Genomic DNA, 57671 nt, shown 5'->3' with positions numbered 1-57671 from the left:
AAGATTGTCAAGATTTAGAAAGCGAACGCTGTCAACAGTTTATAAAAGGAAGTGAAAAAGCTCAATTACAGTGGGGATTGGAGCAAAAGCTACGCACCTTTGAGAATAAGTTTGCAGATATCTAAATTTTTATGTCTGAAATGGAGTTTTTTGACAGTTCATTCCTCCTTTTACGCACCGCGACTTGTTCCTGAGAGATGGTCACAAAAAGTGACCATCTCTCAGGAACAAGTCGCGGTATACGAGAAGTATAAGGGTTGTTAATACATCCTAAAAATCATTGTAGCCTGGAATTTTGTATAACCAGGAACAATTAAGCTCCAAACGGACCGCGTAAAATTATCGTCGAATCACGTTCTGGACCTGTTGATAATATATCAATGGGGACATTAAGCAGATTTTCTATGCGTTTCAAATAAGCCAGTGCATTCGCAGGCAAATCACTTATATTCGTTATATCAGCAGTAGACTCTTCCCAGCCTGGCATTTCTTCGTAAACTGGCTCTAATCCCTGAAAATCAGCCGCTGATTGAGGTGGACGAGAAATTAAATTACCCTTTTCGTCTTTATAAGCAACTGCGATGCGTAACACCTCTATTTTATCCAGAACATCCAGCTTAGTGATACATAATCCTGTAATACTATTCAACTCAATTGAGTGTTTTAACAAAACCGCATCAAACCAACCACAACGTCTAGGTCTTCCAGTAACGGCCCCAAATTCTTGACCGCGCTCAGCAATCTGCTTGCCTACATCATCAAAAAGCTCTGTCGGGAAAGGACCACCGCCAACACGCGTAGTATAAGCTTTGGTAATCCCTAAAACATAGTCAATATATCTCGGGCCAAATCCTGCACCATTAATTACCGATCCCACACAAGTGTTTGAAGAAGTAACAAAAGGATAAGTACCATGATCGATATCCAGATAGACCCCTTGGGCACCTTCAAATAAAATATTATCTCCTTCCTCTCTGTGTTCATGCAAACAAGCAGAGACATCACACACCATAGGGCGTAATTCTTCAGCCCACTGCAAAGCGGAGTCTAATATAGGTTGCATCGCTACAGCAGGCTGTTTGAAATATTCAGTCAAAATAAAATTGTAGTAATCTAAAAGGTCTGATAATTTTTTTTCAAACCGCTCAGGATGAAATAAATCACTAACCTTTAATGCGCGGCGAGCTACCTTGTCTTCATATGCAGGGCCTATACCACGTCCAGTAGTACCAATTGCTGCATTTCCCATATGGGCTTCGCGTGCTTTATCCATAGCGACATGACATGGGAGAATTAGAGGACATGCCATGCTAACGCGTAAGCGAGAACGAACATCAACCCCACTTTGTTCTAGTTCTTTAATTTCACTTAAAAGTGCATCAGGTGAAAGAACCACTCCGTTTGCAATGTAACAGATTACATTGGGTCGCAGCATACCTGATGGAATGAGACGTAAAACAGTTTTCACCCCATTAATTTTTAAGGTATGGCCTGCATTATGACCGCCCTGATAACGAACAACAACCTGCGCATCTTGAGTTAATAAATCGACAATTTTACCTTTGCCTTCATCGCCCCACTGCGTTCCTAAAACAACAACGTTTTTACCCATGATCTACTCTTAATTTGCAAAATGCTATTCGCCGCTCTAAATTGAGAACATTTGAACTCAATTTCAACAAAATTTGTAACTACTCCTCCCTGACCCGCTTCCTCATTAGAGACATCTTAAATAAGAAACATTCTGAAAAATACTCACAAAGTCATCGTACTCTTTCAGAATGTTTCTTATTCAACCTGCACTCAAATTCGGACGTTTTCCACAATTTTGCTATAGGATGAATAGTTATCAAAACTTAACATTATAGTTACTTTTTAGCAGGTACACCATCATTTTTTGGTGTAGCTTCCTTAAAATAATCAAAAAATGCACTACTTTGATCCAATACCAAAATATCTTTTTTACTTTTAAAACTCACTTCATATGCAAGCAAACTGCGATATAAAGCAAAGAAATCTTTATTCTTATTGTATGCATCTGCATAGATTGATGCCGCTTGTGCTTGTCCAATTGCTCTTATTTTCTGTGCATTACTGCGAGTTTTTGCCAATAAGACCATGACATTAGCATCGGCTTTAGCTTTTATTTCCTCAGCAGCCGCTTGACCATCAGCACGATGTCTATTCGCAATTTTTTGCATATCAGCACGCATACGTTGATAAATCGCATTGCTAGTATTGGCTGGTAACTCTATTCCTTTAATGCGCACATCAACCACAATCATACCTAATCCGCCTGCTTGCTTTTGAGCCGCTTTTCGCAACAACTCCATTAAATCGTCACGACCGCCCGATACAACTTCAGAGATGGTGCGTTTACCAAACTGAGCACGTAATAATGTATTTAATTGTTGTTCTAATAATGTTTCTGCTTTAAATTCACTACCACCAGTTGACCTAAAATACTGGGCTAAATCAGTAATCTTCCATTTAACATAATAATCAACCATTACATCCTTTTTTTCCTTGGTAACAATACGAGTCGATTTAATATCCATCGTTTGAATACGAGTATCAAAAATGCGTACATTCTCGATAAACGGTATTTTAAAATGCAAACCAGGGTTCAATACCTTAACTTTATTAGTTAATTTATCATCCACCAAACGCCCTAAACGCAGAAGAATACCTTGCTGCCCTTCCGTTACCGTAAATACACTGGTCAATAAAAATAAAAGTATTAAGAAGATCAGGATGCCAAGGGTTCTAGCAGTAGTTTTCATTGTTAATCTCTCCCTTGTCGATAAATAGGTCTAGTAAACTCACGATCATCGACTAAATTCTCTGTCTCACCACTCTCATCTCTCTCCGTTTTACCATTTTTGGCGGAGACAGTTGGAAAACCGGAGGGCTTTTCAAATAATTTATCGAGGGGTAGATACAACAAGTTACCAGATTTGCTATCAACAATGATCTTACTGGTCTTGCTTAGTACATTTTGCATCGTCTCCAAATACATGCGCTCCGCTGTAATATTGGGAGCTGCGACATATTGAGGCAGTAAGGCCAAGAACTCGGAAACCTCTCCTTGAGCATTCAATACAACCTGTTTGGAATAAGCTTCGGCCTCTTGCTTAATACGGCTTGCCTTCCCTTCGGCGATCGGCACTACTTTTGCTGCATAAGCATAGGCTTGTTCTTTAAACCGTTTTTCATCCTCTTGCGCCTTAATCGCATCATCAAATGCATCTTGTACACTCTCTGGTGCACGTGCTGGCTGAGGTGATACATTAACGATCGAAATACCCGTCTTATATAAATCCAATGTTTTTATCAAAGTATCTTGAACTTGATTGCCCCAAACTTCACGACCTTCAGTAATCATTTGATCTAAAGTAGTTGTTCCAACTACTTGCCTTAGAGCACTTGAGGTTGCCTGCTGCAAACTTTCTTCAGGATTGGCAACATTAAATAAGTAATCCTCCAGATCACCAATGCGATATTGCACGGCCAAAGACACTGAAACCAAATTTTCATCCCGAGTAAGCATTTGTCCGGAATAAGAATAATCCAACACTCTATCCACATTCATAATGATTTTGGAAGAGATAATTCTTGGTATCCAATGAGGTCCTGATCCCACAGTTTCTACATATTTGCCAAAACGAAGAATCACCGCTTGCTCAGCAGGATCAACGATAAAAATGCCAGAAAGCACCCAGAGAATAAAAGCACTCGAGACAACTATTAAAGTCACTAGACCGCTATTTGATTTTTTGGAAGGCTCATTACTCATTTTAGCAGCTCCTCCGAATAGAATCTTCTTCAATTTGTCATGAACACGTTTAAGAGCTTCATCTAAATCTGGAGGCTGATTTTTACCCTTCCAGGGATCTTTGCCTTTATCTGGCTCATTCCACCCCATGTACTACTCTCCTGGCAAATTCTAAGAAAACTAGAATTCTATGGGGTATATTAAGTTTAAGCAAGTTCTCCTGGCATAATTAACTCGATCTGGATTCTTAATTTTTGATAAAACATGCTTTTTCATACGGCTAATTCAGCAAGAAAATTTAATTAGATGGTTATATATTATTTTGGTTCTATTACAAAAATCTTTTGAGGCGTTTGCGGAGCTACTGACATTTCCCTCTGAGATCAATATCCCAAATATCTACTACAACATCATTTTCAGTAATAAAAAATTGATCAAACAGGTTAATTGTTGGATCGCAATGAGGCACAATCAGTTCTAAAACCTCACCATATGCCGGTAATTGAGCACCATTTACCGCAGTAACTTTACCATGCTCATCACCAAATCCCCCCCAATCATATTCCAAGCCCTGATGGTTAATAATTTGAGGTTTGCATTGCTCGATATAGATGGATTTTGTGCCAGCATCTACAGTAACATGCTCTGCTCTATTATTGCTGATGACTGTAGTTAAAAGGGTCATTGCCGGTTTGAATGTATTAAATTGCTCCCCATCACTTTGGGAACCAATAGAAGTATATTGAACATCCATAACCGTATAAGAGCCAGGTTGAATCTCAGTTACTTCTGTCGCCTCAACATCAATATCATAAGTTCCTGTTCCACTTCCTGTTAATATGGGGCAATTAAGACCGTGTTCTCTAAAGCGTTTTACAAGGTCACTTGCCATTTGCATCGTTTGCAATGATTTAATTTTACGTTCATTAAATGAAGATATATGTTGTAAGTTACCAGCGTAACATTGAATTCCCATCAAGTTTAACCAAGGAAATTGCTTCATTTCCAAAGCAAAATTTAAGGCATACTCTGGTTTAACCCCAGTACGACCTATCCCTGGATCCACATCCACCAGCACATGAATCATTTTCTTATGGCGTGCGCCAGCCTCATTTAAAGCGACTATATTTTCTTTATTATCTACAACTATTAAAGTAGAAGGCGCTTGCTCCAAACAGGAAATGAGCCTAGAAATCTTATTGTTCGTAACAATCGGCGAAGTAATCAGGACGTTAGGTATTCCATTCTGAATAAGAACTTCAGCTTCTGAAATTTTAGCAACACTAACACCTATTGCGCCGTATTCAATCTGTAACTGAGCTAGTTTAGAACACTTATGAGTTTTACAATGCGGCCGGACATTGACTTTTTTTTCAATAGAATGGTTCCTCATGGCTTCTAAATTGGATTGCAAAATATTTTTATCAATTAATAAGCACGGGGTATCCAATTCTGTTTTTTTTAAACCTAAGGCTTTTTTCAACATTCTATCTCTCATAAACTATTAATCCGCGCTCAACATCACGCGAATTCCTATATAAACCAATAAACCACCAAACAAACGACTCAAAACGGTTTGAAAATTAGCGAATATCATTCGCACTTTATTGGATTGCAGGAATAAAACCAATAAAGGCCAATACAAAGCGGACTCAGCAACAAATACTCCAGCAACTAAAGCCTTATCGCCTACTGATGCATTAATTGAGACAAACTGAGTAAACAAGCAGAGAAGAAAAACTGCCAGCTTTGGATTTAAAGCATTACACAAAACACCTTCGATATAAGCTTTTGAAGTTGTTATATTTTTCATGGAGGTTAGATCTTGATGTATTGTTGCTGATTGTTTAGATTTTAGACCTTTTATTCCAAGATAAATTAAATAACATGCGCCTGCATATTTTATAGTTGTATAAAGGACGATGCTTTGTGTGATAATGAATGCCAACCCCAAAATACAATAAGTAGCATGAAAAAGACATCCAGTGACAATACCAAAGGCCGTTGCTAAAGCCTCGCGTTTGGGGTAAAAAAGAGCGTTTTTTGTAACAAGTATAAAATCCGGTCCTGGACTAATCATACCAATAAAACAAATCATCATTAAAAGGAATAAACTAATATTCATAATGACTAAACCCCAAAAAATAAATTAAGACTATTATTAATAATTAATTTTAATGCAATGCATACATGACATCCATTTATTACTTTACTTAGAGATGGTTCCCTCTAAATTTCTTCTTGAGGCTTCCATCTCTAAGAAAAATGCTGCTGTTCATTAAAATTTGTTTATTATAACTTATTTTCACTAGGAATATGCTGTACCTCAACTTCTACAACCGAGCTTTCGATTTGTTCATGCATCTGCATTTTCGGTAAGGTCTTAAACATATCGTCATAGATAATCTGCGTCCTGGTTCCTTGATGGGTACTGGCATATTGTTTTACTGTCTCCCAATTACATTTTCCCCCAGCAATCATCCAACGCATAGTGCTCCAAGGATTGGTAATTTTTTGATTCTCGTACGCTTCGTTATAACGTCGTACAAATTCTGCATAGAGTTTAAATGGAGGTTCATCCCCATTTAATGGTACTGCAGCTACTGTTGGCAATATAGAAGATTTAGTATTCCCTTCCAGACGTCGGCTGTATTTGCGGGTGACTAACCTTTCTATCGCAAAAGCTGCATCGCTAGGCCTACCCAACAGCTGCCATAAGGTACTTCCCCACGAATGATCGATATAGATTATTTTATGTAATGCACTGTCAGTTAAATGACATCGGCTCACAAAAGGATCAACCAATTCGGGTCGAGTATCCATATAACGATCGATTTCTTTGAGCAAATCACTACGTTTATCTGCCAATAATTGACACAGTGCTTCACTTCGCGGAGGTTCAGCACCACGACAAAGCAACATGGCAACTCCCCGCAGCAAATCTTTATTGTTCCGATTAAGGTTCAACTGTTTGCAAAGGGCTTCAATTGCATTATCACCTTTTTTATTTCCGTCAGAAAATTTAATATTTTCCGCTTCAAGCTTCAGCTTTGCTGCCGGAGCCTCCTCTAATAAAGCTTCAAGTGCCTTAATCTTGCCTTTTCGGGCTGCCAATAGCACTGGGGTATCTTTCGCCGCCCCCACAGGATTTGTCACATCCGCGCCATTTCTTACCAAATTGACTACCCCTGAAGTAAAGTCCAGCATTATGGCTTGATGCAAGGGCTGGGAAGAAATGCGTGCTTCTGTAAGGTATGTTGTCGCATTAACATCAGGTTTAGAGGCTAAGATTTCTATCAATAATTGGCGGTTTTTAGAAGGCAAAGCCAAAGACAATAAGGTACGCCCCTCTTCATCTCGTTGATTAACATCAAAAACATTAGTCTTCAAAAGATGAAGAGCTAACTGTATCTTACCGGCAGCAATTGCTTGGTGCAAAGGCTGGCCAATATTTTTATTCTGAATCCTTCCTAGGACCACATCAATAAATTCTGTTAGATCAAAAGGCATCTTCTTATCAACAGAATCTTCTTTTTTTTTCTGATGTTGTTGAATTAAATAATTCAACACGGTTACTTGAGCACCTTTTTCCATCCAAAACGGATGCTCAAGATAATTGGGATCTATTTGCAGCTTTTGGTTAATGAATTTTTTAAATCCTTCTAATCCTGATTTTATAGCTGCATTTATTTCAGTGATAAATTCCATATTACGTCCTTTGTAATGTTCCATCCGGATTCATATTACACAGTGGACAATAGAAGATCAAAAGGATAGTTAAAATTTCTACAAAATCATCAGTTCTTCAAAAAATTATGGCTCCAAACAATCAAGAATTTTCATCCAGTTTAGGCTCTGTTGCCAATTGCTTCATAAGCATACGTTACGCGCTTTATGCGCGTAATCCAGTAAAAGCCACATTAAAAATAGGTACATTTTAGGGTGTCTCTGTGTAGAGACAGCGCATACAGCGCGGGGAAAGAGGCAGAATTAAATGAAATGTCAACAGACTCTAGTAAAAATTAAATCCCAAACCCCATGCCCTAAGCGCTCACCGCGTTGCTCAAATTTTGTAAGTGGTCGCGACAAGGGTCTAGGTGAGTATCCACCTTCTTTCTGGGTATTTTGCAAAGTAGGCTCTGCGGATAAAACATCTAACATGTGTTCTGCATAATTTTGCCAATCCGTTGCACAATGAATGAACCCTCCTGGTTTGATTTTTTTTGTCAATAATTGAATAAATTCTTTCTGAATTAAACGTCTTTTATGATGGCGCTTTTTATGCCAAGGATCTGGAAAAAAAATTTGTACGCCGGCAAGTGAATTGTCCATCAATTGAGTGCGGAATACTTCAACAGCATCATGAGCAACAATTCGTACATTAGATAATTGATATTCATGCAGGTCTGCAGCCAAGCTACCCACGCCAGCCTGATGCACCTCAATTCCTATATAATTAAGTTCTGGATTATTTTGAGCCATCGTCAGCAATGACGCCCCCATACCAAAACCTATTTCAACAACTGTATCTGCAATACGGTGAAACTCTTCTGCCAAGTTCCATGGATTTCCACCAACGGAAAGCTCATAATTTTTAAACCAAAGATCTAATCCTTGGCGCTGCCGATTGCTCACCCGGCCAGCCCTTAAGACATAACTTTTTATCTTACGTTGCATAAATTGCACTCATTATTTGTCAGAGCATGAATTATATGTTTTTACAAAAATCTTGCAACTAATGCATTTTTTTGATATAAAACCGCTCTTGTATTTCACATCCGGCTATTTGCCCAGAATTTTACAAAGACAAGCAAACTAAAACCTATTTTGGAGTAACACAATGTCTAGAGTATGTCAGGTAACTGGCAAGCGACCCATGACTGGTCATAAAGTGTCGCACGCTAACAACAAAACTAAAAGACGCTTTCTGCCGAATATTCAGAATCATAGTTTCTGGGTTGAAGAAGAAAAACGATTTGTCACATTAAAACTCAGCACCAAAGGTATGCGTATTGTAGACAAATTAGGTATTAAAGAAGTTCTGGATAGACTCAGAGCTGAAGGCGAAAAAGTATAACTAAGGGGATAAACCATGGCAGCCGTCACTATAAAAGTGAAAATGGAATCCACAGCAGGAACTGGATACTATAAAACTACAACTAAGAACCCAAGAAACCATCCTGAAAAGATGGAGCTTATGATGTACGATCCAAAAGTACGTAAGCATGTTCTTTTTAAAGAGAAAAAAGTTAAATAATGATTTAGGCCCCGTATTCTATGGGGCTTTTATTTATTTTTAACTCAACCAATTCTCCACGATCCTACAAAGTTTTAATTCAAGTAAGTTAGGTTCTAGCAAATCAATAAATTATGAACCAGGCTTTGTTCTATATTAGTTCCTAAATCCCCTATAAACCAGTTATTAAAATGCCATTTGTTCGTAGGTTATTTTCTAAATTAACGCAGTAGATACTGGATAATCCTTACGAATCGTTTAAACTGATAGTAAATAGCAATGAATACAAAGAGGATTTGCATGAAACCATCATTGCAACTTAGCATTGGACAGCATTTAACACTAACACCGCAATTACAACAAGCAATAAGACTGTTACAATTATCCACGTTCGATTTACAGCAAGAAATCCAACTCATCGTTGAATCAAATCCAATGCTTGAAGCAACGCCAAACGAAGATAAAGAAGGATTTGAATCTAATGAAGTAAAACAACAAGATAATGATGAGTCTTATGACTTTCAATGGTCTGAACTCTACCAAAGTCCAAGTAAACGCACTGCATTTGAAGATAATGATTATAATTTCGACAACTTACATTGCACAACGACCAACTTGCAGGATCATCTAAGATGGCAGCTGGAACTTTCTCCTATGAGTGATGTGGATCGGGCGATCGCAACAGCTATCATTGATGCGGTGAATAGCGATGGATTTCTAACTATGAGCCTTATGGAATTGCATGCAAGTCTTACCAGCGACGCGCATCCACTGGATTTGGATGAAATCGAAGCGGTACGTCATCGCTTGCAATTATTTGATCCCGTAGGCTGCGCCTCTATAAATCTGGCTGAAACGCTACTTGTCCAACTAGAACAACTTCCGTTGAATGTTGAATATTTAGCACTGGCTAAAAAGATTATTGCTAAAGACATCGAATTGCTGGCTCAACATAACTATAAACAATTAATGAAAAATCATCAGATTTCTGAAAAAACGGTTGATGAAATTTTGAAAACAATTCAAGGATTAAACCCGAAGCCTGGTAATTTAATTCATGAAGACATTACTGAATACATTATTCCAGATTTAACAGTTACAAAAGTTAATAATAAATGGAAAGTGCGACTCAATCAAAGTGTACTCCCGAATTTAAGTATTAATAACCAATACGCATCTTTAATTCAGCGAGCTGATAATAGTGCAGACAATCAGTTTTTGAAAAATAACCTGCAAGAAGCTCGTTGGTTTTTAAAAAGTATCCAAAGCCGTCAGGAAACTCTGCTTAAAGTAGCCATATGCATCATGGAGTACCAGCAAGGATTTCTCGAATATGGTGAAGAAGCAATGAAACCATTGATTCTCAATGACGTTGCTTCAGCTCTCGATATGCATGAATCAACAATTTCTCGTGTCACCACGCAAAAATTTATCCATACCCCTCGCGGAGTATTTGAACTTAAATACTTTTTCTCAAGCCATGTCAACACCAAAGCTGGAGATGAATGCTCTTCTACAGCGATACGGGCTGTGATAAAAAAATTAATTTCCGCAGAGAATAGAAAAAAACCATTAAGTGACAGTAAAATTACCCAATTATTGGAAGAACAGGGTATCAAAGTAGCAAGACGAACCGTAGCAAAATATCGTGAAGCAATGGGAATTGCTCCATCTAATGAACGAAAATATTTGTAATTAATTAAGGATCATGATTTCATCATGGTTCTATGTAACTAGGAGATTTTTTTATGCTAATTAACATCACTGGACATCATATTGATGTTACTCCTGCACTCAGAGCATTTACCGAAGAAAAATTCGGTAAGCTGGAGCGTCACTTTGATCAAATCAAATCCATTAATGTAGTATTTAATGTAGAAAAACTACGCCAAATTGCTGAAGCAACTGTTCATATAAACAAAGGTGAACTGCATGCAACTTCAGAATCTGAAGATTTATATGCTGCAATTGATGCTTTGATTGACAAACTGGAGCGTCAACTGAGCAAAAATAAAGAAAAAAACCATAAACACCATGATTAAGAAATAGAGGTAGTTTACATTTGCTAGCTTGAGCCAAAATGCCCTAATTAGTGAGTATCGAAACCCATATACTGAGCAGTTGATTTCTCGCAAAATCAAGACATTTTGGCCAAGAGAGTAAAATATAAACAGCCACTAATCTCAGTTGCCTTAAACGCAGCGATTAGAAACCTCTGGTTATTCTAGATTCCACTTTACTGAACACAGCTACACTTATTGCTTAATTCGTGGTACATTGCGGGCACTATGATTAAAACTAAGATTAAAATAATTAATAAGTTGGGCTTACATGCGCGAGCTTCGGCAAAATTTGTTTCTACTGCAGCAAGATTCCAAAGCCAAATTGATGTAACCAGCAATTCACAAACCGTTAATGGAAAAAGCATTATGGGGGTCATGATGCTTGCAGCCAATAAAGGGAGTGAACTCATTATGGAAATAGAGGGCCCTGATGAAGTGCAAATGAATGAGGCCTTGTCTAATCTAATTAATAATTATTTTGGCGAAGGTGAGTAATTAGGATTGAAATAATGATCCTTTCTGAAAATCAATCCTAAAAATGTTCACTGATTTTTTTGTAGTTCATTTGAATTACTTTTACTTTTCAATATTCTTTCGTTGCTTTCTCATTTTATGCAAAGCTAGTAAAGTCATAAGCAATCCAGATAATGCATAAACAGTAAAACTGACAAATAAAACCACTGAAGGATTTGCAGCAATGGCTACAAACAAAATAATCATCACCAGGATGTACAGGAATGGAACTTTTCCCTTAAAATCGATTTCCTTAAAACTGTAATAACGAAAGTTAGAAACCATTAAACCTGAAACAACTGATGATAAAATCGCAGTTAATATGGCAACGAACATATTCTGCCATTCATTTTGAAAGCATAACCAGGCAAAAGAAGCCATTACAGCAGCAGCTGGTGGGCAAGGTAACCCCTGAAAATATCGCTTATCTGCTGTTTCAAGCTGGGTATTAAAGCGCGCTAATCGCAGAGCAACGGCGGCTGTATAAACGAAAGCAACCAGCCAGCCTACCTTTCCTAACTGATTTAAAATTAAATTATATACCAATAATGATGGCGCAACGCCAAATGTGACCATATCGGATAAGCTGTCATATTCAGCACCAAACTCAGTCTGTGTATGAGTTAAGCGCGCAACTCGCCCATCCAAACCATCGGCAATCATACCAATAAAAATAGCGATGATCGAAGCTTCAAATTGCCCTTTCATCGATGCTACAAGGGAATAAAATGCTGCGAACAGACTGGCTGTAGTAAACAGATTAGGTAACAGATAAATTCCAGAATGACTTTCTTTTTCCATTCTTAATAACCTTTTAAAAAATGCCAAATAAAATATGTTGACATAATAGGGATAAAAATTACTTTTGAAAACCAAATTAACACAAATTTATTTCTGTAAAAAATGGATAAATTACAGTACAGCAGCCCGCATATGATGGTATACTTAGCATACTGTATTTATATTGTATAATAAGCTATGGCTACACCTAAAAATAAGACAATTATTATAGAAGGAATAACTGACCAAGGAAAAACTTTTCGACCCAGCGATTGGGCAGAAAGGATGAGTGGTTCGCTAGCAAGCTTTAAGAACAGCCGCATTCATTATTCGCCCCTGTTACGGCCCAGTGTAAATAGTGAGGGATACCAATGCGTTTTGCTTGATCCAAAACTTAAAGAATCAAGTCCCCTGTTGTATCAATCCATTATTGATTTTGCCAAAGCAAATAACTTAAGAATCTGTGGAGAAGAGATTTAGAGGCCGCTAATATCCTTGGCTTGCTGTAATTGCCATAGTCCAACGAACCAAAGAACTTATCGTGTAATTTAGCATGGCGATGGTGTTATCAAAATTCATTGCCAATACTCCTGCAATTATAAATGCCAAACCTTTAGGTCCATGCTGAGTCCCTGGCTGACTCGACTGTGCTACCAATACACTCCCACGAACAAACCATAATACCCCTGCTGTTTGAATCAACAAGCCCATAGAACTGAATATATTTGAGGGGTTATATGATGTATAAGTTAAAATGTTACCTACTCCAAAAGTTGTGTTAGCCATAGCATCTAGGGCAGTAGGTAAATAAAGGAGAATCGCTCCAAATAATAAGTACATCATCGGGGTATACATTTTTTCCTGCGAGGAAGATTGCGCCCTGTGATCTGCAATTTTTCTTAGTTTGGAAATAGCGGTCAAAAAAAATAAAATGCCCAGTATGTACGCACCCCCACTAATTAAATGCTGCACCGGGTATAAAGAACGGCTTAAATTGCCTATAATTGTGATAAGATCTGGTGTATTCATAATATAATTATATGCCGTTAAAACGTGTAATGCATAATTTTTTGCTTATATTAACTTTAGTTCAGAGTTATAATCTCTAGTTTTTACGGTAAAGTTGATATTCGTCATGCAAATAAATACATTCCCCATCACTTTAAAAGAATCATTTATGATCTCTCCTAAAGTAAAACACTTCATTTTTAATTGCGAAGTTGCACCCTATTTTAATTATTTACCTGGACAATTTATTACCATTCACTTTGAACATCAAGGAAAATCGTTAAAACGTAGTTATAGTATAGCCAATGCGCCAAAACAAGATAATCAAATTGAAATTGCAGCCGGTTATTTTGCAAATGGCCCGGGCACCGAATTTCTTTATAATTTAAAACCTGGAGACACTATTCAGAGCAGCGGACCCTATGGTCGCTTAATTATCAAGGAGGATATACCCGCACGATTTATCCTGGTTGCTACCAGCACAGGAGTTACCCCCTATCGAGCAATGCTTCAAGAACTGGGTACACTCATGGAACAACATCCTGCGCTCGAGGTGGTCATTCTGCAAGGAGTACAAAGACGGGAAGAAATTCTCTATGCCAACGAGTTTTATGCGTTTTCTCAAAAATATCCTAGAGCTACATTTAGACCCTATCTAAGCAGGCAGGCAGCACATGAGTTAAATGAAAATGAGTACAATGGGTACGTACAACATGCCTTTCCTACACTAAACCTTGATCCTCAACGTGATGTCATTTATTTATGTGGAAATCCCAGTATGATCGACGAAGCATTTAATTCGTTAAAAGAACAGGGTTTTGCCATGCAACATATTATTCGTGAGAAATATATATCTAGATAATAATCAATCAGGAGCAAACACAATATGAATTATGAAGAACTCTCTAATACCATGGAACAAATACTGCAAGAAGGTAAAGGAATCTTAGCTGCAGATGAAAGCAATTCAACTATAGGAAAGCGTTTTGCTTCAATTGGTATTGAAAATACTGAAGAAAACCGCAGGGATTATAGACTTCTGCTCGCAACTACAACCGATTTGGAACAATATATCAACGGGGTTATTTTATTTGAAGAAACCTTTAGCCAAACTGATGAGCATGGAACCCCTATTCCTAAACTATTTGCTGATAAAGGTATCGTCCCTGGCATCAAAGTTGATAAAGGATTAGTTACTTTAGCCAATACTGAAAAGGAACAAGTTACTCAAGGTTTAGATGGATTATCCGAACGTTTGCAACATTTTAAAAAATTAGGTGCAAAATTCGCTAAATGGCGAAATGTTTATTCAATTTCTGAATTTACCCCCAGTTTAACTGCGGTTAAAACAGGGGCGGAAAATCTGGCTCGTTATGCTGCAGCTTGCCAAGAAGCAGGAATTGTTCCCATCGTTGAACCTGAAGTACTTATGGATGGAGACCACAGCATCGAACATTGTGCAGAAGTATGTGAAATTGTGCTGCATGAGTTATTCCACGCTTTATTTATCCACCAAGTTGAATTAGAACATATTATTTTAAAACCCAGCATGGTGACCTGTGGTAAAGCGCATAGCCCTTTTAGTGAACCTGATGAAATTGCTGACTACACAATCGGTGTATTCCGTAATAATGTACCTGCTGCTGTACCAACAATTAATTTCTTATCTGGTGGACAAACGCCACAACAAGCTACAGCAAATTTAAATGCGATTAATAGCATCGACCATCAACCTTGGTTGCTCAGTTTTTCTTTCGGTAGAGCATTACAAGAAGATTGTTTAGCTGCCTGGGGTGGAAATAAGGCCAATATTGCTAAAGCACAAGAAGCATTATTAAAACGTGCTCGTTTGAATAGCCTGGCCTGTGTAGGTGAATACAACAACAATATGGAATGATCTTTCTTTTGGGGAAGGTTCATTACATTGAACCAATCCCCAAAAAAGTATTAGTTCAGGAGTTTTCTAAAATCAATAAATAGATGCAAGGTAATTTTTGCATGTACTTACTCGTAACTTCATATAGACTCCTTTTGATCATTCACTCAATTTCTCAATACGCTTCCCCTTCGACTAATGGATCTCCTGGGTTCCACATTTAACTCTACATACTCGCCAACGCTCACAACCCCGGTAGATATTCCTTAATGGATAGTCGCTAGAGTGACCATTAAGGTTTGATGTGGTCTAATTGATTTTGACCTCCAATTAAACAAATTATCTCTTAACTGGAGTGTCCAAATCAATTAGACCACATCATTTTCTGCCGTGTCTTTTCAAGCACCAGTTTTCTAGGGCTGAGTAGATTTCAAAGTCGATTTTTGCGAATACTTTTGACGATACTCCTTTGTAGTAGTTAGTCCAGCCCGCTATTTTTTGATTTAACTGACGGATCAATATTTCTATAGGAAGGGCTATTCCTGATTTGATCAAAACAGGCACGGATGTCGCCTTCAAAGACCTATTGTGCTGAGGCGTATAATAATGAACAACCAAACCTTGCTATTGGTTATTTGTATTGGGGACGAAAATAAGAGCCAAGTCCCGAGTCGCCTTTCAAAATTTCTTTTACCTCATTCCAGGTGTTAGGTGCGGTAAATAAATTATAAAACTTATTATCACGATGATAAGTTAAAAAGGTTTTTTGATTTTCCCATTTTCGCATGAAATTAAATAATTGAGTTTTATCATCCTGGTTCCAGTTTTTGGTAAAAAATTTAATAAGATCTATAAATTCAATCTTTAATTCTCCAATTTCCAAAAATTTTTGTTTTTTATCCATCGTTGATAGCTGAACAGCAGTAAATTTTGATACATAATCATCATAAATATGCTTAATGCGTTCAACCGCTTCATGATTATCCGCTCCTTTATACGAATAAAACTCTTCATGCGTTTTACTATAGTCAGGTGCGTTTAATAAAAGTGGAATTGTCTCAGGAAATTTAGTTTCTCTTACCTCAGAGCCTCGCAAGTCTTCACCTTCTAAATATTTTTCTAATAAAAAAGGAAAAATTTTCGATGCAGTTTGAGCGGAGGCCTCTTTATATTCATTCACCTCATCTTCCAATTTGAGCATAATATCCTCAAATAAATGATAAATATCATCAATTTTTTTTAGGAAATCTAACTTCTCTAATTTTTTTTGGTACCAGGCCAGCCTAGGTTCATTCGAGAATTGTTTTATCTCCCGTTTTAGTCCGGTTAAATAGATTAGTTTAAAACAATCAAGATAATTTTGTGGTGCTGGTGAAATCACTTGCAAAGGTTTGATTGGCTTACCCATTAAAACTCGATGAATGTTATAGATTAAACTGGCTCGAATAAAGGGATCTTCCTCAATATCCATCACTGTTATGTCCCTTAAATCCAGGTTTGGAATTGAAAGAAGCGCCGAAACGCCAGGAGCTCTCAATTCTTTCATACTAATATTATGGTGGGCTCCCACAAGTGCGAAATATTTTTCGCGGCTTTGCGAAATAATTTCAGCAGCGGTTAAATTCATTGCCAAGGCACGCTTTTTCGAAAATTTAGTTTCATTTTTTTTGGCATAACCAGTAATACCATCATAAGCCTCAGTGGTATCGATGGGGGTAATGTGTATACCAAGCATTTGCGCCATGACAACAATACCTAAACTGGAATAGGGGTTAGTCCTATAGCTATATAAAAAATCATCGGAATTTTTTCCCACTATAATACGATTGCTGATATCCTGACGAATTAATTCGGCTAATAATGCTTTGGGTAATAAGCCTGTTTGGAAAAATTTTTCGTATAAAGCCGTTTGAGTATCATAAAATCCTAACTCAACAAATAACTGTTTGATTCCAGAGGCTGCAAAGCTAGGCATAGAAGTTACTAAAAATTTTTTATGTAAAACTTTAGAATGAGTCTCGCCAATACAGACACCTTGATGTTCCGATATTCCTTTTAGCAAATGTGCTTTTGCAGAGGAAGCCGAGTTACCGCTAATTTCAGTAATTTTATTATCAGAAATACTGTCAAAATCCAAATTTTGTAAATCATGCTTTGCTTCGCGAATTTTATTTCTTCGCTTGACTGAGACGGGTTCTTCGCATCGCTCAAAAACAATTCCCGCTTTTTCCTGGATAAATTTTTTTTCAAACACAGTTTCTTCATCTAGTGAAATGGGTTCACCTGCTTTTTTAAAATCTAATATCAGCGGTAGAAATTCAGAAATAAAAGCACTAATTTCATTTAAATTATGTCGAAAATAAATTGCATTGTGTTTGAAAACAATCGATTTTTCAAAATTATTTAAAAATCCAGCTTGTTGTAAATGAATGACTAAGGCATCAAAAATGCTCGAAGAAGGTTCAGAACCCGGTTTAATCACATAAAGATACCCGTTATTTTTTTCTGTGCGAGCTTTCAAATTATTTCTCATTTATCATGCCTTGTATAATTATAATTCATTGCATGAGATTTCGAATACTTACTCTTGTTATCCTTGTTTTGCTTTAAGCTTGGTTATTATGTATAATTTTATACCTAGCATGGTGCGTGTCTTATGGGGTAGTTGATATGCCGGATTTTTCTTCTTCCATCACAGAAATTGCCAATTACATTGGCCAAAAGGTTTATTTAAAAAGCTTTCCTGAGAGCAAGGAGATTGATTCTACACCGAAAAGATTAAATCGTGATGTGGTGATGGAAAAAGTCCGCGTCGCGTCTTGCACGGTTTTGATAACGCCAATCGTTCTGCCGCGTTAATTCCCTATATTGTGGCGCTATTACGCCGTAATAAGGCGCAATTGTCGTCTGAACTGCAAAAGCAATTGGATGACAGGACTTACGAAAAACCCCAATCTCTTCGTTAAAAAATGTTTTTACTTCGGTCATTTAGTATATCTAAACTCCCTCATTAAAAACATTTTTTGCCTCGACCTTGGAGTTTTTCGTAAGTCCTTTTAGTGAGAGAGTTCTCACATTGGTCCGCTAGTTGAAGTTCCCGTTCTTATTTTAGTGGGGATACCAGGGAGTATCATAGAATAGAACGCTTATAATTTTTCCAAGACTCATTTTGAAGCAAATTTAGAGTGGCTATTTACTGATCTTAATTTATTAATGTTTTACTTTTGTTTTGCTGGATTGCCACTGTTTTGGTTTCTATGATTACATACCTAAAATCTACCGCCCATTACGTTATTTAACTGCATTTTATTTTATAGGTTTACTTTTGGTGAAATTATTATCTTGTTTTATTTACTTGTTTGTAGCGGGCTTCGAGACTGGCTTTTAGGTTTTGATTCGTTACTGGAAGATAAAAAATCTAAAACTACCTTTATTATTTAAATCGCTATGCCATTCTTTTCATTTTTTCTCTTATTATTATTTTTCGTACTCCCCTAAACAAGGAACTATTGTAGTGTTTGCAACATCTTTAAACTAAAGAGTTAGAACAAGTTAAGGGAAGCAAAAATTGAACTTTTTAATTGATCATATGCCACTGCTGCACGCTCTCTACGCTTTTTGTGGTAATTAAACTACAAGGGCTTAATCAATTCAAAACGCGCATAAAGTGGCAAATGATCAGAAAGCATTCGCCAAGGCTTGCCATGTAAGCAAGCTACTTCTTGAACTTTCATACCCCGAAAATAGACGCGATCAACGCAAAGCGCTGGTTTGATTGCAGGAAAGGAGCGTGCATGCTGGCCTTCCACTGAAACAAAAGCCTCTTCTATATTTAAGTCTTCAGCCAAAGGCTTAGAAATTATTGTACGCCAATCATTGAAATCCCCAGCCATCAGCAGAGGTTCATCTTGTGGAACGACATCCTTTATGCGTTGCATTAAAGCATTACATTGCACCATACGCTCTGCTTTAAAAAGACCCAAGTGCACACATAACAAATGAATAGTGAGATTATCCAGTTTCAGCTGTGCGTGTAATATTCCTCTCGAGGCTCTGCGTATGTTTGCAAGATTAACATTTTCAAATCGCTCAAAAGCATATTTACTTAAAATTGCATTCCCATGATGTCCTGACTCATATACGGCATTTTTTGCATAAACATAATGGGGCCATATATTTTCCGCAATATACTCAAATTGAGGTGAATCAGGCCAAGCATTAATTCGCTTTTGCCGTTTTATGTGTTCACCTTGAACTTCTTGTAAAAAAACAAAATCAGGTTGTAAGCTAGAAATGGCATCTCGCATTTTAGGAAGTAAAAAGCGTACAGCACCCACACCAAAACCTTTATGAATATTGTAAGTAATTAATGAAACGCTATGTGTTTCTTGTTGCATAGTTTACTCTGTTCAAGTTCATGGATTAAGCATAACACTAAATGCATAAAATAAATTGTACTGCATAGTCTTTAGTCACACACTTTAGTTAAAAGTTATAAATAGCAAGCGAATGTAATAAGTAAAACGACGCAGTAAAAAATTCTTATTCATTCTATAATCAATTATAGCCCTCCTATTTGCGGTAGAGATATAATGATTACTACTACTAATAGTAAAATAATAAATAAAATGAATACATTAAATCTTACCATTCCGGGTTTTTCTATAGCCTGCAAGACGTGGGGGAACCCCGATAAGCCGACTATTCTAGCACTACATGGGTGGTTGGATAATGCAAACAGTTTTGCTCCCCTTGCCCCATATTTAGAGAAGGATTTTCATTTTATAGCCGTTGATTTACCTGGGCATGGTTTCTCCTCGCATCTTCCTGAAGGATGCCACTATCATTTTTTTGATGGTATTTTTGTGGTTATTGAACTAATCAATGCACTAAAACTTGATAAACTCCATCTATTAGGACATTCAATGGGCGCTTGTCTAGCAAGCTTGGTTGGAGGTGTACTCCCCGAACGATTCCTTTCTCTAAGCCTGATTGAGGGTTTAGGACCATTTTCTCATCCTGCAGAAACTGCATGCCAGCAATTAAGAGATTATGTCTCTTTTCTTGCTCAAAAAAGCAAAAAATCAAAAGGATATGACAGTATAAATAGCGCCGCTCTTGCACGCGCCTTTAAAGGATATGTTTCTTTAGACATTGCAAAAATTCTTTGTGAACGAAGCTTAATAGAAAAACAAGGTAAATTTTATTGGCGGCATGATCAACGATTGTTAGTACGCTCACCTTTACGTATGACAGAACCCCAAATACTTTCTTGCTTACAAGAAATTACTGCAAAAACTTATTTAGTATTATCCAGCAGAGGATTTTCTTTTGATACTGAAATCATTGAGAATCGAATTAAAGCGGTAAAAAATCTTACACTTAAAAAAATAGATGGTGGACATCATATTCACATGGAGCAGCCAGAAGTTGTAAGCAAACTTCTGGCTGATTTTATTATCCACGCAGATTAATTACAACCATCCATATTAGTGGTGATTTTAACTTCATTTAATGACTTTTTAACGTCACAAATAGCAGTTGTAGGATATCTCTCATGGTTCGGGTCACCGGCTACCAGATCAGATATTGCACTTACTATACCTTCGCCGCCTTCATCAAAGCTTGAATAAGGTGTCCAGTAGTCCATATTGGCTTTAACCATAACATCAAAAGCTAATCGGGTATTCCAACTAGGTTGATTGGCGAGTATGTAGAATAAATGGTTGTATACTCCACTGGAGTAATGAACATCCAGACCACCATAATACTCATCAGCAGTATCAATAGACTCACCATCACGGCTTGGTTGATCCATATAACGTAATGCATCCCAGCCACTGTCTTCTTTCATGATCTCGCCGCCGATTTGCCAGGTGCTCTTATTTACTGAATAATACTCTGCTGCTTGAGCTGCCATGTCAGAAAACGCCTCATTCATACCACCTGATTGGCCATAATATTCAAGGTTAGAGTGTTGTTCTGTAAAACCATGACTGATTTCATGTGCACCTACTCCCAAAGAAACCAACGGATACATCATGGTATCACCATCACCAAAGGTCATTTGCTGGCCATCCCAATATGCATTCTCATAGCCTTCACCATAGTGAACTCGCATAACTAATTGCATGGGAGAACCATCAGAATTACTCAGTGCATTCGTGTTATACCATTCTTTATACATATGATTAATTACGTGACCTGCATACAATGCATCATTTGTTGGAGAAGCGGCTCCATTTTGTTTGTCATAACCATCTCCTCTATAACCAGTGAGGTAAATATTAGAGTCATTGGTTGGACAATTGAATTTCATTGCTTTGCGCTTTGAACTGTATCGGTGATCCATGTCGATGACTTTGACATCGGTATTCTCCATAAAGCACGATTCAGTACCCGCATCTCGAGTTACATCGAGATAAGGTAAGTCGACACCATATTGATAGAAACCTGTTTTATTATTTCCACCAAAACCTGCTCCATTAACCGATCTCTTGCCCGTTTTTATATCATTCCATTGGACAAACGGTTTGTTAGTTTCTGCGTCAATAATTGCAGTTGGGCGCTCTGGAATTTTATCTTTATGAACAACAAGAACACTCACTTTATAAGCCCAATGTGCTTTGTGCTGAGCATCAATATAAACCATGGGAGTGACTTTTTCATCACTTACATCTTTACCTGCATAGTTGGCTTTAAATTGTTGTAACGCTGAACCCGCGTTTTTCACAAAAGAAGCATCGGGTTGTCCTAATTCGGATTGCAGGCCTTTATAAATAACACCATTCATTGCCACATTTGACTGTGCTTTGGTTAATGATTGTGCTGTGTACATGCTATGCATAATTGCATAACCGCCATAAACAGGAAATCCTACATATTGTTGTTGCATACGAACATGAGTTACTTTATTACTGTCAGTATGTTCGCTTATAAAGCGTAAACTGTCTTTAGCAACTGCGACACCTTGTGTCGTCAAAGCAAATTTTTGCTTTACTTGCTCAAGAGATGCCTTCTGTAAAGGCATAGGTTCTGCGGCTCTCGCAGAAGATGTTATTCCTAAAGCCAATGCAACAGCCAAGGGAGATAAATAGTAATTATGATGCATGGAAACCCACTCCTTCTTTGCAACTTAATCTAAATTGAAAGCAACTCTTCTCCTGCCAAACCAATTAATCCTTAAAATCAAGTTACAAATAACCTGATTGGTTTCAACAGTGAGTCACACCTGTGAACACAACCAATAACTCTAAAAACCTATCCAAGCTAGCATAATTTTAGAATTTTTGAAATTATTATTTGATGATTAACAACATACCCTAGAAAAAATCGATGTGATGAAAAAAAAAATCTTTCTATTCCAAATATTTTATAGAATGGCGTGATTTTCATAAAAGATGAATTCATTTTATCGACTTATTGTTTTCTGACAAAATCATGCAATCAAAGAAAATTGACCTTATATCTTGGCAGAAGCAAAAACTGCATACTTTACTGTTCTAAGTAAGCAAATTTTTACCAGATATAATGAACCACAAAAGAATATAAAAAAAGTAGAGATCATGTAGATATCTTCGGAGATATATAGACAATTTCAGGAAGATAAGGCAAAATCTGCAAAAAATTGCTCGATACTAACTAAAACATGAAAAAAATTCTGGTTTTGCATGGACCAAATTTGAACCTCTTGGGAACTCGAGAACCTTCAATTTATGGAGCTACAACATTAGATCATATCAATTCTCGTCTAATCAAAGAAGCAACAAAAGCAGGATTTGCATTAAACTGCTATCAAAGCAATTCTGAAGCAGATTTAATTCAAGTAATTCACCAAGCCAGTATCGACAAAATAAATTATATAATTTTTAATCCCGCAGGATTTACACATACCAGCGTGGCTTTAAGGGATGCCTTATGTGCTGTTGCAATCCCATTTATTGAAGTACATATCAGTAACATTTATTCCCGCGAACCTTTTCGCCACCATTCCTACTTCTCAGATATTGCAAAAGGTACTATCAGTGGTTTGGGTGCGCAAGGATATTCATTAGCATTAACATCAATTATTGAAAGAGAATCAAATAATGGACATTCGTAAAATCAGAAAATTAATTGAATTGCTGGAAGAAACTGGCATTTCTGAAATTGAAATTAAAGAAGGTGAAGAATCGCTGAGACTAAGCCGTCATAGCAGCGTACCAGCAGTAGAACCTCCTCAGGTTCGCTATGTTTCTTCTCCTACACCACACCAGGAGCCACATCCTGCTGTGAATAGTATTCCTGCTCCTGCAATACCTTCACACCATGAAAGTAAACCCGTACCTACGGTCTCAGGCCACAAAGTTCGTTCTCCTATGGTGGGTACAATGTACACTTCACCATCGCCAGAAAGTCCTCCTTTTGTAAGCCTTGGCCAAACAGTCAAAGCAGGTGATGTTTTGTGTATTGTTGAAGCAATGAAAATGTTTAATGAAATTGAAGCGGATCGCGCCGGTAAAATCGTAGAAATACTTGTCGCTAATGGTGAACCTGTTGAATACGATCAGGTCCTGTTTGTCATAGAATAGAGGATGCATCCATGCTCAGTAAAATTGTTATTGCCAACAGAGGTGAAATCGCTCTTCGCATTTTGCGTGCATGTAAAGAGCTTGGCATTCAGACTGTAGCCGTACATTCAGATGTAGATAAAGATTTATTGCATGTTCGTCTCGCAGATGAAACTGTATGCATAGGCCCTGCTCCAGCACAAAAAAGTTACCTCAACATTCCTGCGATTATTTCTGCTGCTGAAATTACTGATGCTGTAGCAATTCATCCTGGTTATGGGTTTCTTTCTGAAAATGCTGATTTCGCAGAAGTAGTAGAACAGAGTGGATTTCGTTTTATTGGTCCTCGAGGTGAGACCATTCGCCTCATGGGGGATAAGGTGTCTGCTATCAATGCGATGAAAGCAGCCGGAGTTCCTTGTGTTCCTGGATCAGACGGTCCATTATCTGATGATGATCAGCTAAATCTGGAAATCGCTCGAAAAATTGGTTATCCAGTTATCATTAAAGCTGCAGGAGGTGGCGGCGGACGAGGTATGCGTGTTGTGCATACTGAAGCAAATCTGCTTAATGCCATAGCACTTACCCGTAGTGAAGCCAAAGCTGCATTTAATAACCCCATTGTGTACATGGAAAAATTCCTCGAAAATCCACGCCATATTGAATTCCAAGTGCTTGGAGATGGTAAAGGTAAAGCCATTCATCTTGGTGAGCGTGATTGTTCGATGCAAAGACGACATCAAAAAGTAGTAGAGGAAGCACCGGCTCCCGGAATTAGTGTTGAACTGAGAAATAAAATTGGTGCCTCTGTAGTCAAAGCGTGCCAAGAGCTGCAATATCGTGGTGCAGGAACTTTTGAATTCCTATATCAAGATGGATGTTTTTATTTTATTGAAATGAATACTCGAATCCAGGTTGAACATCCTGTGACTGAAATGATTACTGGAATTGATTTGATTAAAGAGCAAATCAAAATTGCCAGTGATATACCGATGACACTGACCCAGGAAGACATAAAACTGCATGGTCATGCAATTGAATGCCGAATTAATGCTGAAGATGCAAAGACCTTTATGCCTTCGCCAGGAACAATAAAATTATTACATCAACCCGGTGGCCCTGGTATTCGCTTTGATTCTCATATTTATAGTAGCTATACCGTTCCGCCAAATTACGATTCCATGATAGGCAAGCTGATTAGTTATGGAGAAACTCGTGCTGAAGCCATTGCAAGAATGCGAAACGCGCTCGATGAAATCATTATTGACGGTATAAAAACCAATATTGAATTACATCAGCGTATTTTCCATGACCAATCTTTTATTGCAGGTGGTACTAATATTCACTATCTGGAAAAAATGCTGAAGGATTAATGCTGTGTGGTTTCAATTAAAAATAGAACATTGTCCAAGCCAAGAAATAGAACTGCTTAGCGAGGAGTTAGAAGAATTCGGTGCGCTGTCCATTATGCTCACCGATAAAAATGACAATCCTGTTCTTGAGCCTGAACCAGGAACAACACCATTATGGCCTGAAGTTGTTATTCAGGCTTTATTTTCAGAAGTGTTCCAGGCACAACATACTCGTGATCACTTAATGCAAGCGTATCCTAAATTAACATGCACTTTAGAAGTTCTGGAAGATAAGGATTGGGAAAGAGCTTGGATGGATGATTTCAAACCACAACGCTTTGGCAAACGGCTCTGGATCTGCCCTACTTGGTCAACTCCACCTGAACCCGATGCGGTTAACCTAATGTTAGACCCAGGTTTGGCATTTGGTACTGGAACCCATCCTACGACTGCTTTATGTTTAACCTGGCTGGAACAAGCTGATTTACAAAATAAATCAGTGATTGATTACGGTTGTGGCTCAGGTATTCTTTCTTTGGCTGCATTAAAGTTAGGGGCAGCAAAAGTACATGCAGTAGATATCGATCAACAAGCTCTGCAAGCGACTCAAAATAATGCATTGGCAAACAAACTTGATGAACACAAATTATTAGTTAGCATGCCCGAGGTAGTACACGAGCCTGTAGATTTGATTATTGCAAACATTTTGTTGGCTCCATTAATTACCCTGAAAGAACGCTTTCAACAATTGCTAACCCCTAAAGGGATGCTTATTGTATCAGGAATATTGGAAGAACAAGCGTTTAAGCTCATTGAAACATATGCGCCAATGTTTACTGCGATTCATCAGGAAAACCTTAATGGATGGTCATTATTGGCCTTTACCCATAAAACAGATTAAATTGTCATTGTTTTTATTGGTAGTGCAAAAACATTAACCTGAGATGATACTCTGAATGTTCCGGATTCCGCGGCGCCTCACCCAGATTACACTTAGTTAAGGAAATTATAATGGTTCAAGAATATGCATTCTCTGCCTTTAAACCCCAAAGAGCCCTGCTTAGTGTTTCCGATAAACGAGGTATAGTGGACTTGGGCAAAGTACTTCATCAAATGGGCGTGGAGCTTGTCGCAACGGGAAATACTGCAGCATTACTCAAAGAACATAAATTGCCAGTCATCGATGTTAGTGAATGTACGGGCTTTCCCGAAATGCTCGATGGCCGAGTAAAAACTTTGCATCCTGCCATTCATGCAGGTTTACTCGCACGTGGGAAAAAAGATGAAAAAACGCTCAAAGAACACTCCATCAAACCCATCGATTTACTGGTAATTAATCTATATCCATTTGAACAAACTATTAGTCGACCTGACTGTAATTTCAATGAGGCTATAGAAAATATTGATATCGGCGGACCCGCCATGATTCGCTCAGCAGCTAAAAATCATGCAAACACTTTTGTAGTAGTAAACCCAGAAGATTATGCCGAACTCATTCACTACTTAAAAAGCCAAAAAGTTCCTTCAGATTGGGGATTCACCCTAGCCAAAAAAGCTTTTGCTCATACTGCCGCTTATGATGCAGCAATTACAAATTATCTGACCACTTTAGATGCACAGTACACTCCCTGTGGTTTCCCAGAAGTACTAACATGCCAATTTAATAAAATAACCGACCTACGCTATGGAGAAAATCCCCACCAGCAAGCTGCTTTTTATGTTGATAAAAAAGTTTCATCCGGCTCATTAGGTTCTGCTCAATTGATTCAAGGCAAGCAGTTATCCTATAACAACATTCTAGATGCTGATGCGGCGTTGGATTGCGCTAAATCATTTTCTTGCGAAAAACCCGTTTGTGTTATTATCAAGCATGCAAACCCTTGTGGTATTGCTATAAGTGATTCTCCTCTTAATGCTTATCTTAAGGCTTTTCAATGTGATCCAACATCGGCCTACGGTGGTATCATTGCTTTTAACCAAAAATTGGATGGTATTACCGCAAAAACCATTCTTGACAACCAGTTTGTAGAAGTCATTCTAGCTCCTGAGATCAGTGATGAGGCAAAAAAAATTCTTGCCAGTAAAGAAAATATTCGTGTCTTATCAACTGGAGCCTGGAAACAAAATGATGCATTTCGTTTGAACATGAAAAAAGTTGATGGGGGCTTGCTGGTACAAGAACATGACTCTCTTTCACTAGGAAGTTATGAATTTAAAGTCATGACCCAGGACAAACCATCTGAACAGCAAATGAATGATTTAATGTTTGCCTGGCTTGCAGTAAAACATGTGAAATCCAATGCAATTGTTTATGCTAAAGATGCAGCAACAATTGGTATCGGAGGTGGTCAAACCAGCCGCGTTATGAGTGCTCGTATTGGCCTTTGGCAAGCAGCACAAATGGGATTTGCTCCCCGCGGTTCAGTCATGGCTTCTGACGCATTTATTCCTTTTCCGGATACAGTAGAGATTGCTGCAGAAGCCGGAATTTCTGCTATTATTCAACCAGGCGGTTCAATCAGAGATGCACAAATTATCGCTTGCGCTGAAGAACATGGAATAATTATGGTATTCACCGGAATCCGCCACTTCAAACATTGATGTGTAGTAACAAAATGCATGTGCAGGATGGGTGTAGCGCAGCAAAACCCAAGGTTTTAATGGATAAGGTTCTCTGGGTTCCGCTTTGCTTCATCCAGGTTACAGAGTGTTGTCATTAAGCCATATCATTAGCTTCCCAAGAATAAGTCGCGGAACGTTGGCAAGAGAACGAGTTCTTAACTTAAAAGCAATGGAGTTACAAAGGTGCTTTATGGGAGAAAACAGACTGTGAATACTCTTGTAATTACAGGAATTAGTCGAGGGATAGGACTAGAAACAGCCAAAATTTTTTTAATGAATGGATGGCTCGTTATTGGAACTTCAACACATGGTGATACCCCTCTAAAACACAAGAATCTAACAATTCATCCGCTTAATTTGATGAATTCAGAACAAATTAATCATTTTGCTGACCAATTACCAAAATTTGATGTATTAATTAATAATGCAGCCATCCTCCTAGAAGATTGGGGTGAAGTAAAAATTAACATGTGTCAGTTAAAAGAAACATTTTCTGTTAATGTCTTCGGAACTATTGAATTAACTGAACAATGCATTCCAAAGTTAAATCCTGATGCCCAAATAATTAACATCTCTTCAGGATGGGGGACTTTTAGTTCAAATGATTCTGCATCAGTGCCTCATTACAAAATGTCAAAATCCTGCGTCAACATGTATACTCTACTCTTAGCCAAGAGACTACCTGGAGTTACTGTCTCAAGTTTTGACCCCGGTTGGGTAAGGACGGATATGGGAAAAAATAACGCCCCAAAACTGCCTTTGGATACGGCATGCGAACTCTTTGAATTGGTTAACAAGAAAAAAGAAAGCGGTTATTTTTGGTATGAAGGAAGAACGAGAGATTGGTAAATAATAAATTTTCCAGGCACACAACTCTTGATCCATAACGATAAACAAACCAAAATAGTACATAAAATTATTTGTCCACAGGAGTTAGGATGACCCATGACAAAGAGCTTGGTGAGTTACTACAGGCTATAGCAGCTAAAAGTCTGCAAATAATTTCTGATATAAAAGAAACTCCTTTACAAGTTCCTGCAATAATCAATCAGTATATTGAGCTAACGGAACATTTCCAAAATGTAATGAGTATCCTTCTGCAGAATCCTGAAAAAATTTGGGAAATGCAACTCGCATACTGGAAAGACGCATTTAATTTAGCACAAACCCAACTACAATATTGGTTAAATGGGACTCCCATGCCCATCAATGATCCACGCTTTCATGAAGAAGACTGGATAAACAATCCTTTTTTTAATATGTTAACTCAGCATTACCTTTTAGCCAGTCAACATATGAATACTTTATTTCAACGGATAGAATACCCTGATAAAAATACCGCGAAGCGTCTCCAATTTTTTACCAAGCAATATTTAGATGCACTATCCCCAGCTAATTTTCTTCATACTAATCCTCAGATCATGGATGAAACATTGAAAAGTCATGGCAAAAATTTATTGCATGGGCTTCATAATTTACTTTCTGATCTAGAAGTTGGCTCCCCGCGTCTCATGATTAAAATGACAGATACTGAGGCATTCCAGCTCGGTAAAAACCTTGCCATTACTCCGGGAAAGGTAGTCTTTCGTAACAGCCTAATGGAGCTGATTCAATATACACCTCAAACCACTAAAGTAAAGTCTATTCCTCTTCTTATTATCCCCCCCTGGATAAACAAATATTATATTCTCGATTTAAGTCCACATAATTCGCTTGTTGGGTGGTTAGTCAAACAAGGAATTACTGTTTTTATCATTTCTTGGGTTAATCCAGGTTCAAATTTCTCTCATAAAAGTTTATACGACTATTTAAATGAAGGACCTTTAACCGCGATTAGTATGATTCAAAAGCAACTCGGTATAAAGCAGGTTAATACTATGGGCTTTTGTATTGGGGGAACACTTCTATCCATGTTACTTGCTTATAATAAAGCACGACAAGACAACTCCATTCGCAGTGCAACCTTTTTGGCGTCTATGATTGATTTTAGTGATCCAGGTGATATTGCTGTTTTTATTGATGAACAACAAATCGCAAAACTGGAAGATGAAATGAAGTCTAAAGGTTATCTTGCCGGAAAATTCATGGCCTCAAGTTTTAACTCACTCCGGGCAAATGACTTAATTTGGTCTTTCTTTATTAAAAATTATCTGCGCGGTAAAAACCCGGTTCCTTTTGACATATTGTATTGGAACTCAGATTCCACCAACATGCCAGCAACAATGCATTCCCAATATTTAAGATGGATGTATTTGCATAATGATCTGATAAAACCAGGTAAAATCCATCTCAATCATACCCCAATTGACATCAGTGCCATTGATATACCAACCTTTTTCCTCTCTACCGAAAAAGATCATATCGCTCCATGGAAAACTACTTATTTGGGCTTTCAACTTATGAATGGCCCCAAACGTTTTGTACTTGGTGGGTCTGGACATATAGCAGGAATTATCAATTCACCTGAAATGAAAAAATACGGCTATAAGGTCAATAATCATTCCCCTGCCCATGCAGAACAATGGCTTGAGCAAGCCACAGAGCATCCAGGCTCTTGGTGGCCAGAATGGTTAAAATGGTTAAAAAATCATTCAGGGAAACTCATACCCGCTCCTGATTTTAACCAATTGCCATTAAAATCAGTGATGGACGCTCCAGGTAGTTATGTTCTGAAAAAAGAGAAGGCAGAGTGAAGCGAAGTGAAATCCAGGCTCCTCTTCTAAATTTTCGCCCAACACTATATTTCATATTCATTAGCCCATTTGCTTGCAAATGGGGTGAATGTAGCTTGGGCGCTGCCTAGACTACTTTATCAAATAAGAACTCAAATTTAACATCCACCAGTGTTCACTACCACAGTTGGAGGAGTTGTAGCACTGGTTGCTTGAGTATATACCACCGTGCAATTCGTTTTGAGTGTGTAAGTTGTTGCAGTACCTGTCGTAGACACAGCAAAAGCGCTTGATACATTCATTGCATTCACAATACCCGCAGCGGATGGATAACCATAAACCAATCCAACAGTAGCACCTTCCATAGTGATTGAGCCGGTAGCCCCAGTTTGTCCTGTAGCTAAGGCGGCGCCATGAGCAGTGACATTAGCTGAGTTTAACGCTCCAGCTAAACCATTCAGATCTGCAATATTTGCTTGTGAGCTGAAATCATAAAATTTGGGAATTGCATAAGCAGCTAAAATTCCTAATATGACCATCACCACAACTAACTCAATTAAAGTAAAGCCTTTTTGCTTATTCATTTCAAGTATCCTTAATAATTTGTTAGTCCATTTTTAACTATGTCTGAAGTAATTTGTTACCAGCTACCAGCTCCCCAAATGTTCTTAGTCATGGCACCACTGCAACAAATCTATCTTAAAAGTAACAACTCCTATTCTTACAGTATAGCTCAAGAATCAGCTGAATATTGAGAAGAGTGCTCTACACAGAAGCTCCCTCTATGGAAGCCTGAGTCAAATCTAAAAAACGTATAAATAGACTTATAGGAATAGCAATTAAAATGACTAAAATCAGACTATGGAGCCACGATAGACAGTAGAATTTTTTCATATCTATCATTGTTGTTTCACCAAAGAAGCTAAGTTCCATGTCGGTAAAAATACTCCCAATGCAAGAATCAATACCATGCCACCAATGATTACCAATAAAATAGGCTCAATAGTGTCACTTATACGAACAATGTCATAATTGATTTCACGTTGGTAATACTCTGCCACCTCGTCAAGTAGATGATCAATGGTACCACTCTCCTCCCCAAGTACGATCATCTGAATAATTAGAGGAGGGAAAAGATTGGTTTTATCTATAGCTGATGAAATTGTATTTCCTTTAGCTATTAAATCAGTAACTCCTTGTATTCGTAAAGACATATAAGCATTATTAGTTGATGCCCCTACCATTTGAATACCATCGACAGCAGTGATACCCGCACGTAATACCAGAGAAAGAAGTCTGGCGAATCGCGTAAGTAATATACGATGGATAAGCCATCCGATAACCGGAATTTTAAGCTGGAATTTTCCCCACTGAACTGCTCCTTTAGGCGAATGGATATAAGATCTGATAGCCCATATAGCAAACACTACGATGCCAATTAAAATATACCAATAATGGATAATAAAATTGGAAGTGGTTAAGAGTATGCGCGTTGGCAATGGTAAAATACCATGCATATTTGCATAGAGTTTAGCGAAGGCAGGGATAACAAAAACATTAATGATGAGCAATGCTATAATAATTGCTCCAATTACCATTAGGGGATATCGTAAAGCAGATTTGATTTTTTTTGTAATATCCACTTCCATCTCAAGATATTCGGCAAGATGGAGAAAAATCTTATCCAGATTACCCGTATTTTCTCCAATAACAATTAAATTTAGAAAGAAATCAGAGAAAATGTTTGGGAATTGCCTCATGGCCATATTCAGTGAACTGCCTTTATTTAAGGAGATAACTACTTTTTGCAGCGCCTCGGCTAAGGTTTTATTGCGCGTAGTCTCGGCAAGCCGTGTTATTCCAGAAGCAATAGGAATCCCAGCATGAATTAGTGAATACATCTGGTGACAAAATATATGCAAATCATTTAAAGTGACTTTAGGGTCAAACCAACTTTTCTTGGTGCTCGAAACACTAGATGTACTTGATTTTTTTCCAGTACTTACAGAGATATCTAGCGGTATGAGGCCCTCACTGATCAGTTGATTGGCAAGATCTTCGGCACTTATCGCATTTCGTTGCCCACTCAGTGCTTTACCCTGTTGATCACGGGCATTGAAGTAATATTCTGGCATACCTTGTAGTCCCTTATCAAAATAATACTATACTCGTAACGTGAACCATTGAAGCTTGAAAAAAGATCTGGCCTGAATCTAAACGCTTGTACTATGTTGGATCTGCTTTAATGAGCGTCCAGACTCCACGTTTTTAACATTGTAAACTGCAATCGTACAATTTACCGCCTCATAAACTCTTCATCTAATTGTCCGACTACACGTATTGCTTCAGAAACTGAAGTGGTACCTCGCGTCACTAAATCAAGTACTGATTCAGATAACGGACGATAAGTTTCACAAGCCAATGCTGCTTTGACAAAGCTGTTTGAGTCATTATGTCTTAAAGCCATTAACATGTCTTTATTTAACTCCAAAAGTTCATAGACACCTGTTCGACCTAAAAATCCACGATAATTACAAGCAGAACATCCTTTAGCATTTTTAAATGGGAGAGTTAAATCAACCTTCATTGATTCAAGCCAAACGGATTCATGTGGTTCAAGTTGCTCAATGATGGAGCAATTATCACACAAATTACGAACCAATCGTTGGCCTATAATTCCTTTAACAGCTGTTGCAACCATATAACCTTCTGCACCCATGTCAATTAAACGCATGGCTGAAGTCATAGCATCATTAGTGTGTAATGTAGCTAATACCAAATGTCCTGTAATCGCAGCTCGCATAGCTATTTGTGCTGTTTCCGCATCACGAATTTCTCCAACCATAATGACATCAGGGTCTTGACGAAGCATAGCACGAAGAACTCGAGCAAAAGTAAGATCTATTTTGGGGTTCACTTGGACTTGGTTAACTCGCTCAATCCTATACTCAATAGGATCTTCGACAGTTAATATTTTACGTTCTGGAGAATTAATGCGCTGCAGTACACTGTATAATGTAGTGGTTTTACCGCTTCCTGTGGGACCAGTAACAAGAAGCATTCCATAGGGTTTGGAATAAATATTCTCCAAGCGTTTCACCATTGTAGGATCGATGCCTAACTGACTTAAGTCCGTAATCTGGGTTGATTGATCTAATAAACGCATGACAACAGATTCACCATTCGCTGTAGGGAGTGTTGAGACACGAACATCAAATGATTTTCCTTTAATTTTAAAATTAAAACGTCCGTCTTGTGGAATACGTTTTTCAGCAATATCTAAGTGAGCACGAAGTTTTAAACGTTGGACCAAAGCACCTAGGATACGTTTTTCATCTAAAATATTTTCATTTAATATTCCATCTACTCGAAAGCGAATTCGTAGCGATTTTTCACCAGGTTCAATATGAATGTCAGAAGCACGTGCTTGGACAGCATCGCGAAATAAAGAATTTAACAGTTTAACGACAGGAGCTTGCTCTTCGCTTTCTAGTGCTTCATCGAATAAATCATCTTGTTGCTCTTTAAATTCTTCTAAAATTTCATGTGAAAGCTCTTGAGCAAAGTTAGTGATCTCTTGTGTATGTCGATAAACTCTATCGAACACTTTCAGGAGCGCCAATTCGCTAACTACGGCCATTCTAATTGGACGTTTTAAGATTTTTGAGATTGCATCAAAGGCATTAATATCTTGAGGATCAGACATTCCTACTATTAAAACACCATCCTCTTCTTTTATGATAAGAGCTCGATAACGACGAGCATAAATTTCAGGTAGAAGATGAGTCAAACTTTTATCTATTTCATAATGATTTAAATCGATATAAGATATCTTTAGCTGATTGGCAATAAAGTTTAAAACCTCTTCTTCAGAAATTACTCCCATATCAACTAATATATGCCCTAATTTACCTCCAGACTTTCTTTGTAACTCAATGGCTTTATCCAAGCTTTCTTGAGAAATTAACTTCTCCTTAAACAATAATTCGCCAAGTCGAATCCGTTTCATAATTATCCCTGTAAGACTTTCAATCGATTTTCGGCATAATCGCGTACTGTTGGCTCACTTTCCGGGTTTTGACTCGCACGAAGATATGCTTCAATAGCTTGATTCATTTTATTATTATGTTCTAACGCAATCGCATAACCTAACCAATAACGACCATCATTAGGATCAATTTGTATCAAAGATCGATAAATACTACCTGATTCAAGAATCCGGCCTTCAGATTGCAGCGCTGCCGCCAAAGTGCCATAAAAATCAGGATAAGACGTCATAGAGGGTCGGTATTTTGATAAAAGGTTAATGGCCTCCATGGCTTTTCCTTGATCAAGAAATAATCTTGCTTTGATAGTAATAAGGGCCGTATCAGCAGGAGTGTATCGAAGCCCTTCATTCACGATTTCAGCTGCGTGAGCAAAATCCCCATAGGTCAAATAAAGTGAAGCTAAATTTTCTCGAACATCAGATGCATTAGGCACCCTAGTCAGGATTTCTCGCAATAGGGTTATCGCTTCTTGATCAAACCCTTTGTCTATGGCTTCAAGCGCTTTATTTAACTGGGCATCATGCCATTCCTCAAGAGTTTGAGGCGTATATACTTTATTTACTACAGCTGCAGATGGCTCACTTTGATTATCTACCCAATTGCTCAGTGCATCTGTTGCGACAGGTAATTGAATAGCAACTCGCTGTGATGCAACAGACGCCAATGGCTCAATATAACTTACACGTTTGACTGGTTCTGAAACAGTGGTAACAGCAGCTTGGACTATAGGTTCCAACTTGATTGTTGCATCAAAGCTATTAATTTCTGCCTCAGGAACACTTTGTGTTGCTTGAACGTTCATTTTTGCTGAATGCTTATGAAGCAAAAAAAGGAACAAAGTTAATGTGACCAATGCAAGACCTAATAAAATTTTCTTACTTGCTCCTTTATTTCGAAGAGGTACCGGCATAAATAAAGGTGTGGCTTGCTTTGTGTGCTTTTGCTTCGCAAGATCATGTAACATTTCATTAAGCAAACTCATAGATATAGTCCATAGGTCCAATACATCATTAAAATAACGCTAAGCCCTAGTACTCCGATTCCAGAGTAGATTAATAATGAATAAATCCATTCTAAGCGTGTAGAACTTAATGTATCAATTATGGCCCGCCGTACCGCGTGACCATCCACTTGATTCTTGCCTTGCCCATAAGCGACTAAAAGTGACTTATGGCACAGAATATTTAACAATCTTGGTAAGCCCTGGCTTGCACGATATAAGAGTTTTTGCGCTTTTTGAGTAAAAACAGAGCCATAAGTATACCCAGCTCGTGCCATCCTATGATTCAAATTATTTATCCAGTTCATGACGCGCTAAAGGTTGTAGATGATAAGAAAAAGTAATACGTTGTTTTAATTGTCGCAAGCCCGATTGCTCAAGTTTAGTATTTAATTCGGGTTGGCCAAAAAGAACTACTTGTAGTAATTTATGTTCTTCAGTTTCCAAATTAGTCAAAAGTCGAACCGCTTCCAAACATTCGTCAGATAAAAACTGAGCCTCATCAATAATCAGTACTGTTTTTTTGCCGGCTCGGTGCAATTCTAATAAACATCGATTAATTGCCTCCAGCAATTGATATTGTGTCCAACCTTCGTCAGGTTGCATGCCTAACTCATGGGCAAGAGAAAGTCGTAAGCCTTCCGCGGTTTGATCCGGATTAGGAATATAGGCAGTGACGTATTCTTCAGATAAGTAGTTAAGTAATAATCTGCACAACAAAGTTTTTCCTGTCCCTACCTCGCCGATAATTTTAATAAAGCCCTCACCTTGAGCCAAACTAAGCAGCAGTACATTCAACGCTTCTTTGTGGGTTGGGAGTTCACAAAAAAACTCCGTATTAGGCGTGAGCGTAAATGGTGCTTTATGCAATTTAAAATGTTCTAAATACATTGCCTCTCCCTTTTAGCGCGTACCTAAGTTCTCAGTAGATTTGGGTCCTAACATAACAGGAACTTCACCCTGAGTACCATAAACATCAGGTCTACCACCAATATGAAAACCACGTTTAAGGCTCGAAACACGACGCGCCGACACCGTAATGTCTTTATTTGTGCTTCTCCCATTCACAATAGTTGGTCTCAATAAAATGACAAGTTCAGTTTTTTGAGAGTCTTGCTTTGTCGCGCGCACTAAAGTTCCTAGAAACGGAATATTGCCAAACCAGGGCAACTGGCCTATTCCCTCCGTGGTTGTATCTTGCATCAAACCACCAATAACTACGACTTGGCCGTTTTTAGCGTGCACCATTGTATCTGATTCACGAATGGTGCTATTGGCTAAAGGTAAATCCAATATCCCACCTTGAGTTCCTAAGTCAATCACCTTACGTTGGTCTTTTACCAAGCTTACAGTAGGATGTATATGTAAAGTAACTTGACCATTGGCGTCAATTTGCGGCGTAACATCCAAAGTAATACCTGAGAAAAAAGGAGTCAAATTAACATTTAACATAGGTTGAGTCACAAGGCTTGAAGTGACAATATTTTGATTTTGGGATACGTTGGTTACAAAAAATTCATCAAACCCTACTTTTATCGCTGCGCTTTGATTATTCATAGCTGTAACGCGTGGGCTTGAAAGCACCTGAACATTCCCTTGGGTTTCTAATGCCTGAATCACCGATGTAAAATCTTGAGGATTCCAGTGAATGTCGACATCAAACGCTTTAGGAAAACTTGATTGAGAAATATCAACCTCTGGGAAATTACTTAAAGCGTTGAGCCTGGATCCAAAAATTTTCCAATCAATCCCCATTTGGAATTGATTGGTCAAATTGACCTCCAGGATTTTAGCTTCAAGAATCACTTGCCGGTCCATGCTGTTTTGCACCATGTCCAGATAACGCTCAACATGTTTGAGCTCTCGGGGTTCGGCGTGAACCACAACTAAACCAGCCATTTTATTGACCGTTACAGAGCGACCTTCCTCTTTACCGACCATCTTTTTGACAGTATTTTCAAGTGACTTCCAAAAATCGATATTACTTTTGGTTTCAACATCACCTACTACAGCACTGTAGTTTTGATTACCGTTACTAAGTACTCCAGAAATATTGCCACCAGAAACCGAGGTTCCTGTACTTGAGCCACCAGGAGAGCCCGCATTGGTCACTTCACCTGAACTTACAGTCATGCTTGAACGACTTTTTCGTTCTAATTCAAGATAGTTGACTTTGAAAATTTGAGTTCTTAACGTGTTAGGTAAGATTTCATATCCACCAGGAATCGCATTAAAGGAATAACCATATGCATCCTCTAGTGCTTGCAGGACCTGTTCTACAGTAACCCGTTTCATACTTAGGGTAACATTCCCTTTAATCTCCGGACTTACTACCATGTTGGTTGACGTATCGGCAACCAATCCCATATAAAAGGCTTGTGCGGGCACATTTTTAACCGCTATATCAAAACGTTGGGGACCACCTTGTGATCTTGCATCACGGATTTTCAGACTTGGAAGCAATGCTCTGACTGGGCTTCCTCGTCCCTTGGTATGATCTGATTTCATAACTATTTTATTATTGGCAACAGCTTGTTGCATCACCTTGTTCATCTCATCAATAGCGGTTCCCTTTATTGGTGCATGAGTGTTGCAGGCGGCAAGAAATAAAGAAATAAAAACTATGATCCCTCTTCTCATCAATGAGTCTTCCACAAGCGTTTGCCAAATAAATATAGAATCTTTCTATGTCCCGCGTAGAACAATACCACATGATTTTTATCAATAGCAAGAACGCGTGCTCCCTGAATGTTACTTCCTGTTCCTACGATTTGTCCATTAATCATAGCCAATCGCCTCATTGGCCCAATCAAAATACTTTGCAAATTAAAATCATCCTCGTCTGCTGATGATTCATGAACTAAGGGGCTTATAATGGGTTTTGTCGGATCGTGTAACGCAGCATAACTCATATTAATTAAGTTAAACCCAAAAAAGAAAAAGATTATCGATTGTTTTTTTAGGCTCATTGATTTTGTCCTTTATTTATTATCAGTTGAGCACTTTTGGGTTTTAAAGTGTAAAAATCGACCGTTACTAGCCCTTGTGGATATTTCGTTACCGTATAATCAAATTTGTCCCAATAAAGCTGCCAGGGTAATTGTTCCAGACGTTGCAAATACCTCATCACTGGGAAATAAGTACCCCGCATAATGAGACGGTAATGATTCGCTTGTATGGTAAATGGAAGTGCTGGCGTTTGAACAGAAGATGTTTTAGGTGTTGCAGTATTACTCGTTTGCTGGTTTATTGGCGATGAGGAAGGTAGCGGTGTAACCGTACCAAAATTCTCGATGGTTACCCCCATTGTTTGTTTTAACATATCATGCAGTAGCTTTGCCAAATCACGTTCCGCTATATAGCGCTTATTATAACGAATGATTTCTTTATCGAGCATAGTAATCTCAGTAGTTAACTCTTTAAACTGGGTAATAACTTTTACTGTTTCTGGGTTGCTGATCAGAATTTCAACAATCTTCTTTTTCTGTGTCAATATAGTAATCTGCTTGTCAATTTTATGCGCTTGTTGTTCTTTTTGATATTTTGAGTTTAATATTGGCTTTACAACAGCAAAAAACCATAAGAAAAGAAGAGCAACTATGGTAATGATTAGTAGCAGTATTCTGTCTCGCTCACTCAAGTGATCAATTTTTTGTTTTAATAAATATAATTGCTTTGCATAAAAAAACTTTAGATCCATTCACTGTACTCCCTGGGCTTTTTGATCCTGAGCAGTTTGTTCAGGAATTGCCTCTTCCTGTGACCCAAGAGCATAGGTAGCAATAGAGAACTTCAAATAAGGATGATTTTTAATTGTTTTTACAAAAAACAATTTAAAGATAACATTTTTGAAAGAGTTGGTAGTTGATAGCTGACTCATAAGTTCCGATACTGAATCTGGATGAATGGCGTATCCATTTAAGGTAATGTTATTGGAATCATGATCAATTTGAATTTGATTTAGCCATAAAGTATTTGAGGTTGTTTGAGCCAAATCAAACATGTATTCAGAAAATCCGCGCCGAACAACGAGGTGCTCCAGTGAATTAAGTTCTACTTTCTTGGCTTGCAGTTTTTTCTCAAGATTTTTAACGCGAGTTACAAAAGGAATATCGCTAACTAGCAAGGGATAATCCTTTGTCATTTTCTTGTAATCTTCTTGTGCATACAATAAGCTCTTTTGAGCCATCCTAAGTGATTTATAAGCTTGAAAATTAATTAACTCAAGAACAACGGAAATAATAGCTAAACTTACCAAGGTAATGAGTACTATCAAACCCATTAATGATGCAGGCAATCGACTGGAGCTTTTGGGAAGCCCCTTTAGAAAATTTATAGATTGACTCATGATTCACTTTCCCTATCCAAGAGCATTAGGGCTCCGCCAATAGCATAAAAAACCTTTTCCAGAATTTCAGGAGCGACCGGTTCAGACATAAAAAGTAAATTAATATCTAATAATCTTACTTCCTTATTAAGTTCTGCTTGTAAATAGGAGAGCAGATCTGTAGCTTTATAAAAACTGGGAGTGAAAAAAATTTGTTTTGGTTCAGGAAGTTTGAGTTCCATCAAACAATAGTCAATACTACGCTGAATTTCTAACAACATATTCTGATTCGCAGAATTATGAGGTTGTATAATGGTTTTACTCATAGGTAAAGTACGGAACAGATACAAGTCTCCCATATAATATACATGATGTTGACAGTTCTCATCATCATAACTAATGACTATGAATGGAACCTCAGTTGATATTGGCTCAAGTGATAAAAGTTTGCTTAAAGCCAACTCACTAATGCTGACTCCCGTAACATTTAATAGACAACTTTCCATCATGGAAACATGACTTAGTAATGCAGACTGCAATGTCACCGCAACAAAAGCTTTTTTCCTTTTGCTACCCGCACCATGTGGCGGCACCGTAAAAACATCTACAACGATATCATTTAAGGGATAATCGACTAACCCCTTAAGTTGCCAACGTAGTGCTTTAGCCAGTTCATTTTCGGGGACTTCGGGTGTATCTATTAATAGCAACTGGTAAAGGCTTGGGGAAAGAACCACTTGGCATGGGCGTCCAACCAAATGATGTTTATAAACATCGTCTTCCAAACATTTAGCAATATCAACAGGAGATGGTTCAGGGAAGTAATGCTCCTCACAGAAGAGGATGTGCTGATTATCAGCCAAGCCAACAAGCGAATATCCGAAATCACTAAGAAAGCAAGATAGAGGTTGAGGTGATTTAAATTTACCTAATCCAAACATGGATCATCCTGATCATTGTTCATGAATGGCAGTATAAACTGAGCTACGTTCAATTGTCGATTGAAAAAATTGATAATTATTAATGCAGGAAAATATGCTTATGACATATTACTCAGGTAAACAGTATTGACCATAGCAACGCGTTCACTACCGTTGCTTAAGATCATATTTATCGTGACAGCACGAACAGCCGTCAAGGTTGTAGTTGAAGCAAAATTAGATTGATAATAAGTAAGTGAGAAACTGGTTACTTGGTTACTGAGTGTCTGAGCGGAAGCACCTGTTCGCGTCAAAATCGGGCTAGACCAACTATAAGATATAGTAGAGCCACCTGTAGTGGTAAATGACACCTCGGTTGGATTGATTGCTGAAAAACGATTTGCCTGTTGTAACTCTTTAGTCATACGTGCCATAGCAATGGTAGCCTGATTGGTTAACGCGGTAACTTTTACTCCTGTAAAATAGTTAGTAAAACCCGCACTTAACATAAGAGATACTGCAGACAAAACCACACCTGTCGTAATCATCACAATAAGCATTTCAATAAGCGTAAATCCTTTAATTGTTCGCATAATTATATACACTTGCATTAATCGAAGCATTCCCGGAACCCGTTACATTAAGAGTAATTGTTTTTGGATTGGAGCCTGCAATAACAGGGGGACTCACAGCAAAATCATTTTCTAAAGCATAATTCGATAATACCGTACATATATCAAGACTTGGTGTACTGGTACACGGATCGTCCAGGGCAGTATAACCATTTATATCACGATTCATTAATATGATTTGCATACGTGCATTCGCTAAAAAACTTGCTTGAGGTGTTGTTCTAGGTATGCCGCTGTACCGTTGTGCCTGATTTATACCAATCAATAATCCGCTTACAATAATCCCCATGGTTACTATAAAAACAATCAGCTCAATGATAGAGAAACCGCTCTGTTTCTGCTTTGGCATGTCTTTTCCTCATTGATTATGCAATACAGTAGGAATTACTCCCGACACAGTTCCCGAGCCGGTTCCACTTACTGAATTAAGAGTATAACTCGTAGGAAGAGAAATAGCAGTCCAAACACCACCTATATAGCGGTATGCTACAGTACCCGTACCCACAGCCAAACAATCGCTCGGGGCATTACAATGCACACCACGTAAATTAAGTGTTCCAGGTGATGTTTGAGCCACACAAGATGCATTGGAGGTAATAGGAAGACTGCAATTAAAAATGACACCATTATTTCCTACAACAATACAGTTACCGGTGCTTGGGCAATGCACTTCATTTAGAGACTGACCACTAATAAAAGCACTATTCCATCCACTACCATTAAAATAATGAACCGCACCAACGCTGCGCACAAGTACACAACTATTGGCTTGCACGCAATCAATACTATTTAAAGTACCTCCTATATTAGTCCGATTATCAAATGGGCTAGTGGAGTTTATCGGAAAGCGATAAAGATCATTAGGAAGTGTAGCCATACAAATATCATTAACACAACTCACACTTGAAACTGGCACACTCCCCATTCCTTTCATGTTATAAGGTAGGCCAGTTCCTGTATAATACATGAGTGGCCACGGTGGACTTTTGCTTTGTCCTACTATCCAACAAAGGGCTGGATTGTTTGGGATATCACATGAAACTGCCATAAAATTTGAATCGCTAACTGTTCCTAATAAAGCCCATGACCCGCCATTAAATTGATAGATGTAGCCCTCATTAGTGGCAGTAGAACCTACAGCCAAGCCATAACTAGAGCTGATTTCTACACCCCGAAGAGTAACCCCACCTGCTGTCAGCACCGTTAACCACGAGGCACCATCATATTTAAGAATAATACCGTTCGTACCCTGTGTTCCCACTGCATAGTAAGCTCCTCCTTGAAACAATAATACTGCTTGATTAAGCGTTACCTTGCCATTAGGCGCATCTAGAGAAGGGGCACCACCTTGACTGCTAATGATGTATTGTGACTGACTTGCTATCGCGCCGGAAAGGTGAGCTGCCGCGATTGTTCCATTTTGTCCTCGTCGCAGATTGAGCAAGGTATTTCCGCTTATTCCATCATAATAAATCATTTCTGAATCAATGGTTATGGCTCCAAAGGCTCCGAAGTTAGCAACTGAAGCAACTGGAATAAAAGAAGAGGTCGCCGTCAGAGGACTAGTAATCGTTGTTGTGGCTTGATTTTGACTGCAACTGTATTGGTATTCCCCTTGATCCGTAACAGTGACAATTGAACTCCACGCATTATTGCAAACTCCAAGGGATAACTGGTAATTACCATGTTCAATGCCCGTTTTAGCTAAATCATAGGCATTATTTGCGGATATAGTACTTATAGCTGAATTGGTACCGCTAACAATCATCGAGACAAACGCTGTCGCAAGCCCTGCTACAACAACAAGTAAAATAGCAATAACCATCATTAAAAATCCAGATTGCTTACCCATTCACGAACCCCGTTTCTGCAGAAACTGTAAGCGTGCTGGTACCGACTCCAGATGCTGTAATTGTAATTATTGCGCCTGACTCAGGCGCCCCCATTGAATTAAACGTAATGCTCACAGAAGACAGTGTGATTCCTGTAGGCATACTCACAGAGTATGCGCCATTAGGAGGATTTGGAGAAATGGTATAACTGTTTGTTGAAAGAATAATACTATAATTTGTATTTAAACTGCTCGCCAAAGTTTGGGTATAACGTATATCTCGTCTTAATTGTTCTGTTATGGAGGACAAACTGTAAAGTGAAACTGATGGAGTTTTTATCCCATAATAAACCGCCATAAGGGTAACAATCAAAATGATGACAATCAGTTCAATAAGGGTAAATCCGGATGTTCGTCGCATCACAAATACCTGTAATTAAAATTCTCCTAGCTTTTATAAAAATATAGTACCGCTGACTTTATTTAATTGCTATGTATCTGTTTAAAAAACATAAATTATCAATAATAAAAAATGGAAAACACCTTGCCCATGGTCTAGCATAAAATCATAGAGGATACAAATGTGCAAGTGAGGCCGAGAAAAATGAAAAAAATAATAGTTGCCTTAATTATCGCCGGCTCATCTATTCTATTAAGTAATTGTGATACAAAGTGTTGCGATGATGGCTTGGGACATTGTATCCAAACAGGAACGAGCACTTGTCCGAAAACTGATTATAATGCCTGGTGGTATTAAGAACATTTTGAAAAATCGAATCTAGGCTTGAATTAATTCATTTTCAATAGTTACATAGTCAATTTTTCCTGAAGGTAAAACAGGAATCTTGCTTCCTGGTACAATTTGATGGGGAATCAGTAATTCTGAATAATTCAGCTCCTTTATTCTCTTAACAAAACTCACTTTATCCGCACTCTCAGCCTCACTATATAATATTATTTGCTCTCCTTTTTTTGGACTTTTCTTGCTTACTGCGGCATGTAACAACTCAGGCCAAATTGAGGCAGCAACACCCTCTACTGCAGTAAGAGAAACCATTTCCCCTGCTATTTTCGCAAAACGTTTTGCCCGACCTGCAATCGTAATGAATCCTTCTTCATTCATAGTGACGATATCACCCGTATCATGCCACCCATCTTCAGTCGCAATAATCGTTCCCGGCTTTTCAGACGAAAGATAACCTTTCATGACATTAGGACCACGCAATATTAACCGGCCGCCTTCAGCGATGCCATCTACGGGCTGAATTCGACTTTCCATGGAAGGCAACAACATTCCCACACTACCTGGTATAGAAGCCAAAGGACAATTCATGGAAATCACTGGTGCAGCCTCTGTTGCGCCATACCCTTCATAGACTTTAACTCCAAAAGCATCTATCCAGTGTCGAATTGTTTCCGGCTTCACTTTTTCCGCGCCAGCAAAAATATAGCGTACACTGCTGAAATCATGTCGTTCTGCAACTCGAGCATAGCCTGTTAAAAAGGTATCCGTGCCAAGCATAATGGTAGCACCGGTTTGATAAATCAATCCCGGAATTATTTTATAATGCAAAGGAGATGGATAATAAAAGCAACTAATTCCCTGTATTAGCGGAAGAATTGAACCCGTTGTTAATCCAAAACAATGAAATATGGGTAACGCATTGAAAAATTTATCATGAGAAGAGAAATCCACTCGCGAAGTTAACTGGCAACAATTTGCCAGTAAATTAGAATGAGTTAAAACAACCCCCTTTGGAAGTCCTTCTGAGCCCGAAGTAAATAATATAACTCCTGGTTCCTCCGGAGAAACAGGATCACCAATTAACTTATATGCACGAGAAGGAAACATCCCTTTGAATATCCCGGAAAGTTTATGACCCAAGTTAATGGAAGACTTAAAATCTTCGAGGAAATAAATCTTTATCCCTGCGTTCTGTAATCCTTCGACTATACTTTCTAGTTTTGCTGAATCAATAAATTGTCTTGCCGTATAAATAGTTTTGACTTCAGCAACATTACATGTAGCTAATAAATTATGAAGTCCCAAGCTAAAATTCAACATCGCTGGAATGCGCCGATATGCATGTAAAGCAAAAAAGGTGACCATCCCCGCAATCGTTGTAGGCAGCATGATACCGACATGCTCTCCCACTTGAGTTTGCTCCTTAATTTGTCGGCCTAATATAAAACAACGAGCAAGAAATTGTTTGGAAGTTAAAGGTGCACGATTTGCGTCTTCAATTTTTGCTTTATTCTTTGTTCCTAATACGGTTCCTTGAATGAGTGCTTCAAACATTGACATGGGTTGATAGCTATTCGCAAAAGTAAGCTCACTAATTAATTGAAACAAACGTGTGCTCATAGCATTTCGGTCAAGAGGCGTATTTTCCTTCTGTATATAGGATTGTGTTGGCAATACATGCAAAATAATTTTGGGAAATAAATACGTACGATGCTTATCTTTACTTATAGAAAAAATACTGTGTTGTGCCCCATCGATACGTATCGGGATAACTGAGGCTCCAGCTTTTTGTAGTACCATTCCTGGGGCATCAAAAACCTTCAAGCTCTCTTCCTGCAATCCTATTCCCTGTGGAAAAATAACACAACGCTTCCCTTCGCGTATCGCTTTGATTAAAGCTCTTGCTGCAAAAGCATTGGTAGAGTCGATGACAATGACATCGGCAAAAAGCATCATTATTTTCATCCAGAGCCTACCTGCTGATCGCGGAGGAAACGCTACAGTTAATTGCTCAGGCAAAAATACAGCAAGCAAAAGCAAATCAATTTTTGAAGTTCTATTTGCAATAATCACTGAGTTAGGTTCGGGCTGATAAGTTCCACGCAGCTCTACTTTAAAGCAGTAGGTTAAGATTGCTCTAATCCATCTACGCGCACGTTGCTTTTGTCTTTCCATCCACATAACTTGTTCCATGTTTTTGTTTCTCATATAAAAAACCGCTCTTGGTTATACCCAATCAAACATTATTTTTCAATGATTGCAACCGATTGCCAGGTGTAATAGACTTTCTTAATCAATTGATTGTTGAGGACTATAACGATTACAAACACCGATTTATCCCATAAAAAAATAAATCCTATGAACTGCCGAATCATTCATCCTATTAAGACAATCTTCATAGTTTTAGCCTTGGTGTCTCTAATTACGACTGCCATCTTTTTTTATAACTATTCAAATGAAATCATTAACTGGATTGAGCAGCTTGGCTGGATTGCACCCATTCTCTTTTTAATTATATATTGTCTTGCAACCATTATGTTTTTGCCAACAATGGTGATCACCTTGGCGGGAGGTGCACTTTTCGGTCCATTTTTCGGCACCCTACTCAATTTGTTGGGTGCAACAAGCGGTGCTGCATTCTCTTTCTTAATTACCCGACATTTAATTTATAATTGGTTTTCCCAAAGAAAAGGAGAAAAGTTAAGCAAACTCATTTCTGCAGTAGAGCAAAAAGGATGGGTGGTTGTTGCTTTTCTGCGCTTAGTTCCAATTATTCCATTTAATATAGTTAATTGTGGTTTGGGGATAACCACGATAAAATTTCGATCTTATCTGCTCACTACTTTTATTTTTCTTATTCCAGCTGAAATTGTTTATACCTATTTAGGTTATGCAGGGATGGGGATTTTAAAACAAGAAATATTTTATAAAAACAGTGTAATTCTAATCGCGGGTCTAGTTCTATTGCTGTTGTGTGTTATCAAGTTGTTGCATTTTAATCACTTCGGTTTTCAAAATGCAGAGAAGAAGATAATTGATTAAGCAATGGATGATTTACTGCAAAAACAACATCATCCCAAGAAAGTACCGGGCGAATACCCTGTAAAGAATTAGTTACAAAAAGGGCTTCTGCTTCCCTTAACATTGCTCTTGTCACAGAAACTTCCATACAAGTTATGCCTTGTTGTTTGGAATGTTGAAGAAGTCTTGAGCGAGTAATACCAGGAAGTACACCATCTGCTACAGGAGGAGTGAGCAAACAATTATCGTGGATCAAAAATAAGTTAGCACATGTAGTTTCGGTCGCATGATGCTGCAAGTTAAAAAATAAAGCATCATCAGCAGCTGCCGCAATTGCTTGACGGCGAGCAAGTATTGCCTCCAAATAATTGACTGATTTAACTTGATATATGGGATTGGTTCCATCTCTTAGCCATGAAGCACTAACCAATCGCTGTGGATGGGTTTCTACAGAATAATTAAAAGCTTGAAATGCAAGCTGACTTACCTGACCTCGTGCAGCTAAACCTCTAGGCGCGGAACCACCACTTAAAATCGCTTTAATACCGCCATGATACAAATTATCTTGTTTAATTTTATTGAGCAGATGTTCTAACCAATGCTCAAAAGAAAGATCGAAGGGGATATCCAATTTTCGCGCCGAGTCAGTTAACCGCTGCCAATGCAAATAAGCATAACATGGTTTAGCTTCTTCTACTCTAAGTGTTTCAAACAAACCCTCGCCCAAAAAGATGCGATCATCTATTGGAAATAGAAAATTGCATTCCCCTTCTGTGAGTACTCGTGTTCGTATCATAAACGGTACTTAACCCTAATTTGCCAGTTAAATTTACTACGAATGTTTACTGACGAGTCAGGTTTAATAATCTCCAAAATCGTCCAGTTCATCACGTAAACGTTTTTCATCTAACATATTTTCCAATCGCCTACGTGCATCCAAACCACGAGGAACAGTGTCCATAACTTCTGCATCAACATCCAATTCACTATCAACATCAACGAAGTCTTCTTCGACTTCTACAACAGCATCATCATCTTCAAATAAATCACTCATACCATTCTCTCAATGAGTTATACTGTACCTAGAACCCATCCAAAAGGATCTAAAAACCAGGACGGCTTATATACCTTATTTTTTCTATTTTGACTAGTTTTTTTTAAAAAAAAATAGCAATTCCTTCAGATTTGAGATTGGCAAATTTTTCAGAGGATTTCAAGACCTTGAATTTTTACAATAAAGAATCAATAATTTAATAAGCACAAAACATTGATACCGTATGGAAGATTACATCAAGAAGGCTTTAAGAGATACGATGAAACAAATACGCTCCAAGATATCTGTTTCGTATCGCGCCACAGCTTCAAGTCAAGTATGTACCCGCATTCGCTTGCTGGAACAATATCGTAATGCCCAGCATATAGCACTTTATTTTGCGGTAAATGGCGAAATCGATTTAGATGAACTATGGAAAAATGCGCTCTTACAAGGAAAAATCTGTTATTTTCCTGTCCTCAATGAAGATTTAACCCTTTCTTTTTTACCTGCAACAACAGATACCCCTTTTCAAAAGAATCGCTATGGGATTTCTGAGCCTAATGTTAGTGCTGATTTAGCAATCCCTGTAGAAAAATTGGATTTGGCCTTAATTCCGTTAGTTGCTTTTGACGTACGGTGTAATCGTCTTGGCATGGGTGCTGGTTATTACGATCGAACGTTCAAAGGCAAAGAGAATTGTCCCTTATTTGGCGTAGCGTACCAATTTCAGCGTGTTGATGAGTACCTCGAACCAGAACCTTGGGATATTCAGCTTAACGCCGTAATAACCCAACGTGCCATTTATTGGTATGGTGGATGACTCTAGTTTTAGGTTAAAGCATCTGCATTGATCTCCCCGGTACGCACACGAACTACTTGTTGCAATTCATAAACAAAGATTTTGCCATCCCCTATCTTACCGGTATATGCAGACTTGCAAATTGCTTCAATTGCAGCTTCAACCATATCGTCTGGTAATGCGAGTTCAATTTTAATTTTGGGAAGAAAATCTACTACATATTCAGCCCCACGATATAATTCAGTGTGCCCTTTTTGTCGCCCAAAACCCCGTGTTTCAGAAATGGTTATTCCCGGTACTCCAATTTCCATTAACGCCTCATGAACATCATCTAATTTAAAAGGCTTAATAATTGCCATAATCATTTTCATAATATATTCCGCTGTGATTATACTTTTGTTAGACTCTTTGCAAAACCAAACATGGAGTGATTATGTTCGACCCCAAACAATTTGATGATTTAGCAAAAAAACTTTTTTCAGCTCTTCCCCCAAGTCTACAAAATATTGAAAAAGACATTCAACAAAAATTTAAAGAAGTACTGCAAGCTACCTTTTCTCATATGGAACTTATTACGCGTGAAGAGTTTGATGTACAAACCAAAGTTCTGGCGCGAACTCGTGAAAAAGTAGAGCAACTTCAAAAGCAAGTCGACATGTTAATGACCCAGCTTAATAAAGATCAAAAATAATTACAGAGTAGTTTAAGCGGCAATAGGAAGGTTTGCCGTTCAATTAGTCCAACATCACAGGAATAAGCAATGAATCTGGCGTTTACTAAAACACGTAGTACTGTTGGGATATTGGCACAACCCGTGTCAGTAGAAGTTCATTTATCAAATGGTTTACCTGGATTTACAATCGTAGGCCTTGCCGAAACTGCAGTGAAAGAAAGCAAGGATCGAGTTCGTTCCGCGATTATTAATAGCCAGTTTGAGTTTCCCTGCCGCAAAATCACCGTGAACCTGGGGCCGGCCGATTTACCTAAAACTGGAAGTGGTTTTGATTTACCAATCGCTCTTGGAATTCTTGCGGCATCAAATCAAATTCCCAAAAATCAACTGGCCAACCATGAATTTATAGCAGAACTTGCCTTAAGTGGAGAACTTCGAGGTATTTCCGCTATTATTCCTGCGGTATTAGCTGCATATAAAAACGAAAGTTTACTGATTATTGCCAGTGCTAATGCTCATGAGGCCTCATTAACCGGCTATCAAAACATTTATAGTGCGAACAATTTACGTGAAGTATGCAGCTACCTTTGCCAAGGAACTTCATTGCACCCCCTACCACCAAAGCCAGAGTCATGCGCCACACAATACACGATGGACTGGTCTGATATCAAAGGACAGTTTCATGCGAAAAAAGCAATGGAAATTGCAGCGTGTGGTGGTCACAGTATTTTGCTAAGTGGGGCTCCTGGAAGCGGCAAGACGATGTTAGCAAAGCGATTTAATACCTTACTACCTCAATTATCTGAAACAGAAGCCCTGGAGTGTGTGGTCATTAATTCCATACGAGGTAAATTACCTGACTTTAGTGAATGGCGTTCACCGCCCTTTCGAGCCCCACATCATACTGCATCACCGGTATCTCTAGTAGGTGGAGGAAACCCACCTAAGCCAGGAGAAATCTCTCTAGCACATCATGGGGTTTTATTTCTTGATGAATTACCGGAATTTAACCGGCAAGTTCTAGAAACTCTAAGACAACCGCTTGAATCAGGATCAATATGCATTTCAAGGGCCGCCGCGCAAACAGAATTTCCCGCCCAATTTCAGTTCATCGCAGCAATGAATCCTTGCCCATGTGGACAATGGGGTAATCCTCAAGCAAACTGCTTATGCAGCCCTGATCGTATTAAGCGTTATCATGCGAAGATTTCAGCCCCTTTATTGGATCGCATTGATATGCATATCACGGTCCAAGCGCTAACACAGGAAGAATTAGTTGCTCCGAATATTAACCCTATTAAACAAAGTGAAATAATTCGAGAACACGTTATCAAAGTACGAACAATACAAAAGGAGCGACAAAATTGTCTCAATGCCTATTTAAGCGCCAACATTTGTGAAAAGATTTGTGCATTAGGTTCTCAAGAACAAGATTTCTTACGTCAATCGATGCTGCAATTCAAACTTTCTGCTCGAGGGTATCATCGCTTATTGAAAGTTGCACGCACTATAGCGGATATGAAGGAAAGCAGTCAGGTTTCTAAAATTCATCTACAACAGGCATTGTCCTTTAGACATACTTTATCTACTCCAGGAACTCTATAATCCAAGAGGTTTAAGAATAGTTTGCTCCTGTTTCAAGTGCATTGAGTACTGCTTCTTTGCATTTGAACTTAGGGTAACCCTAAATTCAAATGCAAATTTAACAAACGCACAAGGTAATATATGATTGGAACAAACACACCAAATATAAAAATACTGTTTATTGCAGATATCGAGTAATGCTTTACTCCATCACACTGTATTTCATTATTTCCATAGATTTCTTTTCTTTGAACTAAAAGATAAATTATAAGTAATAAACCATAAAAAAAGGTGGAAAAAAAACTAATTCGTACCAGTAAATTATGCATTTCTTTACTGTTCACATAATCAACAGGAAAATTGATGAGAAAAAGACATAAAAGCCAAATAATCATTGTTTTTGTAGGAGTATTTTGTTTCTCTAAGGCTGCAAACCAAATAAGTGTCATGGGCAAAATTAATAAAGGAAAATAATAAACCCAACCAAAAGGACTCATAAGTAACATCATAGCCAGAGTCAAGCAAAAAGGCTGATGGTTTATCCGATCGTTATCAGTTGGTCCGAGATTTTGCCAATACCATAAAAGTAACATAACAAATAAAATGCCATAAACAAGATTTATTGGTACTAAATACGACATATTAGGGAGTATTTCGCCACCAAAAAATAGACGAAAAATAAAACCATAAATTGAAGCATTCCAATCATCACCATACCAAAATACATTACTCATCATTTTGAAATATTGATTATAAATCACTGGACCATAAACCAGCGTGGGAATAAATACGGCAATTAAGAGTGTAACGAACATGCTCAGAAGAACACGTTGACGGCGTTGTTTTAAAACATAGAAAAATAACAGTCCAGGAAACAATTTAATCGCAATAATAATGCCCCATAATATCCCTGCAAAATAGTCACGCCGATTCAAATAAAAATAATAACCCAGCATGATGAAAAACAATAAAATGCAGCCAAACTGCTGAGTAACAAAATTCATTAAGGTCGGAAAAAATGCGAAATAAAGTAGGTATAGATTTACATAATTCTTCTGCAAAAATCGCATGGAAAAAGCATAATAAAATGTAATGGTGATACCAATTATTCCCAAAATAAAAGAAAAGAAAAACCAGAACAGTAATGCATTTGAATAGCTGAAATGAGTCAAAAAACTAAAGCTCCACAAAACAAATGGAGGATTTAAATTGGCAGGTAATATCTTTACAGAAGACAAATAAGTAGTAAAAAAATTTATATAAGGATTTTCGCCCTTTAAAAAAGCCTGGGATGATAAATAAAAAGAAGAAAAATCGATTCGTTGGTAATGCTTAAAAATAAAATAGGAAAGCAAACAATAAAAGCTCAGCAGCAGTAGAATGCATATTTTCCTATAACAACGACTCATCAAATATATCCTTGACTAGTTCCATATTAAATTGCACTTCCGCTGCAGCTTCTCAACAATACTACCTTTGATTACATAATGCATCAAAAATTGCCATACGTACAAAAACACCATTAGCAACTTGATTTAATATAAAGGAGTTGGGCCCATCTGCCACATCACTGTCTATTTCAACACCACGATTTATAGGGCCCGGGTGCATCACCATCACATCCGATTTAGTATAAACTAGATTTTCCTTTGTTAAAGCAAAATCACGTCGATAAGAATCGAGATCAAAATGATCGGACTCCAATAAACGCTCACGCTGTACCCGCAAACAAATCACGACATCGGCTTCAGTTAATCCATCTTGTAAATCCTGAGTTACCCGTCCATAATGCAACGTCTTCGGCTGCCAAAGTTCTGGGGCGACTAAAACAAGTTCACCTACCCCTAGTTGTGCGCAAATGCATTGAAATGAATTGGCAACACGTGAATGCCTGATATTACCCAGGATTGCTATTTTTAATTGCTCCAATCGTGGTTTTTGTTCAAGGATCGTCATCATATCAAGCAACGCTTGACTTGGGTGAGCATGAGTGCCATCGCCGGCATTAATTATATGAATGCCATCCCCTATTTGACGCGCTAAATCTTGTTGTAACCCATCTTGCGAATGACGAATTACAAAATACTTAATTCCCATAGCAGCCAAGGTACGTATTGTGTCTTCAATAATCTCTCCCTTGGTTTCAGAAGAGCTTTGTAAATCCAAATTGATTACTGGCATAGATAAACGATTTGCAGCCAATTCAAAACTCACACGAGTGCGGGTACTGTTTTCATAAAACAAATTCGCTACCGTATGTTGTGCATATGAAGGATATTGGTTATGGTGTTTGAAATAAACCGCGCGTTGCAGTAAAGACTCAATCTGTTGTCGTGATAATTGACTAATTTCTAAAAAATGATTCATAAAACCCTTATCTCTTTTAACTTAACCACCAGGAGTCTAGAGTCTTTTCCATTTCGCCAGATTGGGCCCAGCCTGATTTTCAAGCATCGAAACGCAACATAGATGAAATATGTGAACGCCGAAGTACAAAAATTCAGATCATTTAGGCCATGATAGTAGAAATGGAAGCAGTCCCTATTCAGGATATTGCAGCCATTGCTCAAGTATAACACAAGCCGCTATACTATCTACCTCAGATTGTTTGATTTTACGATACCCACCTTGTGCAAACAATTGCTCTCTAGCCTCAACTGTTGAGAGTCGCTCATCAACCAAATGAACCGGCAAAGAAAATCGCTTGCGTAATTCTTTAGCAAACCGACGCGCAGCAGACGTTGTATATAATTCACTGCCATCAATACACGTGGGAATACCAACAATTAATCCTTGGGGTGACCATTCAGCAATAACTTTGGCAACTGCATTCCAATCAGGGACGCCCAGACGAGCATTGAGGGTCGCAAGAGGAGATGCACTACACGTTAATTGCTGCCCCACAGCAAGACCGATGCGCTTATAACCAAAATCAAAACCTAAGAAAACAGGACTAGGCATGGCCGATATTTGAACTAAGTTGACTCATTTTGATCCCTAAAGTGGATCCTGCATATTCCCAACGATCTTCGAAGGGCACCTCATACAGAATTTCTGAGCGGTATGGGCAAACTAACCATGTATTCTCTAGAATTTCTTTTTCTAGTTGATGCTCAACCCATCCAGCATAACCTAAAGTAATTAAAACATCTTTAGGCCCTTTATCTTCTGCAATGGCGCGAATAATATCATTTGATGTGGTTACCGTCACCTCATCTTGCAAAAACAAACTGGAACGCCACCCTCCAAGTTGTTTATGAATAACAAATCCTCTCTCTGGTTGCACGGGGCCGCCAAACATTAACGGTAAGCGGTTTTGCTCTGTACGAACCGGTTCGATATGTAATTGTTCAAAAACAATTGATAAAGGGAATTGCATGGGGCGATTTATAATTAAGCCCACCGAGCCTTGCTCATGGTGTTCACAAACATAAATTACCGTTCGTTCAAAATTAGGATCATTTAGGGACGGCATTGCGACCAGCAAGTGATTAGCCAAGGAGCTTATAATTGCCATGAGCCCTCCATAAAGGTCAGTTGATTTATATGCTGCTATATTAATTATACACCAGATGTTTAATTTTTATTCAGTTATTTTAAAGATTACCTGCCACTGAAACCTTTACATATAGCGTTGCTTGTTGAGAAAACGGCCTTCCTGCTGTATATGAAACCGAGGATGAATCCGTATCCTGCGTTCCCTCTGGACTCCCCAATGAAACCCACTTATTTAATGGAACCATTAATGTCGTATCTATATTTTGATTATCAAATTGTTGGTCACCAGCCGGGTCTTGCTGTTCACGCACACGACGCAACTTTAATTCAACTTGTGATCCACGCATGACTGGCTGGACCAATAAACCATTTTTGATTTGATGTTGTTGGTAAGCGATTCCTGTAAAAAATCCTGCACCTACAGCAGTAATGATGGGTACTTCTTGATCAGTAGATACAAAGGCAGATTCACCATTCATGACTTTAACCGATTGTGTGCGTTTGGCTTCCGCCGGAGAGTTTGAACTATAGGTTACAGAATTTTCATTTTGTGCACTGAGCCAATTCGGATCACCTTGATAGATAGAAATATTAAATGTTACTGGAGGTACGTCGATTTGATGTAATACAGTTCTAATTTGGGTTAGTGTTTGGGGCGAAACTTGAACGACTAAGGTTTGATCAGAGCCACTTATTTTTTCTCCAGGTTGCAGCAAAGGTTGTACTAATTGGATAACTTTTTGGACCGGAACATAATGCAATTCAATTACCTTGGTAATCGTTTGGGAAAATACGTTATTTGCTAACAACAATAATCCTATTAGCCAAAATCGCTTCATCCTGAGCTCCTTGTTCCTATTTCATCACTGATTAAGAAAACTTATTGTGGTAAACCCTAATATTTTCAATTGTAGACCAATATAAAAAATCATTGCAGCAAATTGAAAATATTTTTATTTTTCAACCTGAAAAATCAAAGAATACAACGAAAAAATTCATGAACTGCAATTCAATAGTTTTGTTCCTGAAAAAGTTTGGGTATAATTCCTAACAATTTGCTTAAGAGATGCGAACATCATGGGTAGCATATTTAATATGTTTGGTCCTTCACCAATAAGACCGATAGAACAACACATGCGAAAAGTGCACCAATGTGCCAAACAGCTCTACCCATTTTTTGAAGCGATCCTAAAAAAGGACTGGACGACAGCCAATAAAATAAAGGAAAAAATAATTTCCCTTGAAAAAGAAGCTGATTTAATCAAACGGGATCTACGCCTTCATTTGCCTACTGGACTTTTCCTTCCTGTTTCTCGTACTGACCTGCTTGAGCTGCTTAACGCCCAGGATTTCATCGCGAATAAAGCGGAAGACATTGCAATACTGATCATTAGTAGACAAATGACTATCCCAGAAACGATAGTTCCCATTTTTATGCCTTTTTTAAGTCGATGTCTGGACGCATCAAAACAAGCTTGTAAAGCAATCAATGAATTAGATGAATTACTAGAGACAGGTTTCAGGGGCTCTGAAGTGAAGATCGTTGAAGAAATGATCTTAACGCTTTATGAGATTGAACATGACAGTGATGAACGCCTAGCAGATATCAGACATCGTATTTTTGAAATCGAAAAAGATTTATCTGCAATTGATGCAATTTTTCTGTACAAATTGGTCCAATGGATTGATGATTTAGCCGATGGCGCTCAACATGTGGGTAGTCGTCTTCAAATTCTAATAGCCCGGTAGTCAAGTTCTATGGATTATTCAATTATTTATCTTCTTACAGCTGTCATTTTGTGTTTTTTGATGACTTGGGGTGTTGGCGCTAATGATTTAGCCAATGTCATGAGTACTACAATGGGCTCAAAAGCCGTTACCGTCAAGCAAGCGATGTTAATCGCCATATTTTTTGAATTTGCTGGTGCCTTTTTAGGTGGAACTGGTGTTACCGAAACTATGCGAGATGGGATTATTAACTCCAGTGAACTCTCTGGACAACCACTAATCCTTATAGAAGGCATGTTGGGTGTTTTATTAGCTTGCACAATCTGGATGAATCTTGCGAGCTATCTAGGAGTTCCTGTTTCTATTACTAATGCTTTAGTCGGTTCAATGGTAGGTTTTGGCGCCGTAGTATTAGGACCTCAAGCAATTCATTGGAATCAAGTAAGTCGCATTGCCGTAAGCTGGGTTACGTCCCCAATGATTTCAGGGATCACTGCTTATATATTATTTACCAGTATTCAACAAACTATTTTTGTTAAAAGTAACCCGCTAGCCAAAGCTAAATTATATATTCCTATTTATCTTTTCCTCATTGGTTCGATTTTGTCTTTTATCACTGTATTTAAGGGACTTAATAATTTTCATATTCACCTGAATTTCAAGCAAAATCTGGCTGTTACTTTGGCAACCAGCATTATTATTACAATTATTGGAATGGTATTTATTAAACGCATTCCGGAACACCATAGAATAAGACGCAGAGAACGATTTATACAAGTTGAAAAATATTTTGCTGTTCTTATGGCTATGACGGCTTGCGCGATGGCTTTTGCACATGGATCCAATGACGTAGCCTTAGCCGTGGGACCACTTTCAATCATCTACAGCTTGATCATGAATTCACATCAAGTTTTTAATGCCAATAATTACCCTGCATGGATTATCTTACTAGGTTGTGTTGGTGTAATTACAGGCCTTCTTATGTATGGTAGAAAAGTCATTGAAACCGTAGGTAGCTCTATCACAGCACTCACCCCCAGCCGCGCCTTTGCAGCAACGCTTTCCGCCGCAACAACTGTTGTAGTAGCAACAAGTACAGGTATTCCAGTTTCAGCAACGCAAACATTAGTTGGTGCTGTTCTTGGGGTTGGGTTGGCACGAGGTATTGGTGCGTTAAATCTGATTGTAATTCGCAACATCTTCATGTCATGGGTTTTAACATTACCCGCAGCGTCCATTTTAACTATTCTAGCTTACAAGGCATTACATTTCTTTTTAGGCTAGAGCCTGTTGACATTTCATTTAATTCCTCCTCTTTCCCGCGCTTTATGCCTGAGAGATGGTCACAATAAGTGACCATTATTTTTAAAAAAAGAATAATT

62 protein-coding genes (1 of these 62 running past the window's edge) are annotated in these 57671 nt (G+C 38.2%); 25 read left to right on the top strand and 37 right to left on the bottom strand.

Going from position 1 to position 57671, the window contains the following annotated elements:
- Window positions 1–125 carry the 3' end of an adenosine deaminase family protein gene (locus DGG96_RS12235; RefSeq protein ID WP_110142945.1) on the top strand. Its footprint begins 1369 nt before the window's first position, so only the last 125 of its 1494 coding nucleotides appear in the window; its start codon lies beyond the left edge, outside the window; its stop codon occupies window positions 123–125.
- A 188-nt stretch (window positions 126–313) separates the two neighbouring features.
- Here the strand turns inward: DGG96_RS12235 and DGG96_RS12230 are convergent, their stop codons facing one another.
- From DGG96_RS12230 to trmB, 7 genes are all read right to left on the bottom strand, one after another.
- Complete coding sequence (locus DGG96_RS12230; RefSeq protein ID WP_110142944.1) at window positions 314–1612, bottom strand: adenylosuccinate synthase; 1299 nt, start codon at window positions 1610–1612, stop codon at window positions 314–316.
- 256 nt (window positions 1613–1868) lie between these two features.
- A complete protein-coding gene (gene hflC / locus DGG96_RS12225) occupies window positions 1869–2783 on the bottom strand; it encodes a protease modulator HflC (RefSeq protein ID WP_110142943.1) in 915 nt (304 codons plus the stop codon).
- A gap of 2 nt (window positions 2784–2785) precedes the next feature.
- Window positions 2786–3925 (bottom strand): FtsH protease activity modulator HflK, encoded by a 1140-nt coding sequence (gene hflK / locus DGG96_RS12220; protein ID WP_110142942.1) that lies wholly within the window; start codon window positions 3923–3925, stop codon window positions 2786–2788.
- A 211-nt stretch (window positions 3926–4136) separates the two neighbouring features.
- The gene (locus DGG96_RS12215) at window positions 4137–5261 is read right to left on the bottom strand and encodes a DSD1 family PLP-dependent enzyme (protein ID WP_110142941.1); all 1125 of its coding nucleotides are present in this window, start codon (window positions 5259–5261) and stop codon (window positions 4137–4139) included.
- An 18-nt stretch (window positions 5262–5279) separates the two neighbouring features.
- Window positions 5280–5900, bottom strand: coding sequence for a LysE family translocator (locus DGG96_RS12210; protein WP_110142940.1), 621 nt, complete (start codon window positions 5898–5900; stop codon window positions 5280–5282).
- Between the two features lie 167 nt (window positions 5901–6067).
- Window positions 6068–7483, bottom strand: a complete 1416-nt coding sequence (gene ankC / locus DGG96_RS12205) for a Dot/Icm T4SS effector AnkC/LegA12 (RefSeq protein WP_110142970.1) — start codon at window positions 7481–7483, stop codon at window positions 6068–6070.
- A gap of 294 nt (window positions 7484–7777) precedes the next feature.
- Window positions 7778–8452: a tRNA (guanosine(46)-N7)-methyltransferase TrmB gene (gene trmB / locus DGG96_RS12200; protein WP_110142939.1), complete on the bottom strand. Its 675-nt coding sequence runs from the start codon at window positions 8450–8452 to the stop codon at window positions 7778–7780.
- 163 nt (window positions 8453–8615) lie between these two features.
- Here trmB and rpmB point away from each other — a divergent pair, with 163 nt between their 5' ends.
- From rpmB to DGG96_RS12175, 5 genes are all read left to right on the top strand, one after another.
- The gene (rpmB, locus tag DGG96_RS12195) at window positions 8616–8852 is read left to right on the top strand and encodes a 50S ribosomal protein L28 (RefSeq protein WP_110142938.1); all 237 of its coding nucleotides are present in this window, start codon (window positions 8616–8618) and stop codon (window positions 8850–8852) included.
- A 15-nt stretch (window positions 8853–8867) separates the two neighbouring features.
- Entirely contained in the window at window positions 8868–9032 is a 165-nt protein-coding gene (rpmG, locus tag DGG96_RS12190) for a 50S ribosomal protein L33 (RefSeq protein WP_003635328.1), read from the top strand.
- A 279-nt stretch (window positions 9033–9311) separates the two neighbouring features.
- A complete protein-coding gene (locus DGG96_RS12185) occupies window positions 9312–10706 on the top strand; it encodes an RNA polymerase factor sigma-54 (protein ID WP_110142937.1) in 1395 nt (464 codons plus the stop codon).
- A gap of 53 nt (window positions 10707–10759) precedes the next feature.
- The gene (gene hpf, locus DGG96_RS12180) at window positions 10760–11053 is read left to right on the top strand and encodes a ribosome hibernation promoting factor (protein WP_110142936.1); all 294 of its coding nucleotides are present in this window, start codon (window positions 10760–10762) and stop codon (window positions 11051–11053) included.
- Window positions 11054–11299: 246 nt separating this feature from the next.
- Window positions 11300–11569 (top strand): HPr family phosphocarrier protein, encoded by a 270-nt coding sequence (locus tag DGG96_RS12175; protein ID WP_110142935.1) that lies wholly within the window; start codon window positions 11300–11302, stop codon window positions 11567–11569.
- 81 nt (window positions 11570–11650) lie between these two features.
- On the opposite strand, the gene pssA is transcribed toward DGG96_RS12175, so the two are convergent.
- On the bottom strand, window positions 11651–12388 hold the full coding sequence (gene pssA / locus DGG96_RS12170; RefSeq protein ID WP_110142934.1) for a CDP-diacylglycerol--serine O-phosphatidyltransferase: 738 nt from the start codon (window positions 12386–12388) through the stop codon (window positions 11651–11653).
- Window positions 12389–12565: 177 nt separating this feature from the next.
- Here pssA and DGG96_RS12165 point away from each other — a divergent pair, with 177 nt between their 5' ends.
- A complete protein-coding gene (locus DGG96_RS12165; protein WP_110142933.1) occupies window positions 12566–12847 on the top strand; it encodes a DUF3579 domain-containing protein in 282 nt (93 codons plus the stop codon).
- Window positions 12848–12853: 6 nt separating this feature from the next.
- Here DGG96_RS12165 and DGG96_RS12160 read toward each other — a convergent pair whose 3' ends face one another.
- Entirely contained in the window at window positions 12854–13396 is a 543-nt protein-coding gene (locus tag DGG96_RS12160) for a type IV secretion protein IcmC (RefSeq protein ID WP_110142932.1), read from the bottom strand.
- A gap of 106 nt (window positions 13397–13502) precedes the next feature.
- Between DGG96_RS12160 and DGG96_RS12155 the strand changes: the two genes are divergently transcribed.
- Window positions 13503–14237, top strand: a complete 735-nt coding sequence (locus DGG96_RS12155; RefSeq protein WP_110142931.1) for a ferredoxin--NADP reductase — start codon at window positions 13503–13505, stop codon at window positions 14235–14237.
- Between the two features lie 24 nt (window positions 14238–14261).
- Window positions 14262–15272 carry a class I fructose-bisphosphate aldolase gene (locus DGG96_RS12150; protein WP_110142930.1) on the top strand — a complete coding sequence of 337 codons (1011 nt, stop codon included), beginning with the start codon at window positions 14262–14264 and terminating at the stop codon, window positions 15270–15272.
- Between the two features lie 357 nt (window positions 15273–15629).
- On the opposite strand, the gene DGG96_RS21420 is transcribed toward DGG96_RS12150, so the two are convergent.
- Both DGG96_RS21420 and DGG96_RS12140 read right to left on the bottom strand, forming a co-directional pair.
- Entirely contained in the window at window positions 15630–15815 is a 186-nt protein-coding gene (locus tag DGG96_RS21420) for a group II intron maturase-specific domain-containing protein (RefSeq protein WP_158618885.1), read from the bottom strand.
- Between the two features lie 67 nt (window positions 15816–15882).
- Complete coding sequence (locus tag DGG96_RS12140) at window positions 15883–17784, bottom strand: membrane-targeted effector domain-containing toxin (protein ID WP_110142928.1); 1902 nt, start codon at window positions 17782–17784, stop codon at window positions 15883–15885.
- A 137-nt stretch (window positions 17785–17921) separates the two neighbouring features.
- On the opposite strand from DGG96_RS12140, the gene DGG96_RS12135 reads away from it, so the two are divergent.
- Window positions 17922–18110: a hypothetical protein gene (locus DGG96_RS12135; RefSeq protein ID WP_110142927.1), complete on the top strand. Its 189-nt coding sequence runs from the start codon at window positions 17922–17924 to the stop codon at window positions 18108–18110.
- Window positions 18111–18883: 773 nt separating this feature from the next.
- Here the strand turns inward: DGG96_RS12135 and DGG96_RS12130 are convergent.
- Window positions 18884–19648 carry an endonuclease/exonuclease/phosphatase family protein gene (locus tag DGG96_RS12130; RefSeq protein WP_110142926.1) on the bottom strand — a complete coding sequence of 255 codons (765 nt, stop codon included), beginning with the start codon at window positions 19646–19648 and terminating at the stop codon, window positions 18884–18886.
- A gap of 231 nt (window positions 19649–19879) precedes the next feature.
- On the opposite strand from DGG96_RS12130, the gene DGG96_RS12125 reads away from it, so the two are divergent.
- A complete protein-coding gene (locus tag DGG96_RS12125; RefSeq protein ID WP_110142969.1) occupies window positions 19880–20725 on the top strand; it encodes an alpha/beta fold hydrolase in 846 nt (281 codons plus the stop codon).
- On the opposite strand, the gene proA is transcribed toward DGG96_RS12125, so the two are convergent.
- On the bottom strand, window positions 20722–22362 hold the full coding sequence (gene proA / locus DGG96_RS12120; RefSeq protein WP_110142925.1) for a zinc metalloprotease ProA: 1641 nt from the start codon (window positions 22360–22362) through the stop codon (window positions 20722–20724). The two genes, DGG96_RS12125 and proA, sit on opposite strands and share 4 nt — an antisense overlap.
- A gap of 537 nt (window positions 22363–22899) precedes the next feature.
- Here proA and aroQ point away from each other — a divergent pair.
- From aroQ to DGG96_RS12085, 7 genes are all read left to right on the top strand, one after another.
- A complete protein-coding gene (gene aroQ / locus DGG96_RS12115) occupies window positions 22900–23352 on the top strand; it encodes a type II 3-dehydroquinate dehydratase (RefSeq protein ID WP_110142924.1) in 453 nt (150 codons plus the stop codon).
- Window positions 23339–23821, top strand: coding sequence for an acetyl-CoA carboxylase biotin carboxyl carrier protein (gene accB, locus DGG96_RS12110; protein ID WP_110142923.1), 483 nt, complete (start codon window positions 23339–23341; stop codon window positions 23819–23821). The genes aroQ and accB overlap by 14 nt, the downstream gene beginning before the upstream one ends.
- A gap of 11 nt (window positions 23822–23832) precedes the next feature.
- Window positions 23833–25173, top strand: coding sequence for an acetyl-CoA carboxylase biotin carboxylase subunit (accC, locus tag DGG96_RS12105; protein ID WP_110142922.1), 1341 nt, complete (start codon window positions 23833–23835; stop codon window positions 25171–25173).
- Window positions 25174–25177: 4 nt separating this feature from the next.
- Window positions 25178–26053 carry a 50S ribosomal protein L11 methyltransferase gene (gene prmA, locus DGG96_RS12100; protein WP_110142921.1) on the top strand — a complete coding sequence of 292 codons (876 nt, stop codon included), beginning with the start codon at window positions 25178–25180 and terminating at the stop codon, window positions 26051–26053.
- A gap of 110 nt (window positions 26054–26163) precedes the next feature.
- Window positions 26164–27753 (top strand): bifunctional phosphoribosylaminoimidazolecarboxamide formyltransferase/IMP cyclohydrolase, encoded by a 1590-nt coding sequence (gene purH / locus DGG96_RS12095; RefSeq protein ID WP_110142920.1) that lies wholly within the window; start codon window positions 26164–26166, stop codon window positions 27751–27753.
- A gap of 228 nt (window positions 27754–27981) precedes the next feature.
- Complete coding sequence (locus DGG96_RS12090; RefSeq protein ID WP_110142968.1) at window positions 27982–28623, top strand: SDR family NAD(P)-dependent oxidoreductase; 642 nt, start codon at window positions 27982–27984, stop codon at window positions 28621–28623.
- A gap of 89 nt (window positions 28624–28712) precedes the next feature.
- Complete coding sequence (locus tag DGG96_RS12085) at window positions 28713–30467, top strand: PHA/PHB synthase family protein (protein ID WP_110142919.1); 1755 nt, start codon at window positions 28713–28715, stop codon at window positions 30465–30467.
- A 137-nt stretch (window positions 30468–30604) separates the two neighbouring features.
- Here DGG96_RS12085 and DGG96_RS12080 read toward each other — a convergent pair whose 3' ends face one another.
- From DGG96_RS12080 to DGG96_RS12015, 15 genes are all read right to left on the bottom strand, one after another.
- Window positions 30605–31030, bottom strand: a complete 426-nt coding sequence (locus tag DGG96_RS12080; protein ID WP_110142918.1) for a type II secretion system protein — start codon at window positions 31028–31030, stop codon at window positions 30605–30607.
- Between the two features lie 315 nt (window positions 31031–31345).
- Window positions 31346–32581: a type II secretion system F family protein gene (locus DGG96_RS12075; protein ID WP_110142917.1), complete on the bottom strand. Its 1236-nt coding sequence runs from the start codon at window positions 32579–32581 to the stop codon at window positions 31346–31348.
- Between the two features lie 161 nt (window positions 32582–32742).
- Window positions 32743–34455, bottom strand: coding sequence for a GspE/PulE family protein (locus DGG96_RS12070; RefSeq protein ID WP_110142916.1), 1713 nt, complete (start codon window positions 34453–34455; stop codon window positions 32743–32745).
- Window positions 34456–34457: 2 nt separating this feature from the next.
- Window positions 34458–35477 (bottom strand): tetratricopeptide repeat protein, encoded by a 1020-nt coding sequence (locus DGG96_RS12065; protein WP_110142915.1) that lies wholly within the window; start codon window positions 35475–35477, stop codon window positions 34458–34460.
- Window positions 35474–35785, bottom strand: a complete 312-nt coding sequence (locus DGG96_RS21050) for a hypothetical protein (protein WP_205872619.1) — start codon at window positions 35783–35785, stop codon at window positions 35474–35476. Before DGG96_RS21050 ends, DGG96_RS12065 begins: the two co-directional genes overlap by 4 nt.
- Window position 35786: 1 nt before the next feature.
- Window positions 35787–36386, bottom strand: a complete 600-nt coding sequence (locus DGG96_RS12060; RefSeq protein ID WP_205872618.1) for an ExeA family protein — start codon at window positions 36384–36386, stop codon at window positions 35787–35789.
- Between the two features lie 12 nt (window positions 36387–36398).
- A complete protein-coding gene (gene mshL, locus DGG96_RS12055; RefSeq protein ID WP_110142914.1) occupies window positions 36399–38135 on the bottom strand; it encodes a pilus (MSHA type) biogenesis protein MshL in 1737 nt (578 codons plus the stop codon).
- Window positions 38135–38464, bottom strand: a complete 330-nt coding sequence (locus DGG96_RS12050) for a hypothetical protein (protein ID WP_110142913.1) — start codon at window positions 38462–38464, stop codon at window positions 38135–38137. Before DGG96_RS12050 ends, mshL begins: the two co-directional genes overlap by 1 nt.
- On the bottom strand, window positions 38461–39195 hold the full coding sequence (locus DGG96_RS12045) for a hypothetical protein (protein ID WP_110142912.1): 735 nt from the start codon (window positions 39193–39195) through the stop codon (window positions 38461–38463). The genes DGG96_RS12050 and DGG96_RS12045 overlap by 4 nt, the downstream gene beginning before the upstream one ends.
- Complete coding sequence (locus DGG96_RS12040; RefSeq protein ID WP_110142911.1) at window positions 39196–39843, bottom strand: PilN domain-containing protein; 648 nt, start codon at window positions 39841–39843, stop codon at window positions 39196–39198.
- Complete coding sequence (locus tag DGG96_RS12035; RefSeq protein WP_110142910.1) at window positions 39840–40763, bottom strand: hypothetical protein; 924 nt, start codon at window positions 40761–40763, stop codon at window positions 39840–39842. The genes DGG96_RS12040 and DGG96_RS12035 overlap by 4 nt, the downstream gene beginning before the upstream one ends.
- Before the next feature lie 98 nt (window positions 40764–40861).
- Window positions 40862–41335: a PulJ/GspJ family protein gene (locus DGG96_RS12030; RefSeq protein WP_158618886.1), complete on the bottom strand. Its 474-nt coding sequence runs from the start codon at window positions 41333–41335 to the stop codon at window positions 40862–40864.
- Entirely contained in the window at window positions 41322–41723 is a 402-nt protein-coding gene (locus DGG96_RS12025; protein ID WP_110142908.1) for a type IV pilus modification PilV family protein, read from the bottom strand. Before DGG96_RS12025 ends, DGG96_RS12030 begins: the two co-directional genes overlap by 14 nt.
- Before the next feature lie 9 nt (window positions 41724–41732).
- Window positions 41733–43226: a hypothetical protein gene (locus DGG96_RS12020; RefSeq protein ID WP_110142907.1), complete on the bottom strand. Its 1494-nt coding sequence runs from the start codon at window positions 43224–43226 to the stop codon at window positions 41733–41735.
- Window positions 43219–43626 carry a prepilin-type N-terminal cleavage/methylation domain-containing protein gene (locus tag DGG96_RS12015; protein WP_110142906.1) on the bottom strand — a complete coding sequence of 136 codons (408 nt, stop codon included), beginning with the start codon at window positions 43624–43626 and terminating at the stop codon, window positions 43219–43221. The genes DGG96_RS12020 and DGG96_RS12015 overlap by 8 nt, the downstream gene beginning before the upstream one ends.
- Before the next feature lie 183 nt (window positions 43627–43809).
- Here DGG96_RS12015 and DGG96_RS20865 point away from each other — a divergent pair, with 183 nt between their 5' ends.
- On the top strand, window positions 43810–43962 hold the full coding sequence (locus DGG96_RS20865) for a hypothetical protein (protein WP_158618887.1): 153 nt from the start codon (window positions 43810–43812) through the stop codon (window positions 43960–43962).
- A gap of 21 nt (window positions 43963–43983) precedes the next feature.
- Here the strand turns inward: DGG96_RS20865 and DGG96_RS12010 are convergent, their stop codons facing one another.
- Window positions 43984–46143, bottom strand: coding sequence for an AMP-binding protein (locus tag DGG96_RS12010; protein WP_110142905.1), 2160 nt, complete (start codon window positions 46141–46143; stop codon window positions 43984–43986).
- Window positions 46144–46308: 165 nt separating this feature from the next.
- Between DGG96_RS12010 and DGG96_RS12005 the strand changes: the two genes are divergently transcribed.
- On the top strand, window positions 46309–46992 hold the full coding sequence (locus DGG96_RS12005; protein ID WP_110142967.1) for a TVP38/TMEM64 family protein: 684 nt from the start codon (window positions 46309–46311) through the stop codon (window positions 46990–46992).
- Here the strand turns inward: DGG96_RS12005 and DGG96_RS12000 are convergent.
- Window positions 46946–47767: an aminotransferase class IV gene (locus tag DGG96_RS12000; RefSeq protein ID WP_110142904.1), complete on the bottom strand. Its 822-nt coding sequence runs from the start codon at window positions 47765–47767 to the stop codon at window positions 46946–46948. The two genes, DGG96_RS12005 and DGG96_RS12000, sit on opposite strands and share 47 nt — an antisense overlap.
- 63 nt (window positions 47768–47830) lie before the next feature.
- Complete coding sequence (locus DGG96_RS11995) at window positions 47831–48025, bottom strand: PA3496 family putative envelope integrity protein (RefSeq protein WP_110142903.1); 195 nt, start codon at window positions 48023–48025, stop codon at window positions 47831–47833.
- Between the two features lie 223 nt (window positions 48026–48248).
- Here DGG96_RS11995 and DGG96_RS11990 point away from each other — a divergent pair, with 223 nt between their 5' ends.
- On the top strand, window positions 48249–48827 hold the full coding sequence (locus DGG96_RS11990; protein WP_110142902.1) for a 5-formyltetrahydrofolate cyclo-ligase: 579 nt from the start codon (window positions 48249–48251) through the stop codon (window positions 48825–48827).
- A gap of 8 nt (window positions 48828–48835) precedes the next feature.
- On the opposite strand, the gene DGG96_RS11985 is transcribed toward DGG96_RS11990, so the two are convergent.
- Window positions 48836–49177 (bottom strand): P-II family nitrogen regulator, encoded by a 342-nt coding sequence (locus tag DGG96_RS11985; RefSeq protein ID WP_003635241.1) that lies wholly within the window; start codon window positions 49175–49177, stop codon window positions 48836–48838.
- A 62-nt stretch (window positions 49178–49239) separates the two neighbouring features.
- On the opposite strand from DGG96_RS11985, the gene ubiK reads away from it, so the two are divergent.
- Both ubiK and DGG96_RS11975 read left to right on the top strand, forming a co-directional pair.
- Entirely contained in the window at window positions 49240–49497 is a 258-nt protein-coding gene (ubiK, locus tag DGG96_RS11980; protein WP_110142901.1) for a ubiquinone biosynthesis accessory factor UbiK, read from the top strand.
- 69 nt (window positions 49498–49566) lie between these two features.
- The gene (locus DGG96_RS11975; protein ID WP_110142900.1) at window positions 49567–51084 is read left to right on the top strand and encodes a YifB family Mg chelatase-like AAA ATPase; all 1518 of its coding nucleotides are present in this window, start codon (window positions 49567–49569) and stop codon (window positions 51082–51084) included.
- A 68-nt stretch (window positions 51085–51152) separates the two neighbouring features.
- Here DGG96_RS11975 and DGG96_RS11970 read toward each other — a convergent pair whose 3' ends face one another.
- From DGG96_RS11970 to DGG96_RS11950, 5 genes are all read right to left on the bottom strand, one after another.
- On the bottom strand, window positions 51153–52472 hold the full coding sequence (locus DGG96_RS11970; RefSeq protein WP_110142899.1) for a glycosyltransferase family 87 protein: 1320 nt from the start codon (window positions 52470–52472) through the stop codon (window positions 51153–51155).
- A gap of 61 nt (window positions 52473–52533) precedes the next feature.
- Window positions 52534–53430 carry an aspartate carbamoyltransferase catalytic subunit gene (locus tag DGG96_RS11965; RefSeq protein WP_110142898.1) on the bottom strand — a complete coding sequence of 299 codons (897 nt, stop codon included), beginning with the start codon at window positions 53428–53430 and terminating at the stop codon, window positions 52534–52536.
- 174 nt (window positions 53431–53604) lie between these two features.
- Window positions 53605–54024, bottom strand: a complete 420-nt coding sequence (gene ruvX / locus DGG96_RS11960) for a Holliday junction resolvase RuvX (RefSeq protein WP_110142897.1) — start codon at window positions 54022–54024, stop codon at window positions 53605–53607.
- Window positions 54017–54580: a YqgE/AlgH family protein gene (locus tag DGG96_RS11955; RefSeq protein WP_110142896.1), complete on the bottom strand. Its 564-nt coding sequence runs from the start codon at window positions 54578–54580 to the stop codon at window positions 54017–54019. Before DGG96_RS11955 ends, ruvX begins: the two co-directional genes overlap by 8 nt.
- A 79-nt stretch (window positions 54581–54659) precedes the next feature.
- Window positions 54660–55400: a type II/III secretion system protein gene (locus DGG96_RS11950; RefSeq protein WP_110142895.1), complete on the bottom strand. Its 741-nt coding sequence runs from the start codon at window positions 55398–55400 to the stop codon at window positions 54660–54662.
- A 238-nt stretch (window positions 55401–55638) separates the two neighbouring features.
- Between DGG96_RS11950 and DGG96_RS11945 the strand changes: the two genes are divergently transcribed.
- Both DGG96_RS11945 and DGG96_RS11940 read left to right on the top strand, forming a co-directional pair.
- Window positions 55639–56310, top strand: coding sequence for a TIGR00153 family protein (locus DGG96_RS11945; RefSeq protein WP_110142894.1), 672 nt, complete (start codon window positions 55639–55641; stop codon window positions 56308–56310).
- Window positions 56311–56319: 9 nt separating this feature from the next.
- The gene (locus tag DGG96_RS11940; protein ID WP_110142893.1) at window positions 56320–57573 is read left to right on the top strand and encodes an inorganic phosphate transporter; all 1254 of its coding nucleotides are present in this window, start codon (window positions 56320–56322) and stop codon (window positions 57571–57573) included.
- The last annotated feature ends 98 nt before the right edge of the window (window positions 57574–57671 follow it).

Source organism: Legionella qingyii, assembly GCF_003184185.1.
This window is presented reverse-complemented; position numbering and strand designations above follow the sequence as displayed.

Coding starts and splice junctions, on each gene's coding strand:
- DGG96_RS12160 (WP_110142932.1), bottom strand. CDS start 13,396: ATGAATACACCAGATCTTATCACAATTATAGGCAATTTAAGCCGTTCT.
- DGG96_RS12080 (WP_110142918.1), bottom strand. CDS start 31,030: ATGAATAAGCAAAAAGGCTTTACTTTAATTGAGTTAGTTGTGGTGATG.
- mshL (WP_110142914.1), bottom strand. CDS start 38,135: ATGAGAAGAGGGATCATAGTTTTTATTTCTTTATTTCTTGCCGCCTGC.
- DGG96_RS12065 (WP_110142915.1), bottom strand. CDS start 35,477: ATGAGTTTGCTTAATGAAATGTTACATGATCTTGCGAAGCAAAAGCAC.
- DGG96_RS11965 (WP_110142898.1), bottom strand. CDS start 53,430: ATGAATCATTTTTTAGAAATTAGTCAATTATCACGACAACAGATTGAG.
- DGG96_RS12050 (WP_110142913.1), bottom strand. CDS start 38,464: ATGAGCCTAAAAAAACAATCGATAATCTTTTTCTTTTTTGGGTTTAAC.
- DGG96_RS12135 (WP_110142927.1), top strand. CDS start 17,922: ATGCCGGATTTTTCTTCTTCCATCACAGAAATTGCCAATTACATTGGC.
- DGG96_RS12130 (WP_110142926.1), bottom strand. CDS start 19,648: ATGCAACAAGAAACACATAGCGTTTCATTAATTACTTACAATATTCAT.
- DGG96_RS12030 (WP_158618886.1), bottom strand. CDS start 41,335: ATGCGAACAATTAAAGGATTTACGCTTATTGAAATGCTTATTGTGATG.
- hflK (WP_110142942.1), bottom strand. CDS start 3,925: ATGGGGTGGAATGAGCCAGATAAAGGCAAAGATCCCTGGAAGGGTAAA.
- DGG96_RS11950 (WP_110142895.1), bottom strand. CDS start 55,400: ATGAAGCGATTTTGGCTAATAGGATTATTGTTGTTAGCAAATAACGTA.
- DGG96_RS11970 (WP_110142899.1), bottom strand. CDS start 52,472: ATGAGTCGTTGTTATAGGAAAATATGCATTCTACTGCTGCTGAGCTTT.
- ubiK (WP_110142901.1), top strand. CDS start 49,240: ATGTTCGACCCCAAACAATTTGATGATTTAGCAAAAAAACTTTTTTCA.
- DGG96_RS12010 (WP_110142905.1), bottom strand. CDS start 46,143: ATGGAACAAGTTATGTGGATGGAAAGACAAAAGCAACGTGCGCGTAGA.
- DGG96_RS11995 (WP_110142903.1), bottom strand. CDS start 48,025: ATGAGTGATTTATTTGAAGATGATGATGCTGTTGTAGAAGTCGAAGAA.
- DGG96_RS12125 (WP_110142969.1), top strand. CDS start 19,880: ATGAATACATTAAATCTTACCATTCCGGGTTTTTCTATAGCCTGCAAG.
- rpmB (WP_110142938.1), top strand. CDS start 8,616: ATGTCTAGAGTATGTCAGGTAACTGGCAAGCGACCCATGACTGGTCAT.
- DGG96_RS11955 (WP_110142896.1), bottom strand. CDS start 54,580: ATGGCAATTATAAGCTCCTTGGCTAATCACTTGCTGGTCGCAATGCCG.
- DGG96_RS11985 (WP_003635241.1), bottom strand. CDS start 49,177: ATGAAAATGATTATGGCAATTATTAAGCCTTTTAAATTAGATGATGTT.
- hpf (WP_110142936.1), top strand. CDS start 10,760: ATGCTAATTAACATCACTGGACATCATATTGATGTTACTCCTGCACTC.
- DGG96_RS12045 (WP_110142912.1), bottom strand. CDS start 39,195: ATGGATCTAAAGTTTTTTTATGCAAAGCAATTATATTTATTAAAACAA.
- rpmG (WP_003635328.1), top strand. CDS start 8,868: ATGGCAGCCGTCACTATAAAAGTGAAAATGGAATCCACAGCAGGAACT.
- DGG96_RS12150 (WP_110142930.1), top strand. CDS start 14,262: ATGAATTATGAAGAACTCTCTAATACCATGGAACAAATACTGCAAGAA.
- DGG96_RS12075 (WP_110142917.1), bottom strand. CDS start 32,581: ATGCCAGAATATTACTTCAATGCCCGTGATCAACAGGGTAAAGCACTG.
- DGG96_RS12005 (WP_110142967.1), top strand. CDS start 46,309: ATGAACTGCCGAATCATTCATCCTATTAAGACAATCTTCATAGTTTTA.
- DGG96_RS12015 (WP_110142906.1), bottom strand. CDS start 43,626: ATGCGACGAACATCCGGATTTACCCTTATTGAACTGATTGTCATCATT.
- DGG96_RS12215 (WP_110142941.1), bottom strand. CDS start 5,261: ATGTTGAAAAAAGCCTTAGGTTTAAAAAAAACAGAATTGGATACCCCG.
- purH (WP_110142920.1), top strand. CDS start 26,164: ATGGTTCAAGAATATGCATTCTCTGCCTTTAAACCCCAAAGAGCCCTG.
- DGG96_RS12060 (WP_205872618.1), bottom strand. CDS start 36,386: ATGTATTTAGAACATTTTAAATTGCATAAAGCACCATTTACGCTCACG.
- proA (WP_110142925.1), bottom strand. CDS start 22,362: ATGCATCATAATTACTATTTATCTCCCTTGGCTGTTGCATTGGCTTTA.
- DGG96_RS12230 (WP_110142944.1), bottom strand. CDS start 1,612: ATGGGTAAAAACGTTGTTGTTTTAGGAACGCAGTGGGGCGATGAAGGC.
- DGG96_RS12165 (WP_110142933.1), top strand. CDS start 12,566: ATGGCTACACCTAAAAATAAGACAATTATTATAGAAGGAATAACTGAC.
- DGG96_RS12025 (WP_110142908.1), bottom strand. CDS start 41,723: ATGCCAAAGCAGAAACAGAGCGGTTTCTCTATCATTGAGCTGATTGTT.
- DGG96_RS11975 (WP_110142900.1), top strand. CDS start 49,567: ATGAATCTGGCGTTTACTAAAACACGTAGTACTGTTGGGATATTGGCA.
- pssA (WP_110142934.1), bottom strand. CDS start 12,388: ATGGAAAAAGAAAGTCATTCTGGAATTTATCTGTTACCTAATCTGTTT.
- DGG96_RS12185 (WP_110142937.1), top strand. CDS start 9,312: ATGAAACCATCATTGCAACTTAGCATTGGACAGCATTTAACACTAACA.
- accC (WP_110142922.1), top strand. CDS start 23,833: ATGCTCAGTAAAATTGTTATTGCCAACAGAGGTGAAATCGCTCTTCGC.
- accB (WP_110142923.1), top strand. CDS start 23,339: ATGGACATTCGTAAAATCAGAAAATTAATTGAATTGCTGGAAGAAACT.
- DGG96_RS11990 (WP_110142902.1), top strand. CDS start 48,249: ATGGAAGATTACATCAAGAAGGCTTTAAGAGATACGATGAAACAAATA.
- DGG96_RS12210 (WP_110142940.1), bottom strand. CDS start 5,900: ATGAATATTAGTTTATTCCTTTTAATGATGATTTGTTTTATTGGTATG.
- DGG96_RS12035 (WP_110142910.1), bottom strand. CDS start 40,763: ATGTTTGGATTAGGTAAATTTAAATCACCTCAACCTCTATCTTGCTTT.
- DGG96_RS12175 (WP_110142935.1), top strand. CDS start 11,300: ATGATTAAAACTAAGATTAAAATAATTAATAAGTTGGGCTTACATGCG.
- DGG96_RS12140 (WP_110142928.1), bottom strand. CDS start 17,784: ATGAGAAATAATTTGAAAGCTCGCACAGAAAAAAATAACGGGTATCTT.
- aroQ (WP_110142924.1), top strand. CDS start 22,900: ATGAAAAAAATTCTGGTTTTGCATGGACCAAATTTGAACCTCTTGGGA.
- DGG96_RS12040 (WP_110142911.1), bottom strand. CDS start 39,843: ATGAGTCAATCTATAAATTTTCTAAAGGGGCTTCCCAAAAGCTCCAGT.
- DGG96_RS12000 (WP_110142904.1), bottom strand. CDS start 47,767: ATGATACGAACACGAGTACTCACAGAAGGGGAATGCAATTTTCTATTT.
- hflC (WP_110142943.1), bottom strand. CDS start 2,783: ATGAAAACTACTGCTAGAACCCTTGGCATCCTGATCTTCTTAATACTT.
- DGG96_RS12070 (WP_110142916.1), bottom strand. CDS start 34,455: ATGAAACGGATTCGACTTGGCGAATTATTGTTTAAGGAGAAGTTAATT.
- ankC (WP_110142970.1), bottom strand. CDS start 7,483: ATGGAATTTATCACTGAAATAAATGCAGCTATAAAATCAGGATTAGAA.
- DGG96_RS12020 (WP_110142907.1), bottom strand. CDS start 43,226: ATGGGTAAGCAATCTGGATTTTTAATGATGGTTATTGCTATTTTACTT.
- DGG96_RS12085 (WP_110142919.1), top strand. CDS start 28,713: ATGACCCATGACAAAGAGCTTGGTGAGTTACTACAGGCTATAGCAGCT.
- DGG96_RS11945 (WP_110142894.1), top strand. CDS start 55,639: ATGGGTAGCATATTTAATATGTTTGGTCCTTCACCAATAAGACCGATA.
- trmB (WP_110142939.1), bottom strand. CDS start 8,452: ATGCAACGTAAGATAAAAAGTTATGTCTTAAGGGCTGGCCGGGTGAGC.
- DGG96_RS20865 (WP_158618887.1), top strand. CDS start 43,810: ATGAAAAAAATAATAGTTGCCTTAATTATCGCCGGCTCATCTATTCTA.
- DGG96_RS12155 (WP_110142931.1), top strand. CDS start 13,503: ATGCAAATAAATACATTCCCCATCACTTTAAAAGAATCATTTATGATC.
- ruvX (WP_110142897.1), bottom strand. CDS start 54,024: ATGCCTAGTCCTGTTTTCTTAGGTTTTGATTTTGGTTATAAGCGCATC.
- DGG96_RS11940 (WP_110142893.1), top strand. CDS start 56,320: ATGGATTATTCAATTATTTATCTTCTTACAGCTGTCATTTTGTGTTTT.